The 55,281-nt window shown below is 67.5% G+C and carries 54 protein-coding genes, 1 tRNA gene and 1 pseudogene (1 of these 56 only partly in view); 30 read left to right on the forward strand and 26 right to left on the reverse strand.

The annotated features are described in order from the left end of the window. Positions 1 to 127, forward strand: a pseudogene (locus KBZ13_RS10040) (photosystem II q(b) protein); the annotation flags it as partial. 232 nt (positions 128 to 359) lie between these two features. Here the strand turns inward: KBZ13_RS10040 and KBZ13_RS10045 are convergent. Continuing rightward, a tRNA-Thr gene (locus KBZ13_RS10045) sits at positions 360 to 431 on the reverse strand. Positions 432 to 479: 48 nt separating this feature from the next. Between KBZ13_RS10045 and KBZ13_RS10050 the strand changes: the two genes are divergently transcribed. After that, the gene (locus KBZ13_RS10050) at positions 480 to 749 is read left to right on the forward strand and encodes a DUF3493 domain-containing protein (RefSeq protein ID WP_255008766.1); all 270 of its coding nucleotides are present in this window, start codon (positions 480 to 482) and stop codon (positions 747 to 749) included. 34 nt (positions 750 to 783) lie between these two features. Here the strand turns inward: KBZ13_RS10050 and KBZ13_RS10055 are convergent, their stop codons facing one another. The 6 genes from KBZ13_RS10055 to KBZ13_RS10080 form a co-directional block, all read right to left on the reverse strand. After that, positions 784 to 1,689 carry a low-complexity tail membrane protein gene (locus tag KBZ13_RS10055; RefSeq protein WP_255008767.1) on the reverse strand — a complete coding sequence of 302 codons (906 nt, stop codon included), beginning with the start codon at positions 1,687 to 1,689 and terminating at the stop codon, positions 784 to 786. Between the two features lies 1 nt (position 1,690). After that, a complete protein-coding gene (infB, locus tag KBZ13_RS10060) occupies positions 1,691 to 5,014 on the reverse strand; it encodes a translation initiation factor IF-2 (RefSeq protein ID WP_255009098.1) in 3,324 nt (1,107 codons plus the stop codon). A gap of 63 nt (positions 5,015 to 5,077) precedes the next feature. Next, on the reverse strand, positions 5,078 to 5,356 hold the full coding sequence (locus tag KBZ13_RS10065; RefSeq protein ID WP_255008768.1) for a YlxR family protein: 279 nt from the start codon (positions 5,354 to 5,356) through the stop codon (positions 5,078 to 5,080). Further along, complete coding sequence (gene nusA / locus KBZ13_RS10070; RefSeq protein WP_255008769.1) at positions 5,353 to 6,765, reverse strand: transcription termination factor NusA; 1,413 nt, start codon at positions 6,763 to 6,765, stop codon at positions 5,353 to 5,355. Before nusA ends, KBZ13_RS10065 begins: the two co-directional genes overlap by 4 nt. Positions 6,766 to 6,811: 46 nt before the next feature. Further along, the gene (locus tag KBZ13_RS10075) at positions 6,812 to 7,282 is read right to left on the reverse strand and encodes a ribosome assembly cofactor RimP (RefSeq protein WP_255009100.1); all 471 of its coding nucleotides are present in this window, start codon (positions 7,280 to 7,282) and stop codon (positions 6,812 to 6,814) included. Positions 7,283 to 7,400: 118 nt separating this feature from the next. Continuing rightward, a complete protein-coding gene (locus KBZ13_RS10080) occupies positions 7,401 to 7,664 on the reverse strand; it encodes a hypothetical protein (protein WP_255008771.1) in 264 nt (87 codons plus the stop codon). Between the two features lie 81 nt (positions 7,665 to 7,745). Here KBZ13_RS10080 and KBZ13_RS10085 point away from each other — a divergent pair, with 81 nt between their 5' ends. Together KBZ13_RS10085 and rpiA are read left to right on the forward strand one after the other, a co-directional pair. After that, positions 7,746 to 8,909, forward strand: a complete 1,164-nt coding sequence (locus tag KBZ13_RS10085; RefSeq protein ID WP_255008772.1) for a trypsin-like peptidase domain-containing protein — start codon at positions 7,746 to 7,748, stop codon at positions 8,907 to 8,909. Positions 8,910 to 8,960: 51 nt separating this feature from the next. Then, positions 8,961 to 9,674: a ribose-5-phosphate isomerase RpiA gene (gene rpiA / locus KBZ13_RS10090; RefSeq protein WP_255008773.1), complete on the forward strand. Its 714-nt coding sequence runs from the start codon at positions 8,961 to 8,963 to the stop codon at positions 9,672 to 9,674. A 20-nt stretch (positions 9,675 to 9,694) separates the two neighbouring features. Here the strand turns inward: rpiA and hisD are convergent, their stop codons facing one another. Then, positions 9,695 to 11,029, reverse strand: coding sequence for a histidinol dehydrogenase (gene hisD, locus KBZ13_RS10095; protein ID WP_409995641.1), 1,335 nt, complete (start codon positions 11,027 to 11,029; stop codon positions 9,695 to 9,697). A 99-nt stretch (positions 11,030 to 11,128) separates the two neighbouring features. Here hisD and rpsT point away from each other — a divergent pair, with 99 nt between their 5' ends. The 7 genes from rpsT (at position 11,129) to rlmN (ending at position 23,358) form a co-directional block, all read left to right on the forward strand. Then, positions 11,129 to 11,434, forward strand: coding sequence for a 30S ribosomal protein S20 (rpsT, locus tag KBZ13_RS10100; RefSeq protein WP_255008775.1), 306 nt, complete (start codon positions 11,129 to 11,131; stop codon positions 11,432 to 11,434). 4 nt (positions 11,435 to 11,438) lie between these two features. Continuing rightward, the gene (locus tag KBZ13_RS10105) at positions 11,439 to 12,272 is read left to right on the forward strand and encodes a TatD family hydrolase (protein ID WP_255008777.1); all 834 of its coding nucleotides are present in this window, start codon (positions 11,439 to 11,441) and stop codon (positions 12,270 to 12,272) included. Positions 12,273 to 12,484: 212 nt separating this feature from the next. Continuing rightward, positions 12,485 to 15,775 (forward strand): DNA-directed RNA polymerase subunit beta, encoded by a 3,291-nt coding sequence (gene rpoB, locus KBZ13_RS10110; RefSeq protein ID WP_255008779.1) that lies wholly within the window; start codon positions 12,485 to 12,487, stop codon positions 15,773 to 15,775. 82 nt (positions 15,776 to 15,857) lie between these two features. After that, positions 15,858 to 17,762, forward strand: a complete 1,905-nt coding sequence (locus KBZ13_RS10115; protein WP_255008781.1) for a DNA-directed RNA polymerase subunit gamma — start codon at positions 15,858 to 15,860, stop codon at positions 17,760 to 17,762. 61 nt (positions 17,763 to 17,823) lie between these two features. Continuing rightward, on the forward strand, positions 17,824 to 21,933 hold the full coding sequence (locus tag KBZ13_RS10120) for a DNA-directed RNA polymerase subunit beta' (RefSeq protein ID WP_255008783.1): 4,110 nt from the start codon (positions 17,824 to 17,826) through the stop codon (positions 21,931 to 21,933). 85 nt (positions 21,934 to 22,018) lie between these two features. Next, positions 22,019 to 22,180, forward strand: coding sequence for a high light inducible protein (locus tag KBZ13_RS10125; RefSeq protein ID WP_409995642.1), 162 nt, complete (start codon positions 22,019 to 22,021; stop codon positions 22,178 to 22,180). Continuing rightward, positions 22,171 to 23,358: a 23S rRNA (adenine(2503)-C(2))-methyltransferase RlmN gene (gene rlmN, locus KBZ13_RS10130; RefSeq protein ID WP_255008784.1), complete on the forward strand. Its 1,188-nt coding sequence runs from the start codon at positions 22,171 to 22,173 to the stop codon at positions 23,356 to 23,358. Before KBZ13_RS10125 ends, rlmN begins: the two co-directional genes overlap by 10 nt. On the opposite strand, the gene KBZ13_RS10135 is transcribed toward rlmN, so the two are convergent. Then, positions 23,281 to 24,606 carry an AmpG family muropeptide MFS transporter gene (locus KBZ13_RS10135; protein WP_255008785.1) on the reverse strand — a complete coding sequence of 442 codons (1,326 nt, stop codon included), beginning with the start codon at positions 24,604 to 24,606 and terminating at the stop codon, positions 23,281 to 23,283. The two genes, rlmN and KBZ13_RS10135, sit on opposite strands and share 78 nt — an antisense overlap. A gap of 70 nt (positions 24,607 to 24,676) precedes the next feature. Here KBZ13_RS10135 and KBZ13_RS10140 point away from each other — a divergent pair, with 70 nt between their 5' ends. The 6 genes from KBZ13_RS10140 to KBZ13_RS10165 all read left to right on the forward strand — a co-directional run bounded on the left by KBZ13_RS10140 (position 24,677) and on the right by KBZ13_RS10165 (position 27,944). Beyond that, positions 24,677 to 24,802, forward strand: coding sequence for a hypothetical protein (locus tag KBZ13_RS10140; RefSeq protein WP_255008786.1), 126 nt, complete (start codon positions 24,677 to 24,679; stop codon positions 24,800 to 24,802). A 115-nt stretch (positions 24,803 to 24,917) separates the two neighbouring features. Continuing rightward, the gene (locus tag KBZ13_RS10145) at positions 24,918 to 25,658 is read left to right on the forward strand and encodes a HEAT repeat domain-containing protein (protein ID WP_255009104.1); all 741 of its coding nucleotides are present in this window, start codon (positions 24,918 to 24,920) and stop codon (positions 25,656 to 25,658) included. Positions 25,659 to 25,711: 53 nt separating this feature from the next. Beyond that, positions 25,712 to 25,924, forward strand: a complete 213-nt coding sequence (locus KBZ13_RS10150; protein ID WP_255008787.1) for a DUF2997 domain-containing protein — start codon at positions 25,712 to 25,714, stop codon at positions 25,922 to 25,924. A gap of 12 nt (positions 25,925 to 25,936) precedes the next feature. Next, entirely contained in the window at positions 25,937 to 26,329 is a 393-nt protein-coding gene (locus tag KBZ13_RS10155; RefSeq protein ID WP_255008788.1) for a DUF1257 domain-containing protein, read from the forward strand. A gap of 5 nt (positions 26,330 to 26,334) precedes the next feature. Then, a complete protein-coding gene (locus tag KBZ13_RS10160; protein ID WP_255008789.1) occupies positions 26,335 to 26,733 on the forward strand; it encodes a ferredoxin in 399 nt (132 codons plus the stop codon). Next, the gene (locus KBZ13_RS10165; protein ID WP_255008790.1) at positions 26,730 to 27,944 is read left to right on the forward strand and encodes an aldo/keto reductase; all 1,215 of its coding nucleotides are present in this window, start codon (positions 26,730 to 26,732) and stop codon (positions 27,942 to 27,944) included. Before KBZ13_RS10160 ends, KBZ13_RS10165 begins: the two co-directional genes overlap by 4 nt. Positions 27,945 to 27,949: 5 nt before the next feature. On the opposite strand, the gene rsmG is transcribed toward KBZ13_RS10165, so the two are convergent. Next, positions 27,950 to 28,714 carry a 16S rRNA (guanine(527)-N(7))-methyltransferase RsmG gene (rsmG, locus tag KBZ13_RS10170; RefSeq protein ID WP_255008791.1) on the reverse strand — a complete coding sequence of 255 codons (765 nt, stop codon included), beginning with the start codon at positions 28,712 to 28,714 and terminating at the stop codon, positions 27,950 to 27,952. Positions 28,715 to 28,771: 57 nt separating this feature from the next. Here rsmG and KBZ13_RS10175 point away from each other — a divergent pair, with 57 nt between their 5' ends. Together KBZ13_RS10175 and KBZ13_RS10180 are read left to right on the forward strand one after the other, a co-directional pair. Next, a complete protein-coding gene (locus tag KBZ13_RS10175; RefSeq protein WP_255008792.1) occupies positions 28,772 to 29,350 on the forward strand; it encodes a J domain-containing protein in 579 nt (192 codons plus the stop codon). Beyond that, a complete protein-coding gene (locus KBZ13_RS10180) occupies positions 29,292 to 29,558 on the forward strand; it encodes a DUF3143 domain-containing protein (RefSeq protein ID WP_255008793.1) in 267 nt (88 codons plus the stop codon). Before KBZ13_RS10175 ends, KBZ13_RS10180 begins: the two co-directional genes overlap by 59 nt. Before the next feature lie 6 nt (positions 29,559 to 29,564). Here the strand turns inward: KBZ13_RS10180 and bioA are convergent, their stop codons facing one another. From bioA to KBZ13_RS10210, 6 genes are read right to left on the reverse strand one after another with little or no spacing between them, the layout of a single operon-like run. Then, on the reverse strand, positions 29,565 to 30,836 hold the full coding sequence (bioA, locus tag KBZ13_RS10185; RefSeq protein ID WP_255008795.1) for an adenosylmethionine--8-amino-7-oxononanoate transaminase: 1,272 nt from the start codon (positions 30,834 to 30,836) through the stop codon (positions 29,565 to 29,567). Between the two features lie 14 nt (positions 30,837 to 30,850). Beyond that, positions 30,851 to 31,006, reverse strand: coding sequence for a hypothetical protein (locus tag KBZ13_RS10190; protein ID WP_255008797.1), 156 nt, complete (start codon positions 31,004 to 31,006; stop codon positions 30,851 to 30,853). Then, positions 31,003 to 31,656: a dethiobiotin synthase gene (gene bioD, locus KBZ13_RS10195; RefSeq protein WP_255008800.1), complete on the reverse strand. Its 654-nt coding sequence runs from the start codon at positions 31,654 to 31,656 to the stop codon at positions 31,003 to 31,005. Before bioD ends, KBZ13_RS10190 begins: the two co-directional genes overlap by 4 nt. Then, entirely contained in the window at positions 31,653 to 32,492 is an 840-nt protein-coding gene (locus KBZ13_RS10200) for a methyltransferase domain-containing protein (protein ID WP_255008802.1), read from the reverse strand. Before KBZ13_RS10200 ends, bioD begins: the two co-directional genes overlap by 4 nt. Continuing rightward, positions 32,485 to 33,219: an alpha/beta fold hydrolase gene (locus KBZ13_RS10205; protein WP_255008803.1), complete on the reverse strand. Its 735-nt coding sequence runs from the start codon at positions 33,217 to 33,219 to the stop codon at positions 32,485 to 32,487. Before KBZ13_RS10205 ends, KBZ13_RS10200 begins: the two co-directional genes overlap by 8 nt. After that, positions 33,210 to 34,379: an aminotransferase class I/II-fold pyridoxal phosphate-dependent enzyme gene (locus tag KBZ13_RS10210; protein ID WP_255008805.1), complete on the reverse strand. Its 1,170-nt coding sequence runs from the start codon at positions 34,377 to 34,379 to the stop codon at positions 33,210 to 33,212. The genes KBZ13_RS10205 and KBZ13_RS10210 overlap by 10 nt, the downstream gene beginning before the upstream one ends. Positions 34,380 to 34,430: 51 nt before the next feature. Here KBZ13_RS10210 and KBZ13_RS10215 point away from each other — a divergent pair, with 51 nt between their 5' ends. Then, positions 34,431 to 37,310, forward strand: a complete 2,880-nt coding sequence (locus tag KBZ13_RS10215; RefSeq protein ID WP_255008807.1) for a DEAD/DEAH box helicase — start codon at positions 34,431 to 34,433, stop codon at positions 37,308 to 37,310. 4 nt (positions 37,311 to 37,314) lie between these two features. On the opposite strand, the gene purB is transcribed toward KBZ13_RS10215, so the two are convergent. Then, positions 37,315 to 38,610, reverse strand: a complete 1,296-nt coding sequence (purB, locus tag KBZ13_RS10220; RefSeq protein WP_255008810.1) for an adenylosuccinate lyase — start codon at positions 38,608 to 38,610, stop codon at positions 37,315 to 37,317. A gap of 97 nt (positions 38,611 to 38,707) precedes the next feature. On the opposite strand from purB, the gene KBZ13_RS10225 reads away from it, so the two are divergent. Further along, the gene (locus tag KBZ13_RS10225) at positions 38,708 to 39,589 is read left to right on the forward strand and encodes a TlyA family RNA methyltransferase (protein WP_255008813.1); all 882 of its coding nucleotides are present in this window, start codon (positions 38,708 to 38,710) and stop codon (positions 39,587 to 39,589) included. A gap of 34 nt (positions 39,590 to 39,623) precedes the next feature. On the opposite strand, the gene KBZ13_RS10230 is transcribed toward KBZ13_RS10225, so the two are convergent. Next, positions 39,624 to 39,962, reverse strand: coding sequence for a P-II family nitrogen regulator (locus KBZ13_RS10230; RefSeq protein WP_255008814.1), 339 nt, complete (start codon positions 39,960 to 39,962; stop codon positions 39,624 to 39,626). Positions 39,963 to 40,327: 365 nt separating this feature from the next. Here KBZ13_RS10230 and queF point away from each other — a divergent pair, with 365 nt between their 5' ends. Continuing rightward, positions 40,328 to 40,741 carry a preQ(1) synthase gene (queF, locus tag KBZ13_RS10235; protein WP_255008816.1) on the forward strand — a complete coding sequence of 138 codons (414 nt, stop codon included), beginning with the start codon at positions 40,328 to 40,330 and terminating at the stop codon, positions 40,739 to 40,741. Here queF and KBZ13_RS10240 read toward each other — a convergent pair. From KBZ13_RS10240 to KBZ13_RS10275, 8 genes are all read right to left on the reverse strand, one after another. After that, positions 40,729 to 42,039: a cytochrome c biogenesis protein ResB gene (locus KBZ13_RS10240; protein WP_255009106.1), complete on the reverse strand. Its 1,311-nt coding sequence runs from the start codon at positions 42,037 to 42,039 to the stop codon at positions 40,729 to 40,731. The genes queF and KBZ13_RS10240 overlap by 13 nt on opposite strands. 32 nt (positions 42,040 to 42,071) lie before the next feature. After that, on the reverse strand, positions 42,072 to 42,806 hold the full coding sequence (locus tag KBZ13_RS10245; RefSeq protein ID WP_255008818.1) for a cytochrome c biogenesis CcdA family protein: 735 nt from the start codon (positions 42,804 to 42,806) through the stop codon (positions 42,072 to 42,074). Between the two features lie 18 nt (positions 42,807 to 42,824). Next, positions 42,825 to 44,042, reverse strand: a complete 1,218-nt coding sequence (locus tag KBZ13_RS10250) for an FtsW/RodA/SpoVE family cell cycle protein (RefSeq protein WP_255008819.1) — start codon at positions 44,040 to 44,042, stop codon at positions 42,825 to 42,827. A gap of 118 nt (positions 44,043 to 44,160) precedes the next feature. Beyond that, positions 44,161 to 44,361, reverse strand: a complete 201-nt coding sequence (locus KBZ13_RS10255; protein ID WP_255008821.1) for a phycobilisome linker polypeptide — start codon at positions 44,359 to 44,361, stop codon at positions 44,161 to 44,163. A 34-nt stretch (positions 44,362 to 44,395) separates the two neighbouring features. Continuing rightward, complete coding sequence (locus KBZ13_RS10260; RefSeq protein WP_255008823.1) at positions 44,396 to 44,884, reverse strand: allophycocyanin subunit beta; 489 nt, start codon at positions 44,882 to 44,884, stop codon at positions 44,396 to 44,398. A gap of 39 nt (positions 44,885 to 44,923) precedes the next feature. Next, positions 44,924 to 45,409: an allophycocyanin gene (locus KBZ13_RS10265; protein WP_255008825.1), complete on the reverse strand. Its 486-nt coding sequence runs from the start codon at positions 45,407 to 45,409 to the stop codon at positions 44,924 to 44,926. Between the two features lie 485 nt (positions 45,410 to 45,894). Then, positions 45,895 to 46,500 carry a phycobilisome rod-core linker polypeptide gene (locus tag KBZ13_RS10270; RefSeq protein WP_255008827.1) on the reverse strand — a complete coding sequence of 202 codons (606 nt, stop codon included), beginning with the start codon at positions 46,498 to 46,500 and terminating at the stop codon, positions 45,895 to 45,897. Between the two features lie 87 nt (positions 46,501 to 46,587). Further along, positions 46,588 to 48,975, reverse strand: a complete 2,388-nt coding sequence (locus tag KBZ13_RS10275) for a phycobilisome rod-core linker polypeptide (protein WP_255008830.1) — start codon at positions 48,973 to 48,975, stop codon at positions 46,588 to 46,590. Between the two features lie 164 nt (positions 48,976 to 49,139). On the opposite strand from KBZ13_RS10275, the gene KBZ13_RS10280 reads away from it, so the two are divergent. From KBZ13_RS10280 to atpA, 8 genes are all read left to right on the forward strand, one after another. Then, positions 49,140 to 50,333, forward strand: coding sequence for a class I SAM-dependent methyltransferase (locus KBZ13_RS10280; RefSeq protein ID WP_255008832.1), 1,194 nt, complete (start codon positions 49,140 to 49,142; stop codon positions 50,331 to 50,333). A gap of 155 nt (positions 50,334 to 50,488) precedes the next feature. Then, positions 50,489 to 50,923, forward strand: a complete 435-nt coding sequence (locus KBZ13_RS10285) for an ATP synthase (RefSeq protein WP_255008834.1) — start codon at positions 50,489 to 50,491, stop codon at positions 50,921 to 50,923. 70 nt (positions 50,924 to 50,993) lie between these two features. Beyond that, the gene (gene atpB, locus KBZ13_RS10290) at positions 50,994 to 51,722 is read left to right on the forward strand and encodes a F0F1 ATP synthase subunit A (protein WP_255008836.1); all 729 of its coding nucleotides are present in this window, start codon (positions 50,994 to 50,996) and stop codon (positions 51,720 to 51,722) included. A 171-nt stretch (positions 51,723 to 51,893) separates the two neighbouring features. Next, positions 51,894 to 52,142 carry an ATP synthase F0 subunit C gene (gene atpE, locus KBZ13_RS10295; protein ID WP_255008838.1) on the forward strand — a complete coding sequence of 83 codons (249 nt, stop codon included), beginning with the start codon at positions 51,894 to 51,896 and terminating at the stop codon, positions 52,140 to 52,142. 100 nt (positions 52,143 to 52,242) lie between these two features. Then, positions 52,243 to 52,713: a F0F1 ATP synthase subunit B' gene (locus KBZ13_RS10300; protein WP_255008840.1), complete on the forward strand. Its 471-nt coding sequence runs from the start codon at positions 52,243 to 52,245 to the stop codon at positions 52,711 to 52,713. Further along, positions 52,710 to 53,234: a F0F1 ATP synthase subunit B gene (locus tag KBZ13_RS10305; protein ID WP_255008842.1), complete on the forward strand. Its 525-nt coding sequence runs from the start codon at positions 52,710 to 52,712 to the stop codon at positions 53,232 to 53,234. The genes KBZ13_RS10300 and KBZ13_RS10305 overlap by 4 nt, the downstream gene beginning before the upstream one ends. Further along, positions 53,234 to 53,782, forward strand: coding sequence for an ATP synthase F1 subunit delta (gene atpH, locus KBZ13_RS10310; RefSeq protein WP_255008844.1), 549 nt, complete (start codon positions 53,234 to 53,236; stop codon positions 53,780 to 53,782). The genes KBZ13_RS10305 and atpH overlap by 1 nt, the downstream gene beginning before the upstream one ends. A gap of 75 nt (positions 53,783 to 53,857) precedes the next feature. Next, positions 53,858 to 55,281: the 5' portion of a F0F1 ATP synthase subunit alpha gene (gene atpA, locus KBZ13_RS10315; RefSeq protein ID WP_255008846.1), read on the forward strand. The gene runs 94 nt beyond the window's last position; 1,424 of the gene's 1,518 nt are visible here — the first part of the coding sequence; its start codon is at positions 53,858 to 53,860; its stop codon lies off the right edge, out of view.

The raw sequence follows: 55,281 nt of genomic DNA on the forward strand, positions 1-55,281 counted from the left end.
TGATGTGGTGAACCGCGCTGGTCTGGGCATGGAAGTGATGCACGAGCGCAACGCTCACAACTTCCCGCTTGACCTGGCGGCCGCCACCGCCACCCCCGTGGCGCTGACCGCCCCGGCGATCGGTTGAGTCGCCTAGCGACCTCCATCGGTTGATTTCATCGCCCCCTCGAGAGAGGGGGCTTTTTCATGGGCCGCAGGGGAGCTGAACGGCCGCTCTCCCTGACAACCCCTCAGACTTGAAACAAACCCTGGGTTAACGGCTGGAAGAGGTCGTGATGCTGTTCTGCAGAAATGATGGCCTGGATGAATTCCTTCCCAGCGAAGGTAGGGCTGTTGTGTTGATGCGGAAGGCTCCAAAAAGCCGGTGATCGGACTTGAACCGACGACCTACTGATTACGAATCAGTTGCTCTACCACTGAGCTACACCGGCAGCGCCTTGAAACTAGCATTCGGAGATCGCTGCCCCCAGGCCCCAGCCATGGCACCAGGACCCCGGGCACCCTTGGATCCCGAGCTGCGTCAGCGGCTGCTGCAGGAGGCACGCACCCCCTGGCGCGGCCTGCGGCGTGCCCTCTGGCTGGCCTTCAGCGCTTCAGCCGCCGTGGGCCTGGCCACCATGGCGCTGAGGGCGAGCGCGGGCGGAGAGGTGGCCCTCAGCGATCTGGGCATCCAGGTGGGCGCCCTCGGCCTGTTCGGCCTGCTCCTCTGGCGCGATCGAGCTCATGACAAGGGGAAGGAACGTCCCTGAGCGCTTGGCTCGCCCCGGCCCGTGGGCGATGGCTTTAGCCCAGGGGGTTTGCTTCCCCCGGCTCGTTGGCCGGCCCCTCGGTTTCTTGATCTGTCCCTGGGCTTGCTTCGGCCCCATCGGTGATCTGAGCTGAGAGCTCATCGGCTTGGGCGATCTGGATTTCAGCGTCCTCGCCTGCATTGGCCTCGACTCCAGCAGAATCCTGGGCCTCCAGGACACTTGCTTCGAGCGCGCTTGGCCCCTGGGTTTCGCTCGCCAGTGGGTCGTCGGCTGATTCGGATCCAGATTCCAGTGCCGGTGCGTCCGGCTGAACGTTGTGGTGTTCACGGGAACCCTCAGCAGCGGCTGGTTCTTTGTCGCGCAGGGGATCAAACAGCAACAAGGGCAGCCCCAGGCTCAGGCGGCTCTGCTCCAGCTGGGCCAGGCTCAGCGGTGTGGCCCCGTCGACCAGGGCCTGATCGAGGCTGAGCAGGCGCAGGGCCTGCACCAGCTGCTGCCATTGCCACAGCATCAGCGCCAGCAGCGGCACGCTGAGCAGCAACACCACCAGCCGGCCACTGGCAGCGAAGGGCGAAAGGCCGGTGGCGAGGCCAGCCTGCTGATCGGCCCACCAGGTGAGGGGCAGCAGCAGGGCGGCTCCCGCGGCCCTGGAGAGCTGGAGCCCCAGCCCCGCTTGCAGGGCGCTCAGCCGCTGCTGCAGGGGCCGGCGTCCCCGCAGCGGCACCTGCACCAGCACCAGCGACCACAGATCCGGAGGCCGTTTCCAGAGCAGCACCGCCGGCAGCAGGGCGCCCAGCCCCCAGACCAGCAAACGCTCGAGCGCGGGAACCGGCCCAGGATCGGCCCCGGCCAGCAGGACCAGCAGCAGCAGCACCTCCAGGGGCAGGGCCGCCAGGCCCAGCAACTGGATCCAGAGCAGCGCTTCGCTCCGGGGGGTCACGTCAGCTGCTGAGCGTGCGGCGCTGGGTGACGAGCTTGTAGGCCTCCACCCGGTCGCCCTCCTGCCAGTTGGCGAAGCGATCGCAGCCGATGCCGCATTCGAAGCCCGTGGCCACCTCCTTGACGTCGTCCTTGTTGCGGCGCAGGGAGTCGAGGTCGCCCTGGTAGACGATCTCCTTGCCGCGGTGAACCCGCACCTTGGCGTTGCGTTGCAGCTTGCCGGTGGTGACGTAGCAGCCGGCCACGGCGCTCTTGCCGATGTTGAACACGACCCGCACCTCGGCTTCGCCCAGGGACTCCTCCACCAACTCGGGCTCCAGCAGACCCTCCATGGCCAGCTGGATGTCCTCGAGCAGTTTGTAGATGACGTCGTAGTCGCGCACGTCGACGCCCGTGGCGTCGGCGGCCCGCTTGGCACCAGGCGCCATCGAGGTGTTGAAGCCCACGATCACGGCGCCGGAGGCGGCCGCCAGATCGACGTCGGTTTCGGTGATCTCGCCCGGGGCGGAGAGCAGCACCCGCACCTGCACCTCGTCCTTGGGCAGTTGCTCGAGCGAACCAAGGATCGCCTCGACGCTGCCCTGCACATCGGCCTTGAGGATCAAGTTGAGCTCCTTGAGGTCCCCTTCTTTGACCTGACCGGACATGGAGGTGAGCGACACCCGGCGGGAGGCCATCTGCTGGGCGAGGCGTGTGGCCCGGGCGTCCGTGGCCCGTTCGCCCACCACCGAGCGGGCGGTCTTCTCGTCGGGGTAGACCTCGAACTCGTCGCCGGCGGTGGGCACTTCGCTGAAGCCCAGGGCTTCCACGGCGAAGGAGGGGCCGGCCTCCTTCAAGCGTTTGCCGGTGTCGTCGACCATGGCCCGCACCTTGCCGAGCACCGGACCGGCCGCCAGGACGTCACCCGCCCGCAGGGTGCCGTTCTGGATCAGCAGCGTGGCCACCGGGCCCTTGGCCTTGTCGAGGTGGGCTTCGATCACGGTGCCCTTGGCCATCCGGTCGGGGTTGGCCTGGAGGTCTTCGACCTCGGTGACCAACAGGATCATCTCCAGCAGCTTGTCGATGTTCTGCCCTTTGAGGGCGCTCACAGGCACCATCACGGTGTTGCCACCCCAGTCTTCGGCCACCAGCTCGAGGCCGGAGAGCTCCTGCATCACCCGCTCGGGCGAGGCGCCCTCCTTGTCGATCTTGTTGATCGCCACCACGATCGGCACCTCGGCGGCGCGGGCGTGGCTGATCGCTTCCAGGGTCTGGGGGCGAACGCCGTCGTCGGCGGCCACCACCAGCACAGCCACGTCGGTGACCTTGGTGCCCCGGGCGCGCATGGCGGTGAACGCCTCGTGGCCAGGGGTGTCGAGGAAGGTGATCTTGCGCTGTTCGCCGCCGTGGGGCACCACCACCTGGTAGGCACCGATGTGCTGGGTGATCCCACCGGCTTCCCCCGCAGCCACGCGGGTCTTGCGGATGGCATCGAGCAGGCTGGTCTTGCCGTGGTCGACGTGACCCATCACCGTGACCACCGGCGGCCGGCGGATCAGGTGCGCGAGGTCGCTGTCCTCGATCATTTCCACCGTCTTCTTGGCGGCTTCCTGGACGTCGTCTTCGAGCACCGGCACGCCGAATTCCTCAGCCACGGTCTCGATCGTGGAGAGATCGAGGGTCTGGGTGACGGTGGCGCTGATGCCCTTGAAGAACAGCGATTTGATGATCTCGGAGCTCTCGACGCCGAGGCGGTCGGCCAGCTCCTGCACCGTGAGGTTGCCCTCCGGCACGATCAGCATGTCGGGCCGCACCGCCTTGGCCTCGCGGGCCGCCCGCAGTTCCATGGCCCGGCGGCGCTGGCGCTGGCGTGTGGTTTCCTTCTTGCGTTTGCGCACCGCCACCGTGGGCTTGGCGGCGGCGGCGGCCTTGCTGCGGGGTTTGGCCGGTCGGGCCAGGCTGGCCTGGAGCACGAGCGCTTCCTGCTCACCGGCGAAGCCACCGGTTTCGGCGGTGAGCGCATCGTCGTTCTCGCCGATGATGTGCACCTTGGTGCGCAGTTTCTGGGGCGACTTGCTGCGCAGGGCCTCGAGCTTGGCGCTGTCGTCCCAATCGGGACGTCGGGCCTTGCCAGGGGCCTGGGGCGTGCGGAAGCCGGGGCGCTTGGGCGGCGCCGCCGGAGCCACACCGGCGGGCCGCGGCGGAGCGGCTTCACCGGGGTAGCCAGGTTCGCCACTGCCTGGGCGACGGGGCGGGGCGGCCACAGGACGGCTGCCGGGCTTCTGCAGCTGCATCAGCTCGCCAGGGGCCACCGGTTTGCGCATGCCCTGGGGCATGCCTGCCCTGATCGGGGCGTCCGCTCTGCTGCCACCGGCGGGGCCGGCCGCGTCGCGGCGGATCGGTTTGCCCACCAGCTCCAGGGGGCTGGGCTGGGGCCGACCGGGGGCACCGGGGCGACCCGGTGCGGGGCGGGGGGCGCCGCTGGAGGCCACGGGGCGCAGGGGCGCTGCGCTGGGGCGCTGGCCCAGGGGCTGGCGGCCGGCGGGGGGTGCGGGGCGCTGGCTGATGCCACTGCCTTGGCTGCCGCCAACGCTCGCACCGTCCGTTGGACCAGGCTGGCTGCGGCCGACCACCTGCGGTTTGCCGGCACCCACGGGGGTGGGGCGGGCCGGGGCGCCAGGGCGCTGGGGCGCTGGCGGGCGGGAGGACGGCGGGCTTGGCCGCGGGGAGGTGGGGGCCGGCCGGGGCATCGGTGCGCTGGCGGCGGGAGGAGCGGGCTTGGGGCTGGTGGCGGGTCGCACCACCGGCGGTTCGCTCTTGCGGATCTCGGGCTTGCGCACCTCCTGAGCCCGTGGCTCCTGAGTCCTTGGCTCCTGGGTCCGCAGCTCGGGCTTGCGGATCTCCGGTTTGCGGCTGACGGGGGCTGCCGGTGTCGCTGCGCTCTGGGCGGGAGCCGCTGATGGGGCCGGTGCCGCCGGGCGGGCCGGTTGGTTTGGGGCCGAAGGGGGCGCCATCACCAGTGGCGGCTTGGGCTTCGCCACCGGTGCCACGGGCGCGGTGGGGGCCGCCATGGCGCTGGGGCCGCTGGCCGCCTGGGCCGGGGCAGCCTTTTGCACGGAGAGGATCGCCTTGGGAGGACCGCCGGCGCCGACGGATCCAGCCCGCGGGGCGGACTTCGCTCCCCCCTGGATCAGGTCGCGGATGCGCACCGCCTCGTCATCGCTGATGGAGCTGCTGTGGCTCCGGGCGCCGATCGAAAGCTTTTCGGCGGCATCGAGCACGTCCCTGTTCTCCAGGCCCAGGTCCCGGGACAGCTCGTAAATCCTGACTTTGCCGCTGCTGGTCATTAAGTGCTCCAATTGGTCGGGGCAACAGGTGCCGCCGGGCCCCACGCGCAGGAGGGCCACTGATCATCTTGCCTCAGAGACCGCGACAGGGTCGGTGTCGAGTCGCTGGCCGAGGCTGGCGTAGATGGAATCCGCAACCTGGCAGCGCAGGGCCCGTTGCAACCGTTTCCGCCGCCTGGCTTCCTCCAGGCACGCCGCATTCGGACAGAGATAGGCCGATCGGCCCATGCCCGCATCCAGCGCCAGTCCCCCCGCGGCGAGTCGGATGACCCGCCAGAGCTGCCGGCGATCCAGCACCTCCCGGCAGGCCACACAGCGCCGCAGGGTGGGGACGGCGCTCACCGGGCCTCGTCCCCGCTGCTGGGCTCCGTGACGGTTTCGGTGACGGCTTCGGTGCCTGCCTCGGCAGGGGCCTGCTCGACCTCCTCGTCGGCGTAGGCCTCGTAACCCTCCTCCTCGTCTTCTGGCAGGGGGTAGAGCTCCCGCAGCCTTGCGTCTTCTTCGGTGCGGATCGCCTGCTCGACCGCCAGCCGCGCTTCCGCCTCCGCCTGCAGGGCCTCCTCCTCTTCGCGCATGGCAATCAGCTCGGCCACCCGTTCGTCTTCGGTTCCCTGGTCGTATTCAGCGGCGTTCTTGATGTCGATCTTCCAACCCGTGAGCCGGGCCGCCAGGCGCACGTTCTGACCTTCGCGGCCGATGGCCAGGCTGAGCTGGTCGGGGGGAACGAGCACGTGGGCGTGGTGTCCGGCTGGATCCACCAGACGCACCATCTCCACCCGGGCTGGGCTGAGGGAGTTGGCCAGGTACTGGGCAGGGTCGGCGGACCAGCGGATCACGTCGATCTTTTCGCCGCGCAGCTCGTTGACCACCTGTTGAATGCGCGAGCCACGGGCGCCGATGCAGGCCCCGACCGGATCCACCTCCCGCTCGACGCTGTCGACGGCCACCTTGGTGCGGGGGCCCACGGAGCGGGAGGGGGGATTGGCCTCGCGGGCCACCGCCACGATCCGCACCGAACCCTCCTGGATCTCGGGCACCTCGTTCTCGAACAGATACACCACCAGGCCAGCGTTGGCGCGGCTGATGAACAGCTGGGGGCCACGGCGGGCCACCTCGCTCACCTCCTTGAGGAACACCTTGAAGGTGGCGTTGGCGCGGTAGTTGTCGTTGGGAAGCTGGTCGCGGCGGGGAAGCTCCGCTTCCACTTCCGGCCGGCCCAGGCCCGAACTTACGGCCATGATGATGGATTGGCGCTCGAATCGGATCACCCGGGCGGTGAGCACCGGGTCTTCGAGATCGGCGAACTCCTCCTGGATCATGCGGCGCTGCTGGTCCCGCAGCTTCTGGGCCAGCACCTGCTTGGTGGTGGAGGCGGCCATGCGGCCGAAGTCGTCTTTTTCCGGGGTGACATCGAGTACCACGGTGTCTCCGATCTGGGCGTCCTCGGCCACCTGCTGCACTTCGGCCAGGGCGATCTGGTGGTCTTCGCTCTCCACCTCCTCGACGATGATCTTGCTCGCCAGCACGCGGTAGCCCTCCTCGTCGAGGTCAAGGGCGACGTCGAAGTTGCTGAAGTAGTCCTCCTCGAAGGGGTCCTCGCTGATGCCCAGGTAGAGGGTGCGCCGGTAACGCTCGTAGCCCTTGAGCAGGGCCTCACGCAGGGCGGCCTCCACCACATCGCTGGACAGCTTCTTCTCTTCGCTGATGTCCTCGATCAGGTTCTGCAGACCGGGGAGAAGAACGAGCGCCATCGGGTCGGGGGGGGGAAAGGGGTGTCGAACGGTTGGGGCGAGGGCGTCAGCCTTCGCTTGGGGAGCTGAGGTGGACCGCGATCACATCGGAGCGGGCGATACGGCTGCGGCGACCGCGGACGTTGAGGTGCACTGCCTGCTCATCGCGCTCCAGCAGCAGACCTTCACGGGCGTGTTCGCTGCCCTCACCATCGCGGACGGTGACGACGACGGGGAAGCCGCGGAAGCTGCGGAAATCCCGGTCATCGCGCAGCTCCTCAGGGACCCCGGGGCTGCTGACCTCAAGAACGTAGGGCTCATCGAGCAGGTCCGCTGTTTCCAGCGCCTCGCCCAACAGGCCGCTGAAGCGGGCGCAGTCGTCGAGGCTGACGTCGCCGCCACCGGCTGGCCGCAGTTGCACCAGCACGGTCATGGGCACCCGATGGGTCTGTAGCTGCAGGCCGCACAAGTCGAACCCGACCTCGGCCGCCAATGGGCGGACCAGGGCTTCGACATCGTCGTGGAGCGGATGGGGCAAGGGTGGAGACTGGGCGGGTCGGGCGGCCCGACCGGCTTCTGCAGTGACCTGCCCCTGGCGCGGACCAGGGTCCACGAAAAAGGGTGATGCCCGCCGGGCACCACGACAACCTACGTGATCAAGGGGTGCCCAGGTCGAGGGCAGGGGGCTCGGCGTAGTAGTCGCTGTCGGCCACCTCCCCCCGCAGGGCGGGATTCTGGTTGAGGCACTGGCCACATTGCTCGGGAGACTTCAGGAATTGGCAGACCCGAGCCCAGAGCTTGGCCCGAGTGGCCGGCGGCCCCAGGCTGAACAGCACCCGGTCGTTCCGGCCCACCATGCCCAGAATCTCCACTTGGCAGAGGCTGCAGCGCATGCGTTCGCCGGGGGGAATCACGGCCATGGGGATGTGGTCGGGTTGCGGCAACTTAGAGCCATCCACCGGCGCTGGCGGCCGAAGGTGACCTTTGCCTAGCGTCCTGTCATGCGCAACGAACTTTCACTGGCCTGTGGCCGGACCCTGCTGTTGAGCCTGTTGCTGATTCAGCTGCTGGTTGGCCCCCTGGTGCGTCCAGCCGCCGCCAGCGAACTGAACGCCGCTGCGGTCAGCGCGATTCCCGACCCTCTCCCCAGTGGCCACAGCTTCGTGGCCGCGGCCGTGCGCCAGGTGGGTCCGGCGGTGGTCCGTATCGACACCGAACGCAAGGTGCCCCAGGCCAGCTTCGATCCGGGCTTCAGCGACCCGCTGCTGCGGGATTTCTTCGGTGATCCCTCCGGCGGTGCCCGGGAGCTGGGCCAGGGCTCCGGCGTCGTGATCGACGCCCATGGACTGGTGCTCACCAATGCCCACGTGGTGGACCGGGCCGAGGCCGTGCAGGTGACCCTTGCCGACGGGCGTCAGCTCGATGGCACGGTGTTGGGCGCTGATGCCGTCACCGATCTGGCGGTGGTGCGCATCCCCGAATTGGAGGGCCTGCAGGCGGCGCCCCTCGGTGATTCCGAAGCCCTCGACGTGGGCGATTGGGCCATCGCCCTGGGCAACCCCTACGGATTGGAGCGCACGGTCACCCTGGGCATCGTCAGCAGCCTGCACCGCAACATCAACAGCCTGGGCTTTTCCGACAAGCGGCTCGAACTGATCCAGACCGACGCCGCCATCAATCCGGGCAATTCCGGTGGTCCGTTGATCAATGCCTCCGGCGAGGTGATCGGCATCAACACCCTGGTGCGGGCCGGTCCAGGCGCTGGCCTGGGTTTCGCGATCCCGATCAACCTGGCCAAGGGGGTGGCCCAGCAGCTCAGCACCGGTAGCGCCGTGGTGCATCCCTACCTGGGGCTGCAGCTGGTGCCGCTCACGGTCCGCCGGGCCCGCTCCAACAACGACGACCCCAATGCGCTGCTGCGGTTGCCGGAGCGGGATGGGGCGCTGGTGCAGAGGGTGCTGCAGGACAGCCCGGCCGAGGCGGCGGGGCTGCGCCGCGGGGATCTGGTGGTGGCGGTGGCCGATCGGCCGATCGGCGATCCAGCCGCCCTGCTGCTGGCGGTGGAGGCGTCGAAGGTGGGGGTGGGACTGCCCCTGACGGTGATCCGAGGCGAAACCGAACTGAAGCTTTCGATCCGGCCGGCGGCGCTGCCCCAGGCCGGCTGAGGCTTCTTCCTGGCCCCCTTGCTACGGTCACGGCCCTCCGGAAACGCCGTGATGTCTGATCTCCAGGACCGCATGAAGGCGGCGGTGGCCCGCGCGGCCGTGGAGCAGATCCAGGACGGCATGGTGCTGGGGCTGGGTTCCGGCTCCACCGCCGCGCTGATGATCAAGGAGCTGGGGGCGAAGCTGCAGCGGGGTGAGCTGAGCGACATCACCGGCGTGACCACCTCGTTTCAGGGGGAGGTGCTGGCGGCCGAGCTGGGCATCCCGCTCAAGAGCCTCAACGCGATCGAGCGCATCGACCTGGCCATCGACGGGGCCGACGAAGTGGACCCGGCCTTCCAGCTGATCAAGGGGGGCGGCGCCTGCCATGTGCAGGAGAAGTTGGTGGCCCGCCGGGCCGAGCGCTTCGTGGTGGTGGTCGATGCCTCCAAGCTGGTGGAGCGCCTCAACCTGGCGTTCCTGCTGCCGGTGGAGGTGCTGCCCGGCGCCTGGCGTCAGGTGCAGGCTGAGCTAGCTGAGCTGGGGGGCAACGCCGAACTGCGCATGGCCGTGCGCAAGGCGGGTCCTGTGGTCACCGACCAGGGCAACCTGGTGCTCGACGTGCGCTTCGCCGGCGGCATCGCTGATCCCCTGGCCCTGGAGGCCACGATCAACAACCTGCCCGGTGTGCTGGAGAACGGCCTGTTCGTGAACCTCACCGACCAGGTGCTGGTGGGCGATCTGGTCGACGGCGTGCCCGGGGTACGGGATCTGGTCCGCCGCTGAGGCCCCGCCCGCAAGGGCCTTCAGTCGAGCCGACGGCGCACGGAGTCGGCGTGGCTGTGGAGCCCCTCGCTTTCAGCCAGGGCGATCACGGCACCGCCGGTGGCCTCCAGGGCCTGACGATTGAACTGGATCAGACTGGTGTGGCGCAGGAAGGTTTCCACACTCAGGGCCCCGGCGAAGCGGGCCGTCCCTGAGGTGGGCAACGTGTGGTTGGGGCCGGCCAGATAGTCACCCACAGCTTCCGGGCTCCAGGCCCCCAGGAAGATGGCGCCGGCGTGCTGGATGCGTCCCGCCAGGGGTTCGGGGCGCTCCACCAGCAGTTCGAGATGTTCCGGGGCGAAGCGGTCGCTGAGCTGGGCCGCCGCCTCCAGCGAGGGGCAGAGCACAATCAGCCCCCAGTCGTTGAGGGCGGCCCGGCAGAGCTCGGCGCGGGGATGGCCCTCCAGCTGCTCAGCGAGCGCCCGAGGCACGGCCTCGGCCAGATCTCTGCTGGTGGTGAGCAGGATGGCCGCCGCCAGGGGATCGTGCTCCGCCTGGGCCAGCAGATCGGCGGCCACCTGGTCGGCGCGGGCGCTCTGGTCGGCGATCACCAGCACCTCGCTGGGGCCGGCCAGGGAATCGATCCCCACCGTGCCGTAGACGGCCTTTTTGGCCAGGGTGACGTAGAGGTTGCCGGGGCCGCTGATCACATCAACCCTGGGCACCGATTCGGTGCCGTAGGCCAGGGCGGCGATCGCCTGGGCCCCCCCCACCCGGTAGATCTCCTCGACGCCGGCCAGGTGGGCTGCCGCCAGCACGGTGCCGTTGACCCGGCCTTCAGGCCCGGGTGGGGTCACCATCACCAGCCGCTTGACCCCAGCCACCCTGGCGGGAACGGCATTCATCAGCACGGTGCTGGGGTACGAGGCACGCCCCCCGGGCACGTAGATCCCCGCCCGCTCCACCGGTCGCCAGCGGCGCCCCAGCCGCTCCCCGTGCACGCCCTTCACATCCAGGTCCTGGGGTTTCTGGCGCTGGTGGAAATCGAGGATGCGCCGGTGGGCCAGGCCCAGGGCGGATTGGAGATCCTCCGGGCAGGCCTCCCAGGCCCGCTGGATCGTCTCGGCAGGAATGCGCAGGGGGTCGGGCCGGATCCCATCGAAACGCTCGCTGAGCTCCTGCAGAGCGGCGTCGCCGCCCGCCCGCACCTGCTCGAGAATCGCGTCGACCCGGCGCGCCGCCTCCTGGCTCTGGCTGCCGCTGGTGCGCTGGGCGATCGCCACGAGCCGCGTCGCGGCGGCCTCCTGATCGTCGAGGCGAGCGATGGCCAGGGGGCCGGCTGAGGCGGCGGAAGGGATCAGGGAGCTGGCGGCCACGGTCCCCTCAGCGAATGGGCAGGTTCAAGGCTAGATCCACATGGGAAGGGGGGAGGGGGCGGTAAGGTGTCTAATTGCATCGTCAGCGCCAAACCGCCTGTGGCCAATAACACCTCCTCGAAGAAGCGCATCCTGATCGCCGAGCGCAACCGGCTTCAGAACCGCACCTACAAATCCGCCGTGCGCACGCTGATCAAGCGCACGATCACCGCCGCGGGCGCTTACACCCAGGAGCCAGGCGGCGCCGCCAAGGAGGCCGTGCAGACCAGCCTCAATGCCGCCTTCAGCAAGATCGACAAGGCGGTCAAGATCGGCGTGCTCCACCGCAACACCGGGGCTAACCACAAATCCCGCCTGAGCGCGGTGGTCAAGCGGGCCATTGAGCCTGCCGGTGCCCAGGCCTGAGCCCATGGTGGCCCAGTTGGGCGAACATCCCCAGGCTCAGCTGGCCCCACCGGTGCTCGTCGACAGCCATTGCCACATTGTCTTTCGTCAATTCGACGATGACCTCGAGGCGGTGGCCCAGCGCTGGCGGGAGGCTGGGGTAACGGCCTTGCTGCATGCCTGTGTCGAGCCGGCGGAAATCCCAGCGATCCGGGCCCTGGCGGATCGCTTTGCGGAACTCCGTTATTCCGTGGGGGTTCACCCCCTCGACACCCAGCACTGGCAGGCCGACACCGCGCAGGTGCTGCGCCAGGCCGCCCTCGATGACCCACGGGTGGTCGCCATCGGTGAGCTGGGGCTGGATCTTTATCGCGAGACCAACCTCGAGCAGCAGCTGGCGGTGCTTGTCCCCCAGTTGGATCTGGCCGTGGAGCTCGATCTGCCGGTGATCATCCACTGCCGCGACGCGGCCGAGGCCATGCTTGAGCTGTTGCGCCGCAGGCGCACGGACGGCCGCTGCCCTCGGGGTGTGATGCATTGCTGGGGCGGCACTCCCGAAGAGATGGAGGGCTTCCTGGAGCTGGGCCTGTCCATCAGCTTCAGCGGCACGGTCACCTTCCCCCGGGCGGAGGTCACCCACGCCTGCGCCCGCCTGGTGCCCGCGGAGCGCTATCTGATCGAGACCGATTGCCCTTTCCTGGCTCCGGTGCCGCGGCGGGGCAAACGCAACGAGCCGGCCTTTGTGGCTTCCGTGGCGGCGCGGATGGCTGAATTGCGCGGCGAAAGCCTCGATCTGGTGGCCCGCACCAGCACGGCAAACGCACAGAAGCTCTTCAGCCTGCCTGGGGCCAGTGTATGATGATTTATTGGCCTGGCAGCAAAATCGATATCCGATCGTGCTCCTGCCTCCCGAATGCGTCCACCACCATCACCGGTGCCTTGTCGTCGTCGGCAGTCTTGATCCGAGCTCTCTAGGCATCGCCGCGCAGCAGCCGTCCCTGACCGGGGGCGGCTGTTCGCGTGGGAGCTCCAGGCCAAAACCCCTTTGAACCCGTTCCTGCAGGACCCCGCATGAGTAGCGCGATCCAGGTCGCCAAGACCGCTACGTACCTCCCCGATCTGGTCGAGGTGCAGCGGGCAAGCTTCAAATGGTTCCTGGAGAAGGGGCTGATCGAGGAGCTTGAGAGCTTCTCGCCCATCACCGATTACACCGGCAAGCTCGAGCTGCACTTCATCGGCAGCGAGTACCGCCTCAAGCGTCCTCGCCACGATGTGGAAGATGCCAAGCGGCGTGATGCCACCTTTGCTTCCCAGATGTATGTCACCTGCCGCCTTGTCAACAAGGAAACCGGTGAGATCAAAGAGCAGGAGGTGTTCATCGGCGAACTGCCCCTGATGACCGAGCGCGGCACCTTCATCATCAACGGTGCCGAGCGCGTGATCGTGAACCAGATCGTGCGCAGCCCTGGGGTCTATTTCAAGGACGACCAAGATAAGAACGGCCGCAAGACCTTCAACGCCAGCCTGATCCCCAACCGGGGCGCCTGGCTCAAGTTCGAGACCGACAAGAACGACCTGCTGCACGTGCGGGTCGACAAAACACGAAAGATCAACGCCCATGTGCTGATGCGGGCCATCGGCCTGTCGGACAACGACGTGCTCGACAAGCTGCGGCACCCCGAGTACTACCGCAAGTCGATTGAGGCCGCCAACGACGAGGGCATCTCTTCTGAGGAACAGGCCCTGCTGGAGCTCTACAAGAAGCTGCGTCCGGGCGAACCGCCCTCGGTGAGTGGCGGCCAGCAGCTGCTGCACAGCCGCTTCTTCGATCCCAAGCGCTACGACCTCGGTCGGGTGGGCCGCTACAAGATCAACAAGAAGCTCCGTCTCACCATCCCCGACGCGGTGCGCACCCTCACCGCCGAGGACGTGCTCTCGACGATCGACTATCTGATCAACCTGGAACTCGATGTCGGCGGCGCCAGCCTCGATGACATCGACCACCTGGGCAACCGCCGCGTGCGCTCGGTGGGCGAACTGCTTCAGAACCAGGTGCGGGTGGGCCTCAACCGCCTGGAGCGGATCATCAAGGAGCGGATGACCGTCGGTGAGACCGAATCGCTCACCCCGGCCCAACTGGTCAACCCCAAACCCCTGGTGGCGGCGATCAAGGAGTTCTTCGGCTCCAGCCAGCTCAGCCAGTTCATGGACCAGACCAATCCCCTGGCCGAGCTGACCCACAAGCGCCGCATCAGCGCCCTCGGCCCAGGGGGGCTCACCCGGGAGCGGGCTGGTTTCGCCGTGCGCGACATCCATCCCTCCCACTACGGCCGCATCTGCCCGATCGAAACGCCTGAGGGCCCCAACGCCGGTCTGATCGGTTCGCTCGCCACCCATGCCCGGGTGAACGAGTACGGCTTCATCGAAACCCCCTTCTGGCGCGTCGAAGACGGCATCGTCATCAAGCAGGGCGATCCCATCTACCTTTCCGCCGACCTCGAGGACGAGTGCCGCGTCGCACCGGGTGATGTCCCCACCGACTCCACCAGCCGGATCACGGCCGAGCTGGTGCCCGTGCGCTACCGCCAGGACTTCGAGAAAGTGCCCCCCGAGCAGGTGGACTACGTCCAGCTCTCGCCGGTGCAGGTGATCTCGGTGGCCACCTCTTTGATCCCCTTCCTTGAGCACGACGACGCCAACCGCGCCCTGATGGGGTCGAACATGCAGCGCCAGGCGGTGCCGCTGCTGCGCCCCGAGCGGCCCCTGGTGGGCACGGGCCTGGAAACCCAGGTCGCCCGTGACTCAGGCATGGTGCCGATCACGACGGTCAACGGCACGGTCACGTTCGTGGATGCCACCGCCATCGTGATCCGCGATGAGCAGGGGTTGGACCACATCCACCACCTGCAAAAATACCAGCGCTCCAACCAGGACACCTGTTTGAACCAGCGCCCGATCGTCCGGCAGGGCGATCCGGTGATCGCCGGTCAGGTGCTGGCCGATGGATCCGCCTGTGAGGGCGGTGAAATCGCCCTTGGCCAGAACGTCCTCATCGCCTACATGCCCTGGGAGGGTTACAACTACGAGGACGCGATCCTGGTGAGCGAGCGGCTCGTCCAGGACGACCTCTACACCTCGGTGCACATCGAGAAGTACGAGATCGAGGCCCGTCAGACCAAGCTTGGCCCCGAGGAGATCACCCGGGAAATTCCCAACGTGGCCGAGGAGAGCCTGGGTCACCTCGATGAGATGGGCATCATCCGCATCGGCGCCTTCGTGGAGTCGGGAGACATCCTCGTGGGCAAGGTGACCCCCAAGGGCGAATCCGACCAGCCCCCCGAGGAGAAGCTGCTCCGCGCCATCTTCGGTGAGAAGGCTCGCGACGTGCGTGACAACTCCCTGCGGGTGCCGAGCACCGAGCGCGGCCGGGTCGTCGATGTACGCATCTACACCCGCGAGCAGGGCGATGAACTACCGCCCGGCGCCAACATGGTGGTGCGGGTCTACGTGGCCCAGCGGCGCAAGATCCAGGTGGGCGACAAGATGGCCGGTCGCCACGGCAACAAGGGCATCATCAGCCGCATTCTTCCCCGCGAAGACATGCCCTACCTGCCCGATGGCACTCCGATCGACATCGTGCTCAATCCACTGGGCGTTCCCAGCCGGATGAACGTGGGACAGGTGTTCGAGTGCCTGATGGGCTGGGCCGCCTCTCACCTCAATGCCCGGGTGAAGGTGGTGCCCTTCGATGAGATGCACGGCGCCGAAAAATCCAAGGAAACCGTGCAGGCGTTCCTTGAAGCGGCCCGCGATCAGCCTGGAAAAGACTGGGTCTACAACCCCGACAATCCTGGCAAGATCCAGCTGGTCGATGGACGCACCGGCGAACCCTTCGATCAGCCGGTCACCGTGGGCTACGCCCACATCCTCAAGCTGGTGCACCTGGTCGACGACAAGATCCACGCCCGCTCCACCGGCCCCTACTCCCTGGTCACCCAGCAGCCCCTGGGCGGCAAGGCCCAGCAGGGCGGCCAGAGGCTCGGAGAGATGGAGGTCTGGGCCCTGGAGGCCTACGGCGCCGCCTACACCCTGCAGGAACTGCTCACCGTCAAATCCGACGACATGCAGGGCCGCAACGAAGCGCTCAACGCGATCGTCAAGGGCAAGCCCATCCCCCGCCCCGGCACCCCGGAGTCGTTCAAGGTGCTGATGCGCGAGCTGCAGTCGCTCGGCCTCGACATCGCCGTCTACACCGATGCTGGGGAGGAAGTCGATCTGATGCAGGACGTCAATCCTCGCCGCAGCACGCCCAACCGCCCCACCTACGAATCGCTCGGTGTCGCCGATTTCGATGACGACTGATCCCTGATCGATCGGGGAGGGTGCCCGGCGCCCTTCCCCTGGATCCCACTGAGTAAGTCCTACCTCCGCGCGCTCTCCGGCCATGACGAACAGTAATTCACGCATCGAGAACCACTTCGACTACGTCAAGATCACGCTCGCTTCGCCCGAGCGGATCATGCAGTGGGGGCAGCGCACCCTGCCGAACGGTCAGGTGGTGGGCGAGGTGACGAAGCCGGAAACGATCAACTACCGCACCCTCAAGCCCGAGATGGACGGGCTCTTCTGCGAGAAGATCTTCGGCCCCTCCAAGGACTGGGAATGCCACTGCGGCAAGTACAAGCGGGTGCGCCACCGGGGCATCGTCTGTGAGCGCTGCGGCGTTGAGGTCACCGAAAGCCGGGTGCGCCGGCACCGCATGGGCTTCATCAAGCTCGCGGCTCCGGTCTCCCATGTGTGGTATCTCAAGGGGATCCCCAGCTACGTGGCGATCCTGCTCGACATGCCCCTGCGGGATGTGGAGCAGATCGTCTACTTCAACTGCTACGTGGTGCTCGAGAAGGGGGATCACAAAGACCTCACCTACAAGCAGCTGCTTACCGAAGACGAGTGGCTGGAAATCGAGGACCAGATCTACGCCGAGGATTCCGAGATCGAGAATGAGCCCGAGGTGGGCATCGGCGCCGAGGCGCTCAAGCGGTTGCTCAACGATCTCAACCTGCCCGAAATCGCCGAACAGCTGCGCGGTGAGATCAACGGCAGCAAGGGCCAGAAGCGGGCCAAACTGATCAAGCGCCTGCGCGTGATCGACAACTTCATCGCCACCGGGGCCAAGCCCGAATGGATGGTGCTGGATGTGATCCCGGTGATCCCCCCCGACCTGCGCCCGATGGTGCAGCTCGATGGCGGCCGCTTCGCCACCAGCGACCTGAATGATCTCTACCGGCGGGTGATCAACCGCAACAACCGCCTGGCGCGGCTGCAGGAAATCCTCGCTCCCGAAATCATCGTCCGCAACGAGAAGCGGATGCTCCAGGAGGCTGTCGATGCCCTGATCGACAACGGCCGCCGCGGCCGCACCGTGGTGGGTGCCAACAACCGTCCGCTCAAATCGCTCAGCGACATCATCGAGGGCAAGCAGGGTCGATTCCGTCAGAACCTCCTGGGCAAGCGGGTCGACTACTCCGGTCGTTCCGTGATCGTGGTGGGTCCCAAGCTCAAGATGCACCAGTGCGGTCTGCCCAAGGAGATGGCGATCGAGCTGTTCCAGCCGTTCGTGATCCATCGCCTGATCCGCCAGAACATCGTCAACAACATCAAGGCGGCCAAGAAGCTGATCCAGCGCGCCGACGATGAGGTGATGCAGGTGCTCCAGGAGGTGATCGAGGGTCACCCGATTCTTTTGAACCGGGCACCTACCCTTCACCGCCTCGGCATTCAGGCCTTCGAGCCGAAGCTCGTGGACGGCCGCGCCATCCAGCTGCATCCGCTGGTGTGCCCCGCCTTCAACGCCGACTTCGACGGTGACCAGATGGCCGTGCACGTGCCCCTCGCGATCGAGGCCCAGACCGAGGCCCGCATGCTGATGCTGGCCAGCAACAACATCCTCTCGCCCGCCACCGGCGAGCCGATCATCACGCCCTCCCAGGACATGGTGCTTGGTTCCTATTACCTCACGGCTGTGGAGCCCGGCGCCAGCAAGCCCGCCTTCGGTGACCGCCGCCTCACCTTCGCCGGCCTCAGCGATGTGATCAGCGCCTTCGATGAAAAGCACCTCGTTCTGCACGATTGGGTGTGGGTGCGCTTCAGCGGTGGGGTCGACGACGACGACGAAGGCGATGCACCGATCAAGGAGGAAACCCTCAGCGATGGCACCCGCATCGAACAGTGGCGCTACCGCCGCGACCGCTTCGACGAAGACGGCGCCCTGATCAGCCGCTATCTGCTCACCACCGTGGGACGAGTCGTGATGAACAACACGATCATTTCCGCCGTGGCCGCCACCTGATCTCCGGGCCGAACCGAATCCTCAACGCCTGCTCCATCCGCTTCCCCCTCCGCGCCCAGCCATGACCACCACCCCCGCCAAGAAAACCTCCAAGAAGGCCGCCAAGGCCATCGAGCCGGTCGTTGAAGCCCCGGTGCTTGGTGCCTGCGCTCCGCTCAGCAAGGCGGCTCCCCCGTTCCGCAACCGGGTGATCGACAAGAAGGCCCTGCGCAACCTGGTGGCCTGGGCGTACAAGAACCACGGCACGGCGGCCACCGCCTCGATGGCCGATGAGCTCAAGGATCTGGGCTTCCACTACGCCACCCAGGCGGCGGTGTCGATTTCCGTTGACGACCTGCGCATCCCCAGCGACAAGCCGGCGCTGCTTCGCGAAGCAGAGGAGCAGATCACCGCCACCGAGGAGCGCTACCGGCTGGGGGAGATCACCGAAGTTGAGCGCCACACCAAGGTGATCGACACCTGGACCGAAACCAACGAACGGCTGGTGGAGGCCGTGCGGCGGAACTTCAACGAGAACGATCCACTCAATTCGGTGTGGATGATGGCCAACTCCGGCGCCCGGGGGAACATGTCCCAGGTGCGTCAGCTGGTGGGCATGCGTGGCCTGATGGCCAACCCCCAGGGGGAGATCATCGACCTGCCGATCCGTACCAATTTCCGTGAGGGCCTCACGGTCACCGAGTACGTGATCTCCTCGTATGGAGCTCGCAAGGGACTGGTCGACACCGCCCTGCGCACGGCGGATTCCGGTTACCTCACCCGCCGTCTGGTGGACGTCGCCCAGGACGTGATCGTGCGCGAGGACGACTGCGGCACCACCCGCTGCATCCCCATCGATGCCGATGACAAGGGCAAGTACGCCGCCAAGTTGGTGGGGCGCCTGGCGGCCGAGCCGGTGCTGGATGCCAATGGCGAGGTCCTGGTCCCCCGCGACGGCGAGATCGACCCGCCCCTCTCCCGCCGCATCGAGGCCGCCGGTGTGCGCAGCGTGAAAGTGCGCTCGCCGCTCACCTGCGAGGCCGCCCGTTCGGTCTGCCGCAAGTGCTACGGCTGGGCCCTGGCCCACAACGAACTCGTCGATCTCGGCGAAGCCGTCGGCATCGTCGCCGCCCAGTCCATCGGCGAGCCGGGCACCCAGCTGACCATGCGCACCTTCCACACCGGTGGTGTGTCCACGGCCGAAAGTGGCGTGGTGCGTTCCGTGGTGGAGGGCACGATCGAATTCGGCAGCAAGGCCCGGGTGCGTCCCTTCCGCACCCCCCATGGTGTGGAGGCCCAGATCGCCGAGCTTGATTTCACCCTGCAGGTGAAGCCCAGCGGCAAGGGCAAGGTGCAGAAGCTGGACATCACCAGCGGTTCGATCCTGTTCGTCGACGACGGTCAGACCCTGCCCTCTGACACGATCCTGGCCCAGATCTCCGCCGGTGCCACCACCAAGAAGAGTGTCGAGAAGGCCAGCAAGGATGTGATCTGTGACCTGGCCGGCCAGGTGCGCTACGAGGAGGTGATCCAGCCCAAGGAGGTCACCGACCGCCAGGGCAACATCACCCTCAAGGCCCAGCGGCTCGGGCGTCTCTGGGTGCTCAGCGGCGATGTCTACAACCTTCCCCCCAACGCCCAGCCGGTGGTGCCCGGCACCCAACCGGTCAAGACCGGCGATGTGCTCGCCGAGAGCCGTCTGGTGAGCGAGTACGGCGGCGCCGTGCGCCTGCGGGAGTCCACCGGTGATTCAAGGGAGGTGCAGATCGTCACCGCCAGCCTCACCCTTAAAGATTGCAAGTTGCTGGGTGAATCCACCCACTCCGGTGAGACCTGGCACCTCGAGGGCAAGGACAGCATCCGCTACCTGCTCAAGACACGGCCGGGCAGCAAGATCAGCGGTGGCGAGGTGATCGCCGAGCTCGCCGACGATCGCTTCCGCACCAGCACCGGCGGCATGGTCAAGTTCGCCCCCGGGCTCACGATCAAAAAGGCCCGTTCGGCCAAGAACGGCTATGAGGTCAACAAGGGCGGCACCCTGCTGTGGATCCCCCAGGAAACCCATGAGATCAACAAGGACATCTCCCTGTTGATGATCGAGGACGGCCAGTGGATCGAGGCCGGCACCGAAGTGGTCAAGGACATCTTCAGCCAGACCGCCGGCATCGTCACGGTCACCCAGAAGAACGACATCCTGCGGGAGATCATCGTCCGCTCCGGCAAGCTGCATCTGATCAGCGACAGCAAAGTGCTCTCCCGCTATGGCGGTGACGGCAAGATGGTCAATCCCGGCGAGGAAATCGCCCCGGGTCTCAAGGCCGAGGCGATGCAGTTCGTCGAGGCCGTCGAAACCACCGAAGGCGGCGCGCTGCTGTTGCGGCCGGTGGAGGAATACGCCATTCCCGATGAGGCTCACCTGCCCGAGCTCGCCACGATCAAGCAGAACGGCGGCCCAACACTGGGTCTCAAGGCCGTGCAGCGCCTCACCTACAAGGACGGGGAGCTGATCAAGTCGGTGGACAGCATCGAGTTGTTGCGCACCCAGCTGATCCTGGAAACCCACGACACCACTCCCCAGATGACGGTGGACGTGGAATCGGTGCCCGACAAGCGCGCCAAAACGATCGAGCGCCTGCAGCTGGTGATTCTGGAATCCCTGCTCGTGCGCCGCGACACCCTCTCCGACGCCAGCCACGGCTCCACCCACACGGAGCTGCAGGTGGAGGACGGCATTGCCGTCAAGAGCGGTGATGTGGTCGCCACCACCCAGATTCTCTGCAAGGAGGATGGGGTTGTGCAGCTGCCCGATCTTGTCGAGGGTGAACCGATTCGCCGGTTGATCGTGGAGCGCGCCGGCGACACCAAGCCCATCGCACTGGGCTCCGCCAAGGCCAGTGTCAGCCTTGGCCAGCGGGTCGTCGACGGCGATGAACTCGCCCCCGGTGTCCTGGCCGGCCATTGCGGCGAGGTGGAGGCCATCGATGGCCACTCGGTCACCCTGCGCCTCGGCCGTCCCTACATGGTCTCGCCCGACTCGGTGCTGCATGTGCGCGACGGGGAGCTGGTGCAGCGCGGTGACGCCCTCGCCCTGCTGGTGTTCGAGCGTCAGAAGACCGGTGACATCGTCCAGGGTCTGCCCCGGATCGAGGAGCTGCTGGAGGCCCGCCGTCCGCGGGAATCGGCGATCCTCTGCCGCAAGGCCGGAACGGTGCAGATCAAGCTCGGCGACGATGGCGATTCGGTCACCGTTTCGGTGATCGAGCAGGACGACATGATCACCGACTACCCGATCCTGCTGGGGCGCAACGTGATGGTCAGCGATGGCCAGCAGGTCACCGCCGGTGAGTTCCTCACCGACGGCCCGGTCAACCCCCACGAGTTGCTCGATTGCTACTTCGAGGATCTGCGCTCCCGCAACCCGGCCCTCGACGCGGCCCAGGTGGCGATCTCCCATCTGCAATTCCGCCTGGTGCAGGAGGTGCAGAACGTCTACAAATCCCAGGGCGTCACCATCGATGACAAGCACATCGAGGTGATCGTGCGTCAGATGACCAGCAAGGTGCGCATCGAGGATGCGGGTGACACCACCCTGCTGCCCGGCGAGCTGATCGAGTTGCGTCAGGTGGAGCAGGTCAACGGCGCCATGGCGATCACCGGAGGGGCTCCTGCGGAGTTCACCCCTGTGCTGCTGGGCATCACCAAGGCCTCGCTCAACACCGACAGCTTCATCTCGGCGGCGTCCTTCCAGGAGACCACCCGGGTGCTGACCGAGGCGGCGATCGAGGGCAAGAGTGACTGGCTGCGGGGTCTCAAGGAGAACGTGATCATCGGTCGCCTGATCCCCGCCGGCACCGGTTTCAGCGGCTTCGAAGAGGAGCTGCGGGCCGAGGCCGGTCCCCACCCCGACATCCTCGATGAGGAGTCCTCGGGCTACCGCCGCGTCCAGAACCTGCGCCCGGATTACACCGTCGAGATGCCAGCGGCCCCCTCGGTGGCCTCCCAGGTGGTGCTCGACGACCCCTCCGATGAGGATCTGGAGGCCACCCGCAGCCGCCATGGCATCGAAGCCACGGCCAGCAGCTTCGCCGCCTTTGCCCGCCCTGCGGTGGATGAGGGTCTCGAAGAGGTGCTGATTGCCGATCCCGAGGCGATCGAAGGGCTCCAGGAGGAAGGCCTGCTCAGCGAGGAGTGAGCGCAAGCCCCCCTCAGCGCTCACCCCTGGCCGTTCGCTTCAATGGAGCGAGCGGCCTTCCCTTTGTTCGACCCCTGCACCGCCGATGACCCTGCCTGCCCCGACGCGCGTTCCCCAGCGCCGCCTGCCCCGTTTCGGCTTTCACACCCACACCGAGAAGCTCAACGGCCGCCTCGCGATGCTCGGCTTTGTGGCTTTGCTGGCTGTGGAGTACTGGCTCGGCCACGGGCTGTTGGCATGGCCCTGAGCGGGCCCCCTGCTCTGGCCCCAGGGGCGCTGCCGCATCTGCTTGGTCTGGGGCCCGAAGCGCTGGAAGCGTGGGCGGTGGCCGAGGGCCAGCCCGCCTTCCGCGGCCGGCAGCTGCACGATTGGATCTACGCCAAGGGTGCCCGAAGCCTGGAGGCGATCACCGTGCTGCCGAAGGCCTGGCGTGAGCGCCTTGCCGAGCGCGAACGTGACCCGGAGCGCGGACCCGATCGCCTGCAGGGTGGTTCCGGCCTGATCGGCCGTTCCAGCGAACTGCAGCGCAGCGTCGCCCGCGATGGCACCATCAAGTTGCTGCTGGCCACGGGCGACGGCCTCAGCCTGGAGACCGTGGGCATTCCCGCCGGCGATCGGCTCACGGTCTGCGTCAGCAGCCAGGTGGGCTGCCCCATGGCCTGCCGCTTCTGCGCCACCGGCCAACAGGGACTGCAGCGCTCCCTGGCGGTGCACGAAATCGTCGATCAGGTGCTGAGCGTCCGCGAGGTGATGGATCAACGCCCCAGCCATGTGGTGTTCATGGGCATGGGCGAGCCGCTGCTCAACGTCGAGGCCGTGCTCGCTGCCGTTCATTCGCTCTGCCGTGATCTGGGCATGGCCCAGCGCCAGATCACGATCAGCACCGTGGGCGTGCCAGGAGCCCTGCCTCAGCTGGCGGAGCGGGCCCTGGCGGTGCTGGGGCGGGCCCAGTTCACCCTGGCGGTGAGCCTCCACGCCCCTGACCAGGCCCTGCGGGAGGAACTGATTCCCACCGCTCGGGCCTATCCGATCGAGACCTTGCTGGAGGATTGCCGCCGCTATGTGGCGATCACCGGACGGCGGGTGAGCTTCGAGTACATCCTGCTGGGAGGCGTCAACGACCTGCCCCGCCACGCCGATGCCCTGGCCCAGCGGCTGCGGGGCTTCCAGAGCCATGTGAATCTGATCGCCTACAACCCGATCGAGGAGGAAGAATTCCAGCGGCCTTCGCCGCAGCGGGTGCAGGCGTTCAAGGCCGTGCTTGAGCGCCGGCACGTGGCCGTGAGCGTGCGCGCCAGTCGCGGGCTCGATGCCGATGCGGCCTGCGGGCAGTTGCGGCGCCGGGCCTCAGCTGGGATCGCGCTCGGGATCGAAGGCGCCGCGGGCCTGGCTCTCGCCCCAGGGCGTGACCACAGCCATCAGTAAAAAAGCTGGAATTGCCGCTGCCGCAGAAAGCAGGAAAAAATGCTCCCAGCTGGTGAGCTTCACCAGCAGGCCGGAAGGGGCCGCCAGCACCTTGCTGCTGACGGCATAAACACCAGAAAAAACGGCGTACTGGGTGGCCGAGAAGCGTGGGTTGCAAAGGCTCATCAGCAAAGCAACAAATGCGGTTGCCACAAGGCCACTCGATAGGTTTTCCAGCAGCACGGCTCCAGCAACGGCTTTGAGCGACGGCGTGCCCCGGGCCACCAGCCAGTAGCCAAGGTTGCCGGCCGCGCCTGCGATGCCAAAGAGCCAAAGACTGCGGTTCATGCCTAGCCGGCCGAACAAAAAACCACCAATGACAACGCCAGCCATGGTGGCCAGCACGCCCAGTGCTGATTTGATGAGTCCGATTTCGCTTGCTGTCAGGCCCTCGGCCACCAGGAAGGGGCCGCTCATCGGGGCGAGCAGGCCATCCGGCAGGCGATACAGCAGCACAAGGGCCAGGAGCTGCACGGCCCGCCGTTTCCCCGTGCGGGCGATGAATTCGCGCACGGGGCCAATGACGGCCTGACGAAGGGTCAGCACAGGCTGCTCCAGCGGCTTCAGCTCCGGTGCCGCCAGGGTGCAGGGGATCAGGAGCAGCATCAAGGCTCCCGCTGCGACAAAGGCCAGCGGATAACCAGCCACACCGGTGACAAGGAGGGCGCCGGATCCCAGGATCAGGGTGCCGCCGCGAAACCCAAGCGAGTTGGCTGCCGCGCCGGCTCCCCGCTCTTGCTGGGGCAGTAAATCGGTGCGATAGGCATCAATCACGATGTCCTGGGTGGCGCTGAGCACCGCCACGATCAAGGCCATCAAGCCAACGGCGAAAAGGGCCCGCGGATTGGTGCTTGGTTGCAGCAGGGCCAGGCTGGCGATGGCGATCGCCAGCAGCAGCTGGAGCAGGGCGATCCAGCCCCGGCGACGGTCGGGCCAGGGAATCGGCCAGCGATCCAGCAGCGGGGCCCAGAGAAACTTGATCGCGTAGGGCAGTCCCGCCAGGGGCAGCAAGCCGATCAGCTCCACTGCTACACCGTTGGTCGCTAGCCAGATCGGCAAAACTTCCCCCAGGCCACTATTCGGGGCGCCGCTGGCGAAGCCCAAGAGCCCCACCGCCACGAGGCGCCTGCTGGCGCCGGGGCCCCTGGGTTGGTCCGAGGCGGTGGGAGGGGTTGCGTTGGCTGTGGTGTCAGAGGGCGCGGGGTCCAAGGCGATCGGACGGCTGGGCGAACCCTACGGGCGCCGCCATGGCCAGAATGGGGTGATCGCCAGGTCGCCCGTGCAATTTCTCCGCTCCACCCTGCTGCCCGCCGTGATCATGCTGCTGTTCGGCCTGGCCCTGCTCGCCGTCAGTGCCCGCATCTGGCTGCCCAGTGACATGGCCGCTCCGGCACCGATCGGCTAACACCCGGGCTTTTACGATCAGGGCCATGACGGATTCCACGCTGCCCTTCCCGCCGTCGCCCACTGAGGGTCCCCCGTTGTGGCTCAGTCCGCCCGAGCTGGCACTGGACCCCGAGATGCTGGCCACTGAGCTGGCGAAAGAGTTGCTCGGCGATCCGCTCGATGAGCTCGACGCCCTCGATGAGGGCCAGATCGATGTGGCCGCTGAGTGCGACCTGGGCCTGCAGCTGCTCAAGGGCGACCACGCCGAACGGGTCCAGGGCCTGCGCATCTTCTGCGAACACCGCGACCCGCGCGCGATCCAGGTGCTGCTGCCCCTGCTGGAGGCCAGCTGCCCGATCGAGCGCATGAGCGCCGTCTATGCCCTCGGACGCAACCCCGATCCGCTGGCGCTGGCGCCCCTGCTGGCCCTGCTCCAGAACGACAGCAACGGCTATGTGCGCAAGGCCGTGGCCTGGAGCCTGGGCAACTATCCCGACGCACCGGTGCTGGGGCCGCTGATCCGTGCCCTGCAGACCGATGTGGCGGCGGTGCGACTCTGGGCCGCCGGCTCCCTGGCGGATGTGGGGGCCACGGGGCTGGCCAAGGCCGATCAGGCGGCCGGCCAGTTGCTGCTCAGCTTGCGCATTGACAGCGAACCGGTGGTGCGCAGCAACAGTGCCTGGTCGCTGGGGCGGCTCTACGGCGATCTGGTGGAACCCAGGCAGAAGGAGCTGGTGGAGGCGATGGTGGCCACCCTGCTGGGCGATGGCGACAACACCGTGCGCGATGAGGCGCGGGTGGCCCTTGAGCAGCTGGAGGAGCCCCTGGTGCTGGAACGGTTGCAGACCCTGATTGAGGACGGGCTGTTCAGTTGAGCCCGGGAGCGTTCTGATCCGGCTAGATTTCAGGCCACCTTCCGGCAATCGGGATGGCCCAGTCCACCATTCGCTTTCGCATCCGGCCCGATGGTCGTGTGGAGGAGTTGGTGCAGGGCGTGCGTGGTGATGGCTGTGAGCAGCTCACCGAGCGCATTGAGGCTCGGCTCGGCACGGTGCAACAGCGCCGCAGCACCTCCGACGCCTTCCTCACCCAGATCCAGCCGGTCGAGGCCGTCCAGGCCGCCTCCGCCACCACCCCTTGATCCTGTCGTCTGATGTCGCATTTCAGCACCGTCAAGACCGAGCTCCGTGATCGCCAGGCGCTGGTGGAGGCCCTCCGGGACCTCGGCCACGACCCCAGCGAAGGCCAGCGGCCCGTGCGCGGCTACCGCGGCCAGACGGTGCTCGCCGATCTGACCCTTCCCCAGGGCGAGGGCGGTGACATCGGCTTCCGTTGGAACGACGTCAGCGGCAGTTTTGAGCTGGTCACCGATCTCGATCTCTGGAAGCAGCAGGTGCCCGTGGAGCGCTTCCTGGCCCAGCTCACCCAGCGCTATGCCCTGCGCTCAATCCTGGCCGCCTCCACCCAGGAGGGCTTTCAGGTGAGTGAGCAGACCCAGCACACCGACGGCAGCATCGAGTTGGTGGTCACCCGCTGGGACGGCTGAGCCAAGTGTCCGATCCCGCCCTGGCCTTCTCGGCGGCGGCCGCACCAACCGTTGAACCCACCGGGCGTGAACCCCTGCTCGGAGGCGCCCTGCGTCAGAAGGCGGTCTGGGTGGATGAGGCGGTCTGCATCGGCTGCCGCTACTGCGCTCACGTGGCCTGCAACACCTTCATGGTTGAGCCCGACTGGGGCCGCTCCCGGGCCCTGCGCCAGGATGGGGACAGCACCGAGACGATCCAGGAAGCGATTGAAACCTGCCCGGTGGACTGCATCCATTGGGTGGCCTATGAGGAACTCGATGGCCTCAACGAGGGCCTGCGCTGCCAGGAACTCCAGCCCTTGGGACTCCCCGCTCCCGCCCGTTTCAAGCGCGCCCTGCCCCGTTCCCACGCGGCGCGGCCATGAGCCTCGTGCCAGGGATGCCCACCCGGCGCTTCGGCCGCACGGAACTGGCGATGCCCGTGCTCTCGCTCGGGGGCATGCGCTTCCAGCAAAGCTGGAGCGATCTCCCCGGCGAGGCGATCAGCGCCGAGAGCCAGGCGAACCTGCGGGCCACCCTCGAGAAGGCCGTGGCCAGTGGTTTCCACCACATCGAAACCGCGCGCGGCTACGGCAGTTCCGAGCGCCAGCTCGGCACGCTGCTGCCCGAGCTTCCCGATCCGCGCCGCATCCTGCAGAGCAAGGTGTCACCCCAGGCGGATGCGGCCGCCTTCGAGGCGGAATTGACGCTCAGCTTCGAGCGGCTGGGGGTGGAGCGGCTTGATCTGCTCACCCTCCATGGCCTCAACCTGCCGGAACACCTGGAGCAGAGCCTGCGCCCGGGCGGCTGCCTGGAGGTGGTGCGCCGCTGGCAGGAGCGGGGCCGCATCGGCCATGTGGGCTTCTCCACCCACGCCCCCTTGGCCCTGATCCTGGAGGCGATCGCCACCGACGCCTTCGATTACATCAATCTCCATTGGTACTTCATCCGCCAGGACAACCGCCCGGCGATCGAAGCCGCCGGCGCCCACGACATGGGTGTGTTCGTGATCAGCCCCACCGACAAGGGCGGCCACCTGCACACCCCTTCCGAGCGATTGCTGGAGCTTTGCTCCCCCCTGCATCCGATCGTCTTCAACGACCTGTTCTGCCTGGCCGCCGAAGGCATCGACACGATCAGCGTCGGGGCCGCAGGTCCGGAGGATCTCGATCGCCATCTGGAGGCGGTGGCCCTGTTGCCTCGCGCGGCCGAGCTGCTGCCGCCGATCCTTGAGCGGCTCGAGCGGGCCCGTCAGCAGGCCCTGGGAACTGACTGGCTGGCCAGCTGGGAGCAGGGATTGCCCGCCTGGAACCACACCCCGGGCGACATCAACCTGCCGGCGCTGCTCTGGATGCACAACCTCCTGGAGGCCTGGGATCTGGAGGGTTTCGTGCGTGCCCGCTACGGCCTGCTGGGCCACGGCGGCCACTGGTTCCCCGGCGCCAATGCCGATGCCCTCGATGGCGAGGTGAGCGAAGCCCAGTTGCTGGCGGTGCTGGGCGGCAGCCCCTGGGCCGAGCGGATCCCACCCCTGCTCAGGCGCCTGCGTGCGCGGGTGGGTGGGCAGGCGGTGCAGCGCCTGATGGCCAGCGACTGATCGCCTCAGGCGATCGATCCCAGCGGTTGCTTGGCGGGCACCCCCACCGGGCGGGGGTAGAGGCGCGGGCAGGGACCCGTGGCCACCAGGGTGAGGGCATGGCGCACGCCGCGCTCCCCCGGCAGATCCCGCCGCTCCAGCCGCTCCAGCCGGCCACTCAGCGGCACCAGGGCCCGATCCAGCGCCTCGGCGTCGCCGTCGCTCCACTGGCCCCGGTAGAGCAGCGCCTGTCCCTGGGGCCGCAGCAGGGGGAGCAGGTATTCGGCCACCACCGGGGCGGTGGCCACCGCCCGGGCCATGGCCAGGTCGAAGTGGCCCCGGCAGGCCCGTTCCTGGCCCGTGCGCTCCACCCGCTCGCAGCGCAGGGTCACCCGCTCCGCCAGCCCCAGGGCGGCGGCCATGGCCCGCACCGCCTCGGTCTTGCGCCCGACCGAATCCACCAGGGTGAGGCGGGCCCTGGGCAGGGCGATCGCCACCGCCAGGCCGGGGAAGCCGCCGCCGGTGCCCACGTCGATGCAATCGGGTGCCGCCTTGGGGTTACCCAGCAGCTCCTGGAGCGGCCAGAGGCTATCGAACACCTGGGAAATCCAGTAATCGTCGCCCTCCACCAGGCGGGTGAGGTTGAGGCGGCCATTCCAGTCGCGCAGCTGCTGTTGCAGGCGCTCCAACAGGTCCAGTTGCTGCGCATCCGGGGTCCAGCCCAGGGCCTGCCAGAGCCCAGCGGCGGGCTCGCTGGCGCCAGGGAAGGCGGTACCGGATTCGGCGGGCATCCGCTCGGACGGGGACGGTCGTTCTCTCTAGGATCCCGCACACCCGGTCGTTCGCTGGTGGCTGGCGGAGAACCCACGCGACAGACCCACTACGAGCTGCTGCAGCTGCCGCCGAGCGCCACGGTGGAGGAGCTGCGGCGGGCCTTCCGCAGCCTGAGCAAGCGCTACCACCCCGACACCACCAGCCTGCCCGCCGCCGAGGCCAATGAGCGCTTCCGTCTGTTGCAGGAGGCCTACACCACCCTCAGCGATCCGGCCCGGCGTGAGGCCTACGACGGCCTCCTGCGTCCCCCTGCCCCGCCAAGGCCCGTGCCGGTGCCGCGCCGCGGTGAACCGAGGCTTCGGCCCGTCCGCAGGGATTTCTCCAGTGGCGAGTGGTTTGCCCTGCTGCTGCTCGGCTTGGCCCTCTCGGCCAGCCTGGTGCTGGGGGTGGGGATGGCCTGGGTGCAGGGTACGGAACTGGTGCGTCAACCCAGCTGGTGGGGGGAAGCGGCGGCGGCGAATCTGAGGCTGATTCCGGCGCCGCCAGGGGCCGCTGCGGTGCAGGATGGATCCCAGCCAGGCGTGAGCGCCGGGAATGCCGACACTCCCCACCCCCCAGACGCCTCTCTACAAGCACCCGCTGCCGGCGCTTGAGAGCTGGCTGCGTGGGTTGGGGGGCAGCCAGCAGCGCCAGAACCCCTGCCTCTGGGATCTGCACCAGCCCCAGTGGAGCGCCCTGATCGAGCTGGAGGTGGAGGCGTTCACCGTGCGCTGGCAGCACCAGGGTCAGATCAGCGAGCGCCGGTTTCCCTACGGGCTCTCGCGGGCCGATGCCGAAGCGGCGATCCTGGCCGGGCCCTAGCGCTCGCTAGAGAGCCTCCAGGGCCCGGCTGATGGCGCCATAGCACTGCTCCAGCTGGGTGTCATCGAGGCAGAGGGGCGGCAGCAGGTAGATCACCTGGCCCAGGGGCCTGAGAAACACCCCCTCGGCCAGGGCCCGGCGCTGCACGATCCGACCGGCGGGATTGAAGTAGCCGGGCTTCTCCAACACCAGATCGATGGCGGCGATCGTGCCGATCAGGCGCGGAAAACGCAGCTTGGGATGCTGCGCCAGGACCTCCAGGTGGGGCCGGTGACGGGCCTCGAAGCGCTCGTAGCGCCCAGGGTTCGCCTCCAGCAGCGTCAGGCTGGCCAGGGCGGCGGCACAGCCAAGGGGATTGGCGGTGAAGCTGTGGCCGTGCAGGAAGGTGCGCTCGCTGGCGCCGATGAAGCCCGCATGCAGGGCCTCGCGGGCCAGGGTCACCCCCATGGGCAGGAAGCCTCCGGTCAGCCCCTTGGAGAGGGCGATCAGGTCGGGGGTCAGGCCGGCCCGCTGGCAGGCGAACAGGGCGCCGGTGCGCCCGAAGCCCGTGAGCACCTCATCGGCGATCAGCAGGGCGCCGGCGGCGCGCACCCGCCGCTCCACCTCGCGCAGGAAGCCCTCGCGCACCATGGCCATGCCGGCGGCCCCCTGCACCAGGGGCTCCAGGATCACCGCCGCGGTGGGGGTCTCCAGCAACTGCTCCAGCCTCTCGAGGGCCAGACGCTCGCGGGGCTCCACCCCTTCATCCCCCCACCAGGTGGCGGGCCAGGGGGCGCGGGCCACCTCGAACAGCAGCTCATCGAAGGGGGCCGTGAACGGGGATCGGGCCCCCAGGGCCATCGCCCCCATGGTGTCGCCGTGATAAGCCCCCTCGAAGGCAATCAGTTGGCGCCTGGGCTCCCCCCGGTTGCGCCACCACTGCCAGGCGATCTTGAGGGCGACCTCCACGGCGGTGGAGCCGTTGTCGGAGAAGAACAGGCGCTCCAGGCCGCTGCGGGCGCTGAGGGCGTCCGCCAGCTGCTCGGCGGGGGGGTGGCTGAAGTTGGCGAAGATCACCTGCTCCAGCTCCGTGGCCTGGGCCGCCACGGCCGCGGCGATTGACGGTTCGGCGTGGCCGTGCAGGGTCACCCACCAGCTGCTGATGGCGTCGATCAGCTGGCGGCCGTCGTCGAGCTCCAGCAGGGCGCCCCGGCCGCGCACCGCCCGCAGGGGTGGATCGGCGCTGGCCACCTGGGTGGTGGGGTGCCAGAGGTGGGGATGCCAGCGCTGGGGGGGCAAGGCTGGGCTGGGTTCTACTCGCACACCTTCGAGCGCTGTTCGTTGGCGGCGGCCAGGGGGCCGCAGCTGAACCAGCGGTAGACCCCGACCTCGATGTCGGTGAACAGCACCAGGATGCCGGCGCACAGAGCGAACAGGGCCCCCGTCACCAGCAGGTGGGTCTTGCTCATGGGCGCAGGTTAGGGCCCAGCTGCAGGTGCTGGCCCAGTCCGCTGAGCTGCCATTGCGCCTCCAGGGTCTCCCGATCGAGACGCTCAAGGGTGGGCAGCTGGGCCAGCACCGGCACCCCCGCCAGGGCGTTCAAGGTGGATGCGTTGTTGGGGTGGGGCGGCCCGTTGAGCACGATCCCGAGCAGGGAAAGGCCCCTCTGGCGCAGGGCCTCCACCGACAGCAGGGTGTGGTTCAAGGTGCCCAGGCCGCTGCGGGCCACCAGCAGCACCGGCAGGTTCCAGAGGCGCAGCTGATCGATCTGCAGCCAGTCGAGCCGCAGGGGCACCAGCAGCCCTCCGGCCGTCTCCACCACCAGCGGGCCGCTCACCGCCGGCAGCGCCAGCCGGGTCTCCTCAATGCGCAGCACCTCCTGCTGCGCCGCCCAGTGGGGCGACACCGGGGCCGCCAGCCGGTAGGCCTCCGGCAGCACCCGATCAGAAGGCAGCTCCAGCAGCTCCCGCACCCGGTCGCTGTCGCCGCCGCCCTCCAGGCCGCATTGCACGGGTTTCCAGTAGGTGGCCCCCAGCCCCTGCACCAGCAGGGCACTGACCACGGTCTTGCCCACGTCGGTGTCGGTGCCGCAGACCACCAGCCGCAGGGCTTCTGTCATGGCCGCCGCCTGGGCTTTTGACCCACCAGGATCTGCAGCTCCCAGCTCAGGACCTTCACGGCTCCCTGGGCGGGCCAGTGGGCCTCCAGGGCCCGCAACTCCCCTGCCGACAGGGGCCTCACGCGGCTGGCGCTGGCCCCGAGCCCCTTGAGCTCGCGCAGCAAGGCCAAGGCGCTGGGGGCTGTGCGGCTGAACGGCAGCCTCCGCTCCACCCGCAGCTCCAGCCAGGTGCTGCAGGTCGCTTGCAACGCTTGGGCCTCGGGCAGGGGCAGGGCGCTGCAGGGCACATGTGCCGCCTGGGCCGCCTGCTGCCATTGGCGAAAACTGCCCTGGGTGGGCACCGCCAGCACCAGCCAGCCTCCGGGCTGGAGCGCCCGGCACCACTGCTCCAGTTGGGCCAGGGGCTGCTCCAGCCAGTGAAGGGCGAAGCTGGAGGCCAGCAGGGCCGCGCCCTCCAGCTCATCCGGCAGCCCCCCGTTGAGATCCCAGAGCAGGGAGGGAGCTGGTGGGGAGCCGTCGGCTCCAGGACAAGCGGAGCGCTCCCCCTGGCGCAGCAGCTCGGCGCAGTGGTCGAGGCGCAGCATGGTGAGTTCAGGCCGCTGGGCCTCCAGGGCCCGCGCCAGCAGGCCACTGCCCGCCCCCAGATCAGCTGCGGGCCCTTGCGGCAGGGGCAGGTCGCGGCTGAGGTGGCCCAGGCGCCAGGCCACGGCCCGCTGCAGGTGCGCCAGCTGCTCGTAGCGGCCGGCGCTGCGGGCGAAGCGCCGGCGCACCTCCAGTGGGAACGGTTCCGTTGGCTGTGGGGGGCTGCCGCCGGGCTTTGTGAGCAGATCAACCATGGCCGCTGACTTCCGCGGAAAGCGCCGCTTCCAGCCAGTTCAGCACTGGAGTGAGCAGATCGGCCCGCAGCAGGCTGTGGCCGGCACCCGCCAGGGTCCAGTGGCTGGCCCTGGGGAGGGCTTCCACCAGCAGGCGACGGCTCTCAGGGGCCACGATCCGGTCGTCGCCCGCCTCCACCACCAGCACCGCTGCGCTGGCTGGAAACGCTTCCGGCAGCGCGGTGAGGCGGCCGAGCAGGTCGAGGTCAGCGAGCAGGCGACCCTGGCCGGCGGGGGGCACCCCCTCCTCCCGGGGCCCTGCTGGCAGCAATTCCTCGGGGTCGGGGGCGGCGGCCTGGGCCAGGAAGTCTTTGAGTAAGCCATCGCTGTCGCCGTTGCTCAGGCGATTGGCCATGGCCTCCAGGGCCAGTTGTCCGCGGCGCCCGGGGGCTCCTGGGGGCACGAAGCGCCCAAAGCTGGCCAGCAGCACCACCGCCTCGGCCGCGGCCAGCACGGCACCGGGAACCAGGTGAATCCCCATGGAATGGACCAGCAGGGCGCGGCGTCCCGTGCCCGACCACTGCGGCTCCAGCTGCACTTGATGGCCGTAGCCCCGCTCCCCCCAACCCAGGCTCCAACCACGCCGGGCGGCGGCCGCCCCCCAGGGGGCCCAGGCCCGGTGGTCGCCCCCCCAGCCGTGCATCGCCAGCAGCTGCACACCCCCAGCCGCCGGATCGCTCAGCGCCATCGGGCCAGGGCCTCCAGCAGCCGCTCCAGGGTGCCGGGCGGCAGGTCGCTGCGCAGCACCAGCCGCAACCTCGCCGTTCCCGCCGGCACCGTGGGTGGGCGGATCGCCACGCTCAGCAGGCCTGCGGCCTCCAGGTGCCGCTGCAGCTCCAGGGCCCGATCGTCTTCGCCCACCAGCAACGGCAGGATCGGCCCCTGGCCTGCCACCAGCGGCCAATCGGCCGCCGTCAGGGAAGTTCGCCAGCGCTCGGCACGCTCCAACAACTTCGACCCCAGGTCGGGGGTCTCCTCCAGCAGATCAAGGGCGGCCAGGGCTGCCGCCGCCAGGGGCGGGGCCAGGGCGGTGGAATAGCGGAAGGCGCCGGAGCGCTGCAGCAGCCAGTCGCCGAGCAGATCGCCCGTGGCCAGGAAGGCGCCACCACTGCCGAAGGCCTTGCCGAAGGTGCCGCTCACCAGGTGCACCCCCGCCAGCCCGTGGGCCAGCCCGCGTCCGCCGGGGCCCAGCACCCCCAGGGCATGGGCCTCATCGATCAGCAGCAGGGCCGAATGCCGTTGGCAGAGGGCCGACAGCGCCGGCAGATCGGGGCTGCTGCCCTCCATGCTGAACAGGCTCTCACTGAGCACCACCAGGCGCCGCACGGCAGAGCTGGCCCGTGCCTCGCCCAGCAGCCGATCCAGAGCGGCCAGGTCGTTGTGGGCGAAGCGGCGCAGCTGGGCGCCGGAGGCCTGTACCCCCACCAGCAGGGAGTGGTGGATCAGCCGGTCGGCGAGCACCAGGCTGTGGCGATCGGCCAGGGCCGCCACCGCAGCGATGTTGGCCTGGAAGCCACTGGGAAAGAGCAGCACCCGCTCCCGCCCCAGCCAGGCGGCCAGCCGCGCCTCCAGCTCCCCATGCACCGGCCGGCTGCCGCTCACCAGCCGCGAGGCCCCCGCCCCCACCCCACCCGAGGCGATCGCGGCGCAGGCGGCCGCCTGCAGGCGAGGGTGCTGGCTCAGGCCCAGGTAGTCATTGCTGGCCAGATCCAGCAGCGGGATGGCACCGGCCCCCTCTGGCCGCAGGCCCCCAGCCGCCGTGGGCTGGAAGGCACGCAGCAGGCGCCGGCGGGCGATCGGCAGGCGCTCCAGGGAGCGGCGCAGGGGATCAAGGGGGTCGGCGGCCAAGGGAAGCGGCAGGGCCCGGGGTGGCCGCAGTCTGGCCAATAGGATTCCCTGATGCTGATCGCCAGCTCCGACGTTCCGCCCCTGGAGGAGCTGTTCCCGTTTCCGCTGGATCCATTCCAGCTGGAGGCGATCGATGCGCTCAACCAGGGCCATTCGGTGGTAGTGAGCGCCCCCACCGGCTCGGGCAAGACCCTGGTGGGCGAGTACGCGATCTACCGGGCCCTGGCCCACGGCCAGAAGGTGTTCTACACCACACCCCTCAAGGCGCTCTCGAACCAGAAGCTGCGCGATTTCCGCGAGCAGTTCGGGGTCGAGAACGTCGGTCTGATGACCGGTGATCTGAGCGTGAACCGGGAGGCGAAGGTGGTGGTGATGACCACCGAGATCTTCCGCAACATGCTCTACGCGGAGGTGGATCGCGGCGACGATCCCCTCGCCGATGTGGAGGCGGTGGTGCTCGATGAGTGCCACTACATGAACGACTCCCAGCGGGGCACGGTCTGGGAGGAATCGATCATCCATTGCCCACCTGCGGTGCAGCTGGTGGCGCTCTCGGCCACGGTGGCCAACGCCGGTCAGCTCACCGACTGGATCGACAAGGTGCACGGGCCCACCCGGCTGGTGCTGAGCGATTTCCGGCCGGTGCCCCTGGCCTTCAGTTTCTGCAGCGCCAAGGGGCTGCACCCCCTGCTCAATGATGCGGGCACCGGGCTGCACCCCAACTGCAAGGTCTGGCGGGCGCCGAAAACCACCCACCGCCGCGGCCCCAAGACCCCCAGGCCGCCCCAGCCCGAGGCGGCGCCGCTGCCCTTCGTAGTGGCCCAGATGGCCGAGCGCGACATGCTGCCGGCGATCTACTTCATCTTCAGCCGCCGCGGCTGCGACAAGGCCGTGCGCGACCTGGGCCGGCTCAACCTGCTCACCAACGAGGAGCAGTCCCGGGTGCGCGCGCGCCTGCAGGCCTTTGTGGCCTCCACCCCCGAGGCGGTGCGCGAAGGGGGCCACGATGACGCCCTGCTGCGCGGCATCGCCGCCCACCACGCCGGGGTGCTGCCCGCCTGGAAGGAACTGATCGAGGAGCTGTTCCAGCAGGGGCTGGTGAAGGTGGTGTTCGCCACCGAAACCCTCGCCGCCGGGATCAACATGCCCGCCCGCAGCACGGTGATCTCGGCCCTTTCCAAGCGCACCGACCGCGGCCACCGGCCGCTGATGGGCAGTGAGTTCCTGCAGATGGCGGGCCGGGCCGGCCGCCGCGGCCTCGACACCCAGGGCTATGTGGTGACGGTGCAGAGTCGCTTCGAGGGGGTGCGCGAAGCGGGGGAGCTGGCCACCAGCCCCGCCGATCCGCTCGTGAGCCAGTTCACCCCCAGCTACGGCATGGTGCTCAACCTGCTGCAGCGCTATGAGCTGCCCAAGGCCAAGGAACTGGTGGAGCGCAGCTTCGGCCGCTACCTGGCCACCCTCGATCTGGTCGACGACGAGCGCCGCATCACCGAACTGCGCCAACAGCTGGAGGGTCTTTCGGGCAGTGTCACCGATGTGCCCTGGGACGCCTTCGAACTCTATGAAAAGGAGCGGGCCAGGCTGCGGGAGGAGCGGCGCATCCTGCGGATCCTGCAGCAGCAGGCGGAGGAAACCCTGGCCCATGAGCTCACCCTCGCCCTGCGATTCGCCAGTGAGGGCACTTTGGTGAGCCTCAAGGCACCCCAGCTCAAGGGTCGGGTCACACCGGCGGTGATCGTGGCCAAGGTGGAGGGCAGCGGTCAGTTCCCGCTGCTGCTCTGCCTCACCGATGAGAACGTCTGGATCCTGGTGCCCTGCCATGCGGTGGTGAGCCTCCATGCGGAGCTCAGCTGCCTGCAGGTGCGCGAGGTGGACGCCCCAGAGCTGCACCACCCCGGTGAGCTGCGCCACGGCGACCAGGCCAGTGGCGGTCTGGCCCTTGCGGTGGGCTCCATGGCCCGGCGCCACGACATGGCCACCCCCCAGTACGACCTGGCCGGGGAAGTGAAGGCCCAGGCGCTGCTGGTGCACCAACTGGAGCTGGCCCTCGAACTCCATCCCGCCCACAGCACCGGCGATCGCAAGCAGATCAAGAAGCAGCACCGGCGCATGGAGGAACTCGAGGAGGAGATCGGCGAACGCCAGCGGCTGCTGCACCACCGCTCCAACCGCCACTGGGACACCTTCCTGGCCCTGATCGAAATCCTGCGCTTCTTCGGCTGCCTGGAGGATCTCGAGCCCACCGACATCGGCCGCACCGTGGCGTCCCTCCGGGGCGACAACGAACTCTGGCTGGGGCTGGCGCTGATGAGCGGCCACCTCGATGAGCTCGAACCCGCCGAGCTGGCGGCGGTGCTGGAGGCCATCTCCACGGAGGTGAATCGCCCCGATCTCTGGAGCGCCTTCAACACCCCGCCCGCCGCCGAGGAGGCCCTGCACGATCTGGGCGGCATCCGCCGGGAGCTGCTGCGCCAGCAGGAGCGGGCCGCCGTGGTGATGCCCCTCTGGTACGAGCCGGAGCTGATGGGGCTGGTGCATTCCTGGGCCAAGGGCACCAGCTGGAACGACCTGATCGCGGGCACCTCCCTCGATGAGGGCGATGTGGTGCGGATCATGCGCCGCACGGTGGATCTGCTGGCCCAGATCCCCTACGGCGAGGCCCTCAGCGAGCAGCTGCGCGGCAAGGCCCGACTGGCCCTCAAGGCGATCAACCGCTTCCCGGTCTGCGAGCCGATCGATCTGCTGAGCCCCGTGGGGGCGGGCCTCAATCCGGCCACGGCCAAGGCCGTGCCGCCACCACCCACTCCTGGCACGACATCGGCCAATTCCCCAGCTGCAGAGCCCCAGATCACGGGTGATGATCTCAACGGCAGCAGTGGCCCCGAAGCCAGCTCAAGCGAAGGGAGCCTCACGGAACAGGCGGCCTGAGGAATCAGATCGCCAACCGCTCCCAGATCACGCTCAGGTTCGCCTGGTGCAGATCGGTGGCGAAGCATTCCGCCAGCTGCCCGGGGCCCAGCCGCGCCGTGACGGCCGGATCAGCTTCGAGGTTGGCGCGGAAGTTGCCGCCTTCTGTGTTCCAGGCGCTGTGGGCGTGCTCCTGGACGATCCGGTAGGCCTCCTCGCGGCTGAGGCCGCTCTCCACCAGGGCCAGCAGCACCCGCTGGCTGAACACCACACCGCCATACACATTCAGGTTGCGCGCCATGTTCGCGGGGTAGACCCCCAGGCCCCTGATCACCGCGGTCATCTCCCGCAGCATGAAGTGCAGGGTCACTGAGCAATCCGGCAGCATCATGCGCTCCACGGAGCTGTGGCTGATGTCGCGCTCGTGCCAGAGGGCCACGTTCTCCAGGGCCGCCACCGTGTAGCTGCGCAGCACCCGCGCCAGGCCGGAGATGCGCTCGCTGCGGATCGGATTGCGCTTGTGGGGCATCGCCGAGCTGCCCTTCTGGCCCTTGGCGAAGTTCTCCTCCACCTCCAGCACATCGGTGCGCTGCAGGTTGCGGATTTCGGTGGAGATCCGCTCCAGGGTCGCCCCCACCAGCGCCAGGGTCTGCACGTACTCGGCGTGGCGGTCGCGGGAGATCACCTGGGTGCTGGCGGTGTCAGGCACCAGGCCCAGTGCCGCGCAGGTGAGCGCCTCCACCTGGGGATCGGTGTTGGCGTAGGTGCCCATGGCGCCGCTGATCTGGCCCACGGCCACCACGGTTTCCAGGCGCTCCAGTCGCTCGCGGTTGCGCTCGCTCTCCGCCAGCCAGCCCGCCACCTTGAAGCCGAAGGTGATCGGTTCGCCATGGATGGCATGGGATCGCCCGATCATCACCGTGCCCTTGTGGGCCCGGGCCAGCTCCCTGAGCGCTGCGGCCAGGGCATCGAGTTCGGTGCGCAGCACCGCCACCGAGGCCTTCAGCTGCAGGGCCAGGCCGGTGTCGAGCACATCTGAGCTGGTCATGCCCACGTGGATGTGGCGGCCCGCCTCGCCCACGTGCTCGTTCACATTGGTGAGGAAGGCGATCACGTCGTGGCGCACCTCCGCCTCGATCGCCTCGATCCGCTCCACCTCAAAGCTCGCCTTGGCCCTGATCTCCGCCAGGGCTTCGGCCGGCACCCGCCCCAGCTGGCTCTGGGCGGCCGTGGCGGCGATCTCCACATCCAGCCAGCTCTGGAACTTGGCCTGCTCGCTCCAGATGCGCCCCATCTCGGGGAGGGTGTAACGCTCGATCAAGGGCCAGCGCCTGGCGACGTCGCACCCAATGTATGGGGCAGGCCACCCGGCGCAGCCTGCGGCTTTGGTTCTGTTTCGGCTGTGGTTGGATGACGCCATGGCCCGAAAACGCCGGCTGGATCTGCATTTACTGGCCCTGGGTCTGGTGGAGAGCCGCCAGCAGGCCCAGCAGCTGATCCGTGCCGGCCGGGTGCGCGCCGGCGATCGGGTGCTGGACAAGCCCGGCATGGAGGTGGCGCTGGAACTGGAGCCCCAGGTGAGCCAGCCCCCACGCTTCGTCTCCCGTGGCGGCGAGAAGCTGGTGCGGGCCCTCGAGACGTTCCCGATCCAGGTGGAGGGTCGGATCTGCCTCGATGGGGGCATCTCCACCGGTGGCTTCAGTGACTGCCTCCTGCAGCACGGCGCCCAGCGGATCTACGGCATCGATGTGGGCTACGGCCAGACCGCCTGGAGCCTGCGCACCGATCCCCGGCTGGTGCTCAAGGAGCGCACCAACCTGCGCCACCTGCGGCCCGAGCAGCTCTACGGGCCCCACGATCCCAGGCCGGATCTGGCGGTGGCCGATGTGTCGTTCATCTCCCTGGCCCTGGTGTTGCCCGCCCTGAAGGGGTTGATGGCACCAGAGGGTCAGGAGGCGGTGCTTCTGGTCAAACCCCAGTTCGAGGTGGGGCGAGCCCGGGTGGGCAAAGGCGGTGTGGTGCGGGATCCCGAGGCCCACGTCGATGCGATCGAAGCGGTGATCGCAGCGGCGGATCGGCTGGGTTGGCGCGCAGCCGGGCTGGTGGCCTCACCGATCACCGGGCCGGCCGGCAACCACGAGTACCTGCTCTGGATGCGGGACGAATGTTTTGACCGCGTTGGATCCAACGGGGAGGGATCGAACACGCCGCTGACCACGCCGACGCTGGATCGAAGCGCCATCAAACATCTGGTGGCCAGCACCCTGAGCCATAAAGAAGCCGACCAACCCTCGGGTTGATCGGCACAGGAGCAGACCCTTGATTCAGGGGCGCTCAGATCGCGCTGCTGTCCTTGTCGCCGGTGCGGATCCGGATCACCGACTCGATGTTGGTGATGAAGATCTTGCCGTCGCCGATTTCACCGGTGCGGGCCGCATCTTGAATGCAGGTAATCACCGTGTCGACACGGTCGTCGTCAACAACAACCTCGAGCTTGAGTTTCTGTAGAAATTCGACCGTGAATTCTGATCCGCGGTAACGCTCGACCTGGCCCTTTTGACGCCCGAAGCCACGCACTTCACTCACGGTCATGCCGACGATGCCGGCATTCACCAAGGCGAGTTTGACGTCCTCAAGCTTGAACGGACGGATGATGGCCTCAACTTTTTTCATGGATCCGGGGATTCATTTCAGGGGGTGTCTCCCAGGACGGTGCCTGAGAGGAAGGGTGAGAGGCGTCCTAGCAGAGGAGTTCGGCGGATGCCCAGCCATTGCAACAATGGACTTCTGCCATTAGGCCGCAGGTGCTGGACGTCCGGTGTATCCATTGCTACTGGCTGCGCCGTTGAGCGGCGACCAGCCTGGGGCCCGGCGTCGGGTCCATGGACGCGAGGCGCAGGCAGGGATTCTCTGCGGGCCTTCTCCATCTAAAGCGGTTGGGATGTCCACGGCGGACATTCGGCTGATTTCTTTTGGGATCGTTGTAAAGAATCGGCCGTTTCGTAGCATCGTGAACCTGATGCACTCCCGCCCGATCGATGGCTGCCCCAGCTCCCAGCGCCCTCACCACCACGCCTCTGTACGGCCAGCGGGAGATCGAGCAGGCCCAGCTGATCTGCTTCGACAACCCCTCCACGGGCCGTCCCTACGAAGTGTCGATCACCCTGCCGGAGTTCACCTGCCTTTGCCCGTTCTCGGGCTACCCGGATTTCGCGGTGCTGCGCCTGATCTACGAGCCCGGCCCCCGGGTCCTTGAGCTCAAGGCGCTCAAGCTCTATGTGAACAGCTGGCGCGACCGCTCGATCTCCCACGAGGAGGTGGTCAACCGCATCCTGGATGATCTGGTGGCGGCGGCCCAACCCGACTGGATCCAGCTCGAGGCTGATTTCAACCCCCGCGGCAACGTGCACACGGTGGTTCGGGTCAGCCATGGCACCCGTCATCTCGGCTGAGGCTGCTGCAGGGAGCCCAGCAGCTGCGGCAGTTCGCTGGCGAAGGCGGTGAGGTTGCGGTTGCAGAGCCCACCCACATGCAGGCGCTGGCGCCCGTCCTCCGCGATCGCCCACAACTGGCGGGTGGCCACCAGGCTGAGGCCGCAACCCACCAGGGCAATGGCGAAGCCGGCGTAGACCAGTGGCACCCCCGGATCGCGCTTGAGCAGCAGGCCACTGGCGGGCAGGATCGAGGCCACCCGAAGGGGCAGGCCGTTCACTTCCAGGGCCTCGCCGCCGGGAATGAGCCGGCCCAGCAGGCTGGCGTCGCTGGCATAGATCTCCACCGGTCCGGCCTCGTTGGTCACGCTCAGCAGCACGGGATCGGTGCCATCGGGGCGGGTGGGCAGCACCAATCCCCAGATCTGATTCCCGAGTTGGGGAAAGCTCTGCAGCGGCAGCTCCAGCAGCGGGCTTTTGCCCAATTGCAGCGTGATCGCCGCCAAAGCCCAGTCCGCCTGGTAGATGGTCATGCCCTGGTGGCGCAGGGGGTGGTTGACGCTGATCTCGGCGCGTTGCTCCAGGGCTGGGGCATCAGCCTGGGGGGGGTTCTTGAGCAGCAAGCGCGAGCGGAACTGCTCAGGACGCCCGGCGGGGTCGCGGTCGATGCCGAACTGCTCAAGCACCAAGGTCAGCTGGCCCTCGCCGCGGCGATCGAGCAACTCGAGCTCGTGGCCCGGGGCCAGAAAGCGCTCCACCCGCTGGCCCCCCAGCGCTCCCCAGGCCGATCCCACCAACAGCACCACAAGCCCCGCATGCACCAGCAGGGGCCCCACCCGACCGGCCACGCCCTTGCGGGCCGCCAGTCGACCCGCCTGGCTTTGAACTCGCCAGCCCCGGGCCGTGAGCAGGGCCCCCAGGCGTTCGAGATCGGCCTGGGGTTCTGGGGAGGCCACGGTCTCCGCCACGCTCAGCTTGCTGAGCTGGCGCGGGGAGCTGTAGTCGACCCAGCGCAGGGCGGCGCGCAGGGCCGGCCACTGGCGGCGCCAGCTGCACAGCACCAGGGACAGCCCCAGCCAGCCCAGCAGCGCCAGGAACCAGTCACTGGAATAGAGGTGATCCAGCTGGAGGGCCAGGATCCCGTCCCCGCGCACCAACCCCAGCCAGGGGGTTTCGTCGTAGAGGCGGTGATAAAACTCGCTGCTTTCCTGCTGGGGGATCGCGGTGCCCAGCCCGCTGGCGATGGCCACGACCAACAGCAGCACGATCGCCAGCCGCAGATCTGAAATCCACGCGGCCACTCGGCCCAGGGCATTCAGCAACGGTGCGACCAAGGTGGGCGAGGCAGAGGTCATGGCAGCTGGGCCAGAAGTGTGAGGCCGCCGGTGAGCACCAGCACGACGCCACTGATCGCCGGAACCCAGCGTCCGACGGACCGCAGGGCCAGCAGGCTCGGCAGGCTGGCCGCCAGGGTTCCCGCCAGCAGCAGGGGCAGCACCTGGCCCAGGCCGAAGCAGGCCAGCAGCACCATGCCCACCACCGGTTTGCCGTTCTGGGCCATCCAGGCCAGCAGCACTGCCAGCACCGGCGTGGTGCAGGGGGAGGCCGCCAGTCCGAAGGCCAGGCCCGCCGCCAGGGGCGCCAGGGGGGCCGGCACCCGTTGGCGCCAGCGATCCGGGTCGGGGCCGGTGGGCAGGCGGAACGTCAGCAGGCCCAGCAGGTTGAGGCCCATCACCAGGGCCAGGGCCGCCACCAGCCCTGAAATCAGACCCGGAACGCGCCCATAGAACAGACCCAAAAGGCCGCTGGCCAGCCCCAGCAGCACCAGCGACGCGACAATGCCGAGCCCAAAACTGACGCTGCGCACCCAGGGCCGCCGCTGCCGGTCGCTGAAGCCGGCCAGATAGGCCAGGGTCACGGGCAGCAGCCCGAGCGAGCAGGGGCCGAGGCTGGTGAGCAGACCTCCGGCAAAGACGATCGCCAGGGTGATCGGACCAGGTGCCGCCAGGGAGGCGCGCAGCAGCTGTTCAGTCCAGCGGGCCAGATCCGCCAGCTGGTCGGCGAGGGAGAGACCGAGGTCGGTCATGGGGGCCCGGTGCAAGTGTCACCCTATCGGGGCGACCCCCTGCCTCCGTCGGCGGGGACGGCCCGGATCCACCCCTGCCGATTCCAGTGAGCAACGGATCAGCAGGCCGGCGGTGAGCAGGCTGGAGAGCAGTGAATTGCCGCCGTAGCTGATCAGAGGCAAGGGCAAGCCGGTGGTGGGCATCGCACCGCTGGCGACGGCGATGTTCAGAATCGACTGGCCCACCAGCAGGGTGGTGCAGCCGATGGCGATCAGCCGCAGCTGGTTGCTGCGGCAGCTCAGAGCCACCCGCAGCCCCACGAAGCCGAACAACAGCAGGAACAGCAGCAGCATCACCGAGCCGATGTAGCCGAACTCCTCGGCGAACACCGCGAAGATGAAATCCGTTGACTGGATGGGCAGGTATTGAAGTTTCTGGGTGGAGAGGCCGAAACCCTCACCCAGGGGCCCGCCGGAGCCGATGGCCAGAAGGCTCTGCACCAGCTGGTAACCGTCCCCCTGGGCATCTTTCCAGGGGTTCAGGAACGACGTCACCCTCACCCGCTGGTAGGTGTTGATCAAGATGCTGCTCACCCCGACAAGCCCCCCCGCCAAGGCCGTGGCCAGCAGGGCGCCCAGGTTGAGGCCGGAGGCCAGGGCCATCAACCACAGCAGCAGGCCCGTCAGGGCGGCTGTGCTCAGGTTGGGTTGCTTGAGGATCAGCAGGATCAGAGCGCCGAACACCGTCAGCCAGAGCAGCTTCTGGTCGATGGCGATGCGCTTCCAGTGGGCAAACAGGGCAGCCCCCTGCAGGACCACGAAGGGCTTGACCAGCTCAGATGGTTGGATCTGGATCGGACCGACCACCAGCCAACGGCTGGCGCCGTTCACGGTGCTGCCGGCCACCAGGGTGGCGGCCACCAGGAGGCCCCCCAGCAACAGGGCGGGGCCGGCCAGCTTGGACCAACGGCGAATGTTCACCCGCAGGGCCAGCAGCAGCAGCCCCCAGCTGGCCGCCAGCCAGAGCAGCTGACGTTTGAGGTAGTAAGCGGCGTCGCCCATTTCCCGCTCGGCCACCCACCAGCTGGCTGATGTGAGGATCAGGATGCCCAGCAGGCTCCAGAGCGCCACCAGACCCAGCAAGAGCCTCGCTTCAGCGGGCCAGAGGGCAAAGGGAAGCGGTAGGAAACCTTTGGCGGAGGCCTCTGGGCTCGGGATCGAGCTGGGGGGACGGTTCGCAATGCCGGGCAAGGCCATGGGCTCAGGAAAGCTTCATCGTCAGCTGGACATGGGCCGCTCACGCCCGAGTGTACGGACAAAAAAAAGCCCGGCCAGTGCCGAGCTTGGATGAAAGTTGGTGAGGTGAGCGAAAGACTCAGTTGCCGACGTTGATCTGACGCCGACCCGCCACGAGTTCGACCTTCAGAATCTTTCCGCCCTGCTTCATGATGCGCTGTTGTTCAGCGAACCAGCTTTGGTACGGCACCCACTTGGTGAAGTAGGTGTTTTGCAGCTCGCGCTGGGTCCGAGCCTTTTCAGGACAGGGAATGCAGGCCGTGATCTTGAACAGACGCATGGGGGTGATCCTCGCGGGGTAGACCGTTGTGGGATCAGTTGCCCAGACCGGAGCTGATGTAGTCGAGGTAGACGCCCAGTTCACGCCCGGCTTCGGGACCGACCAGCGAGGCAGCCGATTCCTTGATCGCCTGAATCGACTGCACCGTGGCGCCGATGGGCACACCCAGGGAGTTGTAGGTCTCCTTGAGGCCATTGAGCACGCGCTCATCGAGGATCGAAGAGTCGCCCGCGAGCATCGCGTAGGTGGCGTAGCGCAGGTAGTAGTCGAGGTCGCGGATGCAGGCCGCATAGCGACGGGTGGTGTACATGTTGCCGCCCGGACGGGTGATGTCCGTGTAGAGCAGCGTTTTGGCCACGGCATCTTTGATGATGGCCGAGGCGTTGGCGGAAACGGTGGCGGCAGCGCGCACGCGCAGTTCACCACTGGCGAAGTACTGCTCGAGGCGACCGATGGAGGAGTCGTCGAGGTAGAGACCCTGAACGTCAGAGAGATTGATGACGTTGGTGATCGCGTCTTGCATAGGTCCGGGGAAGCGGCGGTGGGGAAGGAGAGGGCAGCCTCAGGAAAGGGCGCCGATGACGTAATCGAAGAAGAAGCCAGCTTCTTCAGCGTCAGCTCCGGTGAGCAGAGTGCTTGAGGCGAATTTCAGTTCGCGCACGGCTTCTGCCATGGCTTCGAGTGGGGTGCCGAGAGCGCGGTACATCTCGCGGGCCCCGATGATGCCGATCTCCTCAATGGGAGTGACATCGCCGGCCACGATCCCGTAGGTCACAAGGCGCAGGTAGTAGTCCATGTCGCGGAGGCAGGAGGCCGTCATCTCTTCGCCGTAGGCATTGCCCCCCGGGGAGATCACGTCTGGACGCTTCTGGAAGAGGGCGCCGCCGGCCTGCTTGACGAGGCGTTCCCGGCTCTCGCTCAGGACTCGAGCCACCCGAAGCCGGCGTTGACCGCCGGCGACGAAGGACTTGATCTGGTCGAGTTCGCCGGGGCTGAGGTAGCGGGCTTCAGCATCCGCGTTGATGATCGAGTTGGAGACGATGCTCATGCAGTTCTGCCTCGAAACAAGCGGTCGCCGTTTAAGGAGACCGATAGCCGGTGGGTAAGGGTGGATGCCTGTGCTCCCTGACTGGGGCTTCCGAAAGGAGGCCTGGCATGAAGGAGCGGCTTCTGCGTGGCTCAACGGCGCTGCCTTGGGAGGCGTTGCCATTGGGCTGCGGGTCGGCCAGGCGGCAAATCAGATCAACTGATTGCCGAATTATTCTGCGGCAGGCCGCTGCTCTGACTCGGCCTCCGGTAACAGTTCTTCACGGCGGATTGTTTTTTGAAAACGCTTTGCGCGCAATGGCTTTCGCGGGAGTTGTTGATACATGGACTCTGCTGCAAATGTTAATCATTTGATCGCGCAAGTCGAACTCTTCCGTCGCGCGGTCCAAGCCAGATTCAGCCCCCAACGGCCGTGTTGGAAGGCAAAAGCGCCCTGCTTAGGACCAGGCGCCTGCTGAGCCTGGCCCCCTCAGCGGGCCAGGGAGCTCAGATCGCGCCCTTGGTGGGTGGATTGAGAGCAGCGTTGCCGCCGTAGAGGCTGGCGGTGCGGTTCAGCGTGGTGAGTGGCAGGCCGTCCGGGGTGTCGAGGCCGCGGAGGTAGGGCACCGTGTCGCGGCCGAAGTTGGTGGCGTACTCGTCGCTGTTGATCAGGGTTTCGAGGGCCCGTTGTTGACCGTGGTTGGCCTGGCTGGCCAGGAACGCGCTCACTTCGCTGGCCTGGGCGGCCCTCCCTAGCAGAGCGAGGTAGGCCGCCGTTGCGGCCCGCAGCGGGGCCAGCCGGTTCAAGCGCTGCCCAAACAGCTCGCTGGAGGCCAGGAGCGCCACGAATTCCGACACCGAGATGTGGCCATCACGGAGCTGGGATTCGGCATCACCGAGGCGTTCTGAGGCCAGCACATCACGATTGAGGAGTTGGCGATAAACGTTGCGGAGCACGCTCTGCAACTCGCCTTCGCCGGGGAACCTTGACAGCCGCAAGCGCTCCGGGAGGCTGCGGCGGCGGGTCAGCCCCTGGGGCTTGCCGGGACGCAGGGCCTTGGCCATCGCCGAAACCGGCGGTTCGCTAGCGACGAAGCCGCGGCTGCTGCCCATCAGCGGCTTTCAAGTTGGCGGCACCCAGGTACTGCAGGGCTAGGTCTCTGGGGTGGGTGGAGAGATGGGTCCGCCCGCTCAGGAGAGCTAGACCTGCGTGGCCACCTGCTTGGGCTGCCAGCGAGCGGCGCTCCAGCGGCGGGTGGGAGGGGGGTTCTCGGGCCAGCTCTGGGGAGCGATGGTGGCGAAGCTCCCCGTGGCGGTGTCGCTGCCGCTGGTGTCGAAACCTTGAGCGTCGTCGTCGTTGGCGCTGATCTTGGCTTTCCAGCCGCCCAATACCACCCGCTTGCGGGCGGTCAGGTTGCGCGGGGTGACCTCCGAGCTGTTGACGATGCCCTCCTGAGTTCTCACATCGGGCCGCCTTAACTGCTGGGGCTGGATGTCCGCATAGGCGCCGGCGTTGAAGGGCCGTTTGAGGGCGGGCACCCGTCGCGCGTTGAGATCGTTCGCGGTGATGAAGCGCTCGTACGGGACGGTGTCCTCACCGAAGCTTTCGCTGTATTCGGAGCTAGCGAGGATGGCATCCACCACCCCGTAAAAACCCTTTCGGGCCGCGGTGTCGAAGTAGCCGTCAATTTCCCAGCGACCGAAGGTGGGGCGACCCAGCAGCCGGCGGTGGATGATCTCGATCGCCTTGGTGATGTACAGACCGTTCCAGTAGCGGCGACGGAAAGCGGTTGAGCGAGCCACCTCACGGATGAAGTCCCGCAGGCAGATGTCGCCATTCTCGAGCTTGATCTCCTCCACCTTCAGGCGCTCACCGGCATAGCCGGCCGTGCCCAGCACCTGCACGTAGACGGCGTCGATCACCGCGCTGGTGCTTGATTCGGTTCGGCGAATGCTGGGTTGTCCACCACGGCGCGGAACCGAGGAGCCGCCGGTGGAGATCTGCTGCAGGCGCACCAGTTTCGGCCCCACCCGGCGGGGCTTGGCCTTGCGGAACTGGGGGCTGTCCATCTGCCCCGGCTGGGCGATGCCGTTGCCGATCAGGATCCGTCGGTTGTCGTAACCGACAGGAGCTGGACGGGTGGCCACGGACGCCGTGCCCGAGGGGAAGATGGCGCCGTAGTTGAGGGCGAGCGGGTCGTTGCCGCCGCCGTAGGCGTGTTGATCGGCGAAGGGCTGGCGGTAGGAGGCGTAGAGCGTGACGTACTGCGGTGCCCCCTCGAAGGGCGCGCTGAAATTGAACAGCTTGCGGTTGGACCCCCAGCCGGCGCTCTCCTGGGCTTCCTCCCCGAGATCGCGCAGGAAGGGAACGGTTTCCTCCCCGAACACCCGGGCGTATTCCTGGGTGTTGATCAGAGCGTCGACCAAGCCCTTGAGGCCCTGGGCACTGACGATGTCGAAGTAGCGGGTGAACTCCTCTCGGGAGCTGATGCCTCGGCCAAGGAAGTGGCGGAAGGCCAGCTCGACGGCGCGGCTGTTGGAGAAGCGCCCGTAGAACTGCTGGCGGTACTCCTTGCTCTGGCCAAGGGAGCGGATGAACTCGCGCATCGAGATCTGTCCCTGACGCACCTGGGTGGCCTCAACAGGGCTCACCACCTGGCTGTAGCCCTTGACGATGTCGCGCTCGAACACCTGCCTGTAGGCCGCCCGGATCACCTCGGCCTTCTGGGCGCCGGTCTGGCCGGGCTTGATGTTGTAGCGGGGGGCCTTGCCCTGGGCTGCCAGCGCGTAGTTGGCAGGTAGCTGCAGACCCTGGTTTTCGGGGCTGCCGAGACGCTGGCGGGGGGAGGGGGTGGGAACGTCGAGTTCCTTGATCAGGACGTTGAAGGCCTCGATCACCAGGCTCCGGGCTTCAGGCTCGCCGTTGAACAGCTCCGCGGCGGCGGCGCGCATTTCCTGCAGGGCCACGTTGGTGGCTGTCAGGGAGCATCCCTTCTCGAGCACATCCCGCAGGCCGCGGGTGTTCACAGAAAGGATGCTGGGGTCGCCGGCCATCACTGAGTAGCCCACGTAACGCAGGAACCAGGCCAGGTCGCGCACGGATTTGCGCATGCGCTCCGTGCCGTACAGGGCGACGCTGATCGGGCTGAAGCCGGTGGGGAGCACGACGCGCACATCCGCATCGGCCTGGAGGCCCCCAAGAACCCTGCCCAGGAAGCCCTTGGTGGCACTGCCCTGGGCAAACGTGGCGACCGAGGCCGCAAAGGCGATCTGATCGGCCGCCAGGGGCGTGGCCTCAGCGCTGCGTTGGGACTCCGGGGTCAGCGGGGCATCGAGGTAGGAGAGCGGGGTACCGCCGGAGAAGATGCGGTTCGCCGCGCGACCAACGATGCCATCGGCGTTGGCCGACAGACGCCTGGCGACCTCCACACGTACGAGACCGGTCTGGAAGAAGGTGCTGAGGTTGTCGAGCTCGCCGAGATCGGGGAAGCGGTCCTGTTGCTCCGCCTGACGGACGCTGGAGAGCGGCAGGGTGTCAAACAGCTGGGGTGAAACCCTGGGGCTGCCGCTGCTGGCGGTCACGGTCATGAACGAGAGCGAGCCTGGCCAAGGAACGTTACGGCTGGCCCTGGTGCCGATCGGGGGGCCATGAACAAATGTTTGCAGCCCCCAGGCCGTGTGGTTCCCAGGTCCGTCGGCCCCATGAAAAGCTCCCCTGGTCAGCGTCCAGCGTTCCGCCGCCCTCCCCATCCATGCCCGAGGGATCCACCGATGCCGCCACTCCCGTGGTGAGCGCCTTCTACGACCGCTTTCCCTACCCCGGTGACCCCCTCCAGGACGGCCCTCCCCCCGGGTACAACTGGCGTTGGTGTGTGCCCTGCGCCTACGGCGTCTGCACCGGTGCCGTGCCGGAATGGCCCGAACCGCTGCGGATCCTGGACGCGGGTTGTGGCACCGGTGTCAGCACCGACTACCTGGCCCACCTCAACCCGGGCGCCGAGATCCTGGCGGTGGACATCAGCCCCGGCACCCTTGAGGTGGCCCGCGAACGGTTGCGCCGCTCGGGTGCCGCCGGGCGCGCCTCGGTGCGGATCGAGCAGCGCAGCCTGCTGGACCTGGCGGGCGAAGGACCGTTCGATTACATCAACTCCGTTGGCGTCCTCCATCACCTCAAGCAGCCCCAGGCGGGGCTCAGGGCCCTGGCCGAGCTGCTGCGGCAGGGGGGGCTGCTGCACCTCTTCCTCTACGCCGATGGGGGACGCTGGGAGATCCACCGCACCCAACGGGCCCTGACGCTGGTGGGTGCAGGAGCCGACGGGGAGGGGCTGCGCCTGGGCCGCGAACTGCTCGCGAGCCTGCCGGAGCGGAACCGCCTGCGCCGTCACCATGAACAGCGCTGGGCCCTGGACACGGCCGCGGATGCCAACTTCGCCGACATGTATCTGCATCCCCAGGAGAGCAGCTACGACCTCGATCGCCTGTTCGCCTTCGTGGCCGCCGCTGACCTGCAGTTCGCCGGCTTCTCCAATCCCCAGGTCTGGGATCCCGCCCGCCTGCTCGAGGGGGAGCTTCTGGAACGGGCCCGGGCCCTGCCGAAGCGGGAACAGTGGCAACTGGTCGAGGCGCTCGATCCCGACATCAGCCATTTCGAGTTCTTCCTCAGCCAGGGGGAACTGGCGGCGGCCGACTGGAGCCGTGATCAGGTGGTGCTTGCGGCCCGCGGTCAGCGCAACCCCTGTCTCTGGGGCTGGCCGGGGTCCAGCCTGCTGGGTCCTGATCTGGAGCCCCTCAACCTGGAGCCTGAAGCGGTCGCCTTGCTGCAGGCGATCGACGCGGCCGGGGCGGACACGCCCCTGGGCGAGCTGGATCTGGATTGGGCCCCGGAGCCTCTGGCCGCCGTGGCACGGGGACTTGTGAGCCGGCAGCTGTTGCTGCTCAGGCCCTGAGCGGAAGGGGCTGCGTGATAAATTCCGCACGCCTTTTCAGAGCCTCGGCGCCCTTGTTGGCCAGCCCTGATCAACATCTCGAGTTGCTCTCCACCCAGGGGTCGGAACTCGCGCTGGAAGCAGGATCTGACCCAGGGTTGAAGCCTGAACCGGTGATGACCTCCTCCCCTGCGGAGGTGGCCATGGCCGAAACGCTCCCCCTTGGTGGGGCTCGTTTACAGACCAGCGGCGACATGGCTGATTACGCGCGGCTCAAGCGGCGCCTGATCCAGGCCACCCTGATCGCTTCCGCTACGGCGGTGCCGATCGCTGCCTTGGCCTTTGACCTCTCCACGGCAGGAAGTCTTCTGGTCGGTGCCCTCGCCGGGCTCCTCTACCTGTGGCTTCTTTCCCGCAGCGTGGACAAGCTCGGCAACGGCGCCAAGTCAGTGGGAAAGGTCCAGCTTCTGGTGCCTGTGGTGCTCGTCATCGCCTCCACCAGGATCCCCCAGATGGATCTCCTTCCAGCCCTGATCGGTTTCCTGCTCTACAAACCCGCCCTTCTGATCCAAGGGCTGCTCGATGCCAGAGTTGGTTCAACCCAGCGCTGATCAGCACGAGTCTCCAGCCCCGCCTCCTCCACCCCATCCGTCGCTTGAGCGACACCGAACGTTCAGCCCGATGGTTCCCTTGCCACTCAATCTTCCCTTCGCCGCCCTGGAGGTTGGACAACACCTCTACTGGCACCTGGGCAACTACAACATCCATGGCCAGATCTTCCTGAGCTCCTGGGTGGTGATTGGAGCCCTGCTGACCGTTGTGGTGATCGGATCCCGCAAGTTGGAGCGCGATCCCCGCGGTCTCCAGAACCTGCTGGAATATCTCTGGGCCTACATTCGTGATATCGCGCGTGATTATATCGGAGAAAAGGCCTATAGAGATTGGCTGCCTTTCATCGGCACCCTTTTCTTGTTCATCTTCGTCAGCAACTGGGGCGGTGCCCTGATCCCCTGGAAACTCATCCACCTTCCCAGTGGGGAATTGGGTGCCCCCACCGCAGACATCAACACCACCATCGCCCTGGCCCTGCTGGTTTCTCTGGCCTACTTCTATGCCGGCCTGAGTCGTAAGGGCTTCCGATACTTCGAGTACTACGTGGAGCCCACGCCGATCATGTTGCCTTTCAAGATCGTCGAGGATTTCACCAAGCCGCTCTCGCTTTCTTTCCGTTTGTTCGGCAACATCCTTGCCGATGAACTTGTTGTGGCGGTGCTGGCTTTTCTCGTTCCCCTCATCGTTCCCTTGCCCGTGATGTTCCTGGGTCTGTTCACAAGCGCGATCCAGGCATTGATCTTCGCCACCCTCGCCGCCTACTACATCGGCGAGGCCGTCCATGAATCCCACGCCTGAATCCAGACCTGATTCCAAGCCGGCCGGTCCCACGGTCTGCTAGATCTCCTGCGCGCAGGTCCGGCTCGATCCGGGCCCATTCCCAAGGTCTTTCCCTGGGAATGTCCAAGCGCCGCGTTCCGTCCTCGGTTCACTCCGCGCTGCATCGGCGCCCCACATCTCTTCCCCAACATGGATTCGATTACTTCCGCTGCGTCTGTTGTGGCAGCCGGTCTGGCCGTCGGCCTGGGCTCCATCGGCCCCGGCATTGGTCAAGGCACCGCTGCCGGCGGCGCCGTTGAAGGCATTGCCCGCCAGCCTGAAGCCGAAGGCAAGATCCGCGGCACCCTGCTGCTGTCTCTGGCCTTCATGGAGTCGCTCACCATCTATGGCCTGGTGGTCGCCCTGGTTCTGCTGTTTGCGAACCCCTTCGCCAACTGATCACGCCCAGAGGGAAAGGCCTTCCGGAGCGTTCCATCCCCCGCTCCGGAGCGTCACTCCCCACCGTCCACCGTCCTGATCACTCCAGCGCTCCTGCCCCATGACCAGCTGGCTCCTGCTTGCCGCAGCCGGTACACCGGAGGGGGGTCTCTTCGACCTCGATGCCACCCTGCCGCTCATGGCGGTGCAGGTGGTGCTCCTCACCTTCATTCTCAACGCCCTGTTCTTCCGTCCCATCGGCCGGACGGTCGAGGAGCGCGAGGGCTACATCGCCACCAGCCGCGCTGATTCCAAGCAGAAGCTTGCCCAGGCTCAACGGCTCGAGGCTGACCTCAAGACCCAGCTCAAGGAGGCCCGTCAGGAAGCCCAGAAGCTGATCGTTGCGGCCGAGGAAGAAACCGACCGCCTCTACCGCGACGCCCTGGCGGCCGCGATGGCCGATTCCAATGCCAGTCGGGAAAAGGCTCGCCGGGAGATCGACACCCAGCGGGAAACCGCGATGGGGCAGATCCTTCTTGACGCCGATCAGCTCGGAGACCTCATTGTCCAACGTCTGCTGGCTGCCCAATGATCACCTTCGTTGCCCCTCTGCTGGCCAGCCACGGAAGCTTCGGTTTCAACCTGGATCCGTTTGAGACCAACATCATCAACCTGGCGATCGTGATCGCCGGTCTGTGGAAGTTTCTGCCCGGTTTTCTGGGCGCGATCCTGGAACGGCGCCGTAGCGCGATCCTCACTGAGCTGAACGATGCCGAGAACCGTCTGGCTGAAGCCGCCACTTCGTTAGCGGAAGCTCAGCAGGCCCTTGCTGCGGCTCAGCAAAAAGCGGCCAAGATCCTCACCGACGGACAAGCCCGGGCGCAGTCGATTCGCCTCGAGAGCGAATTGCGCACCGTTGAAGAGATGGCGCGCATGAAGCAGGGCGCCGCCACTGATCTGAGTTCAGAAGCGGCCCGGGTGACCACCCTGCTGCGCCGGGAAGCGGCCCGGCTGGCGATCGAGAAAGCCCTGACCTCGCTGCCTTCCCAACTCGATCAAGCGGCCCAGGCTCGGCTGATCGATCAGTCCATCGCCAACCTGGGGGCCTCCTGATGCCACTGCTCAATTCCATCACCACTCCCTACGCCGAAGCCTTTCTGCAGGTCGCTGACCAGCGTGGGGAAACCGATGAGGTGATTGCCCAGGCGAAGGAGCTTCTGGTCCTCTGGCACGAAACCCCCAGCCTCGGGGAGGCCCTGGCCTCGCCCGTGATCGAAGTGGAGGCCAAGAAGGACGTGCTGGTCAAGCTGTTTGCCGATCAGCTCACCCCCTCGTTCCTCAACCTGCTCAAGCTGCTCACCGACCGCTCACGCATCGGTGTGTTGGACGCTGTCCTCGAGCGTCTGTTGGAGCTCTACCGGGAACAGCGCCAGATCGCTCTGGCCACCGTCACCTCAGCCACCCCCCTCTCGGATGAGCAGCAGGCTCAGCTGAGCGCGAAGGTGCAGGCGGTTGCCGGCACCGACAAGGTTGAGATCAAGCTCCTGGTGGATCCCGCCCTGATCGGCGGCTTCATCATCAGCCTCGGCTCCCAGGTGATCGACGCCAGCCTCTCGGGCCAGGTGCGTCGACTCGGTCTGGAGCTGGCCCGGGTGAGCTAGCCACCACCCCCCTGAGCCAACCTTTCCTCCACCCCTCCTTTCCCCCACCGCCTTCCCCCCAGGGGACTTCCCACCATGGTTTCCATCCGACCCGACGAGATCAGCGCCATCCTCAAGCAGCAGATCGCTGACTACGACAAGTCAGTTTCGGTCAGCAACGTCGGAACGGTGTTGCAGATCGGCGATGGCATCGCCCGGGTCTACGGCCTCGAGAAGGTGATGTCCGGTGAACTGGTGGAGTTCGAAGACGGCACCGAGGGCATCGCCCTCAACCTCGAGGACGACAACGTCGGCGTGGTGCTGATGGGCGAAGGCCGTGGCATCCAGGAGGGCAGCACCGTCAAGGCTTCGGGCCGGATTGCTTCGGTGCCCGTGGGCGATGCCCTGCTCGGTCGCGTGGTGAACCCCCTGGGCTTGCCGATCGACGGTAAGGGCGAGATCGCCTCCACCGAAAGCCGCCTGATCGAGTCGATGGCGCCGGGCATCATCCAGCGGAAGTCGGTGCATGAACCGATGCAGACCGGCATCACGGCGATCGACGCCATGATTCCCATCGGCCGCGGCCAGCGGGAACTGATCATCGGCGACCGCCAGACCGGCAAGACCGCCATCGCCATCGACACGATCCTCAACCAGAAGGGTGAGGACGTCGTCTGCGTCTATGTGGCCATTGGCCAGAAGTCGGCCTCGGTGGCCAACGTGGTCGAGGTGCTCCGGGAGCGCGGCGCCCTCGACTACACCGTGGTGGTGTTCGCCAGCGCTTCGGAAGCGGCGGCCCTTCAATACCTGGCCCCCTACACCGGCGCCGCCATCGCTGAGTACTTCATGTACAAGGGCAAGGCCACGCTGATCGTCTACGACGACCTCACCAAGCAGGCCCAGGCGTACCGCCAGATGTCGCTGCTGCTGCGCCGTCCCCCCGGCCGTGAGGCCTACCCCGGTGACGTGTTCTATTGCCACAGCCGCCTGCTGGAGCGGGCCGCCAAGCTCTCCGACGCCATGGGCAAGGGCAGCATGACCGCCCTGCCGATCATTGAAACCCAGGCGGGTGACGTCTCGGCCTACATCCCCACCAACGTGATCTCGATCACCGATGGTCAGATTTTCCTCAGCTCCGACCTGTTCAACTCCGGTCTGCGTCCCGCCATCAACGTGGGCATCTCGGTGAGCCGCGTGGGCGGCGCCGCCCAGACCAAGGCGATCAAGAAGATCGCCGGCACCCTCAAGCTCGAACTGGCCCAGTTCGATGAACTGGCGGCCTTCTCCCAGTTCGCCTCCGACCTCGATGCCGCCACCCAGAAGCAGTTGGGCCGTGGCAAGCGTCTTCGGGAGCTGCTCAAGCAGCCCCAGTTCAGCCCCCTGTTGCTGGCCGAACAGGTGGCCGTGGTCTACGCCGGAGTCAAGGGCCTGATCGACGAGGTGCCTGTGGAGCAGTGCGCTCTGTTTGTGCGTGAATTGCGCGAATACCTCAAGACCAATTGCGCCAACTACATCGAGAC

This window comes from Cyanobium sp. ATX 6F1, from assembly GCF_024346315.1.
Classification (GTDB): domain Bacteria; phylum Cyanobacteriota; class Cyanobacteriia; order PCC-6307; family Cyanobiaceae; genus ATX-6F1.

Bases quoted from the DNA above. Each gene is read 5' to 3' on its own strand.
- KBZ13_RS10180 (WP_255008793.1), top strand. From the start codon at position 29,292: ATGCCGACACTCCCCACCCCCCAGACGCCTCTCTACAAGCACCCGCTG.
- atpE (WP_255008838.1), top strand. From the start codon at position 51,894: ATGGATTCGATTACTTCCGCTGCGTCTGTTGTGGCAGCCGGTCTGGCC.
- bioD (WP_255008800.1), bottom strand. From the start codon at position 31,656: ATGACAGAAGCCCTGCGGCTGGTGGTCTGCGGCACCGACACCGACGTG.
- KBZ13_RS10155 (WP_255008788.1), top strand. From the start codon at position 25,937: ATGTCGCATTTCAGCACCGTCAAGACCGAGCTCCGTGATCGCCAGGCG.
- KBZ13_RS10080 (WP_255008771.1), bottom strand. From the start codon at position 7,664: ATGGCCGTGATTCCCCCCGGCGAACGCATGCGCTGCAGCCTCTGCCAA.
- KBZ13_RS10245 (WP_255008818.1), bottom strand. From the start codon at position 42,806: ATGACCGACCTCGGTCTCTCCCTCGCCGACCAGCTGGCGGATCTGGCC.
- KBZ13_RS10270 (WP_255008827.1), bottom strand. From the start codon at position 46,500: ATGGGCAGCAGCCGCGGCTTCGTCGCTAGCGAACCGCCGGTTTCGGCG.
- rpoB (WP_255008779.1), top strand. From the start codon at position 12,485: ATGAGTAGCGCGATCCAGGTCGCCAAGACCGCTACGTACCTCCCCGAT.
- rsmG (WP_255008791.1), bottom strand. From the start codon at position 28,714: ATGCCCGCCGAATCCGGTACCGCCTTCCCTGGCGCCAGCGAGCCCGCC.
- KBZ13_RS10285 (WP_255008834.1), top strand. From the start codon at position 50,489: ATGACCTCCTCCCCTGCGGAGGTGGCCATGGCCGAAACGCTCCCCCTT.
- rlmN (WP_255008784.1), top strand. From the start codon at position 22,171: ATGGCCCTGAGCGGGCCCCCTGCTCTGGCCCCAGGGGCGCTGCCGCAT.
- KBZ13_RS10190 (WP_255008797.1), bottom strand. From the start codon at position 31,006: ATGAGCAAGACCCACCTGCTGGTGACGGGGGCCCTGTTCGCTCTGTGC.
- KBZ13_RS10305 (WP_255008842.1), top strand. From the start codon at position 52,710: ATGATCACCTTCGTTGCCCCTCTGCTGGCCAGCCACGGAAGCTTCGGT.
- KBZ13_RS10265 (WP_255008825.1), bottom strand. From the start codon at position 45,409: ATGAGCATCGTCTCCAACTCGATCATCAACGCGGATGCTGAAGCCCGC.
- KBZ13_RS10280 (WP_255008832.1), top strand. From the start codon at position 49,140: ATGCCCGAGGGATCCACCGATGCCGCCACTCCCGTGGTGAGCGCCTTC.
- KBZ13_RS10165 (WP_255008790.1), top strand. From the start codon at position 26,730: ATGAGCCTCGTGCCAGGGATGCCCACCCGGCGCTTCGGCCGCACGGAA.
- rpiA (WP_255008773.1), top strand. From the start codon at position 8,961: ATGTCTGATCTCCAGGACCGCATGAAGGCGGCGGTGGCCCGCGCGGCC.
- KBZ13_RS10260 (WP_255008823.1), bottom strand. From the start codon at position 44,884: ATGCAAGACGCGATCACCAACGTCATCAATCTCTCTGACGTTCAGGGT.
- KBZ13_RS10225 (WP_255008813.1), top strand. From the start codon at position 38,708: ATGGCCCGAAAACGCCGGCTGGATCTGCATTTACTGGCCCTGGGTCTG.
- KBZ13_RS10125 (WP_409995642.1), top strand. From the start codon at position 22,019: ATGACCCTGCCTGCCCCGACGCGCGTTCCCCAGCGCCGCCTGCCCCGT.
- atpH (WP_255008844.1), top strand. From the start codon at position 53,234: ATGCCACTGCTCAATTCCATCACCACTCCCTACGCCGAAGCCTTTCTG.
- KBZ13_RS10115 (WP_255008781.1), top strand. From the start codon at position 15,858: ATGACGAACAGTAATTCACGCATCGAGAACCACTTCGACTACGTCAAG.
- KBZ13_RS10230 (WP_255008814.1), bottom strand. From the start codon at position 39,962: ATGAAAAAAGTTGAGGCCATCATCCGTCCGTTCAAGCTTGAGGACGTC.
- KBZ13_RS10150 (WP_255008787.1), top strand. From the start codon at position 25,712: ATGGCCCAGTCCACCATTCGCTTTCGCATCCGGCCCGATGGTCGTGTG.
- queF (WP_255008816.1), top strand. From the start codon at position 40,328: ATGGCTGCCCCAGCTCCCAGCGCCCTCACCACCACGCCTCTGTACGGC.
- KBZ13_RS10120 (WP_255008783.1), top strand. From the start codon at position 17,824: ATGACCACCACCCCCGCCAAGAAAACCTCCAAGAAGGCCGCCAAGGCC.
- KBZ13_RS10050 (WP_255008766.1), top strand. From the start codon at position 480: ATGGCACCAGGACCCCGGGCACCCTTGGATCCCGAGCTGCGTCAGCGG.
- KBZ13_RS10205 (WP_255008803.1), bottom strand. From the start codon at position 33,219: ATGGCGCTGAGCGATCCGGCGGCTGGGGGTGTGCAGCTGCTGGCGATG.
- KBZ13_RS10105 (WP_255008777.1), top strand. From the start codon at position 11,439: ATGGTGGCCCAGTTGGGCGAACATCCCCAGGCTCAGCTGGCCCCACCG.
- KBZ13_RS10145 (WP_255009104.1), top strand. From the start codon at position 24,918: ATGCTGGCCACTGAGCTGGCGAAAGAGTTGCTCGGCGATCCGCTCGAT.
- KBZ13_RS10250 (WP_255008819.1), bottom strand. From the start codon at position 44,042: ATGGCCTTGCCCGGCATTGCGAACCGTCCCCCCAGCTCGATCCCGAGC.
- infB (WP_255009098.1), bottom strand. From the start codon at position 5,014: ATGACCAGCAGCGGCAAAGTCAGGATTTACGAGCTGTCCCGGGACCTG.
- KBZ13_RS10275 (WP_255008830.1), bottom strand. From the start codon at position 48,975: ATGACCGTGACCGCCAGCAGCGGCAGCCCCAGGGTTTCACCCCAGCTG.
- KBZ13_RS10255 (WP_255008821.1), bottom strand. From the start codon at position 44,361: ATGCGTCTGTTCAAGATCACGGCCTGCATTCCCTGTCCTGAAAAGGCT.
- KBZ13_RS10200 (WP_255008802.1), bottom strand. From the start codon at position 32,492: ATGGTTGATCTGCTCACAAAGCCCGGCGGCAGCCCCCCACAGCCAACG.
- nusA (WP_255008769.1), bottom strand. From the start codon at position 6,765: ATGGCGCTCGTTCTTCTCCCCGGTCTGCAGAACCTGATCGAGGACATC.
- atpB (WP_255008836.1), top strand. From the start codon at position 50,994: ATGGTTCCCTTGCCACTCAATCTTCCCTTCGCCGCCCTGGAGGTTGGA.
- KBZ13_RS10085 (WP_255008772.1), top strand. From the start codon at position 7,746: ATGCGCAACGAACTTTCACTGGCCTGTGGCCGGACCCTGCTGTTGAGC.
- KBZ13_RS10300 (WP_255008840.1), top strand. From the start codon at position 52,243: ATGACCAGCTGGCTCCTGCTTGCCGCAGCCGGTACACCGGAGGGGGGT.
- KBZ13_RS10215 (WP_255008807.1), top strand. From the start codon at position 34,431: ATGCTGATCGCCAGCTCCGACGTTCCGCCCCTGGAGGAGCTGTTCCCG.